We start from the raw sequence: 41,437 nt of genomic DNA on the forward strand, positions 1-41,437 counted from the left end.
ATTGATTAGGGCTTGGTTATATTGTTTCCAGTTAGTTGTTCTGTAGCGAGGCTTTGGCATTGCTCTAAGTATGTGAGTGAACTTAGATGATCTGATCGTAGCTTTAAGCATTAGTTCCCTGATTTAGGAAACAAAGCCGTTTTCAATTTACTTGGCATTCATTAAATGCATCGCATTAATACATCAACTCTCACACGTTTAATTCAATAAAGAGGCAACGAAAAATAATAAGCAACTCGCAAGGCGAACCCTTAATGTTATTAATTGGGGGTTATTTAGTGAAACGGGATAAATAGAAATCGTGCCTAAAGATAAGGTTGGGAAATAAGGTGTAGAAATAAACGGCAGAGGAGAACACAAAGCAAATTGCTCACCACACCACAGAGTCCACTGTGGTGATCTAGTCATACAAATTTCGGTCGTATAAGCTCTGGTCAGAAAAGGTAATTTGAAGGGATATTAGATTGAACCACGATATTCGGTCGGCGTTCTTCCGGTGCGATTCTTAAACACGCGGCAGAAGTAGTTCACATCTTTAAAGCCACAACGTACCGACACTTCATTGAGCTTGAAATTGTATTTCTTGAGCATGAACTTGGCGCGGTCGATTCGCACACGTGTAATATATTCAGCCAGCGTCATGTGGCCTTGTTGACGAAACATTCGCGACAAATGGTTGGATGAAATACTAAAGCGCAAAGCGATGCTGTCTCGCGTGATCTGGCGGTGGAAATTCTCTTGGATATAGATACAGATCCCTTGATACACATCCTGTACGCGGCTGTGAGACTTCTCGACAGGCGCATCCAGCATCGTCTTGCTGTATTGAAGCAACGCTTGCAGCAATAATTCATCCATCGGCTGCTTGTTGCTCTCGCGCGCTAACGAGCTGAGCGCCTCCAAAATATTATCAATCGCAAAGCCAGAGCGAGTCTGAATACTATGCTTTTGGATATCGTAGAAGCTCTCTTCCCCTTTGCGCTTGCTCACCAAGCTTAAACCAAGCTGACGACGCCCAAACAACATACTCAGTACCGAACAATCAGTATCCCAGTTCGGCTTGTTCCAACAGTTAGGCGGGATGAAAATCGCATCCCCTGCTTTCGCAACAACATTGGTGATCTTGCGATCATGACTCTCCATTTCATTAATATACTCACCGTCGAGCACCAGCTCTAAACGCGGAAAGTTCACCTGATAACTGAATGCTGAAGGCGTGTGAAAATCTCCCGCAAACCAGATGTTATGAAACGGTTCTCGCTCGTTTAATACCGACGAGATTAGGTCATGAAATATCATTGTTTCGAACTCTTATAAGCAGCAATAAGGCTACGGGAATAGATATACTCCTTAGTGAAACATAGCGCTATTGAGCAAAATCACAATTTGAGATCTAGGTTACAAAAATCCAGTAGTGGAAATAAATCTCCAGTCTAAGGCCAGATTTAGAACACTGTTATCATGATAGAAAAATCAATCTAAGCCCTTATCAATAAAAGCGTTATAACCTCATAAAAGCTGTCAACACTCCCCCAAACAGGCACTCCTAACCGATCAAAATCACACTCCATTTATAAGGCAACAATCATCCAGTAAATGCATTTTTTCTTCACTACAGAAGGCAAGTAATCAATTCCAGAATACCCCTAACAAAATAAAAACAGAGTAGGGGTTCATTATGATCACGACATTGATCAATCAAGATTTGATTAAGCTTTCGCTTAGCGCTAATTCAAAAGAAGACGTATTTAAAGAGCTGATAGACGTGCTGTACGCACAAGGCCGTATTTCAGACAAAGCACAGTTTCTTGCCGACATTAAGGCTCGTGAAGAACAAGGTAATACTGGGTTTGAAGAGGGCATCGCACTGCCACACGCAAAAAGCGCTGCGGTGATCAAACCCGCGGTTGTTATCGGCGTCCACAAGCAGGGTATCGAATACGGCGCCGATGACGGTCAGCCATCAAAACTGTTCTTCATGATTGCGTCTCCAGATGGCGGCGATGATCACCACATCGAAGTACTGGCAGAGCTTTCTTCAAAACTGATTGAAGAAGGCTTTATCGAAAGCTTCATGAATGCTCAATCTGAACAAGAAGCATTAGAACTACTGCTTAGCAAACCTGAGCCTTCAGCAACCGAAACCAACGTTGAGAAACAAGGCTTCATCATTGGTGTGACAGGCTGCCCAGCTGGCGTTGCGCACACTTATTTGGCAGCTGAAGCGCTAGAGAAAGGCGCAGCGGCTCTTGGCTATGACATCAAGGTCGAAACCAACGGCTCGATAGGCGTTAAAAACAGCCCGACTCAAGAAGAGATCGAACGCGCAGATGCGATTGTGGTCGCTTGTGACAAACAGGTCGACATGGCTCGTTTTGCTGGCAAACGCGTTGTCTGCACTAACGTAAAAGCACCAATCAAAGACGCACAAGGCTTGATTCAGCAAGCGCTCAATGCACCTAGCTACCAAGCTGAACAAGCACCGACCAACCAATCTGTTGCAGAGAAAGCCTCGCAAGCACGTTCAGACCTTTACCGTTACTTGATGAATGGCGTATCTCACATGATCCCATTCGTAGTGACTGGCGGTCTTTTGATTGCCCTAGCACTAGCCATTGGTGGCGAGCCAAGTGAATCTGGCATGGCGATTCCTGCTGGCAGCATGTGGAACCAAATTCTAGAAGTCGGTGTGGTTGCGTTCACGCTGATGATCCCAATCTTGGCTGGCTACATTGCTTACGCGATTGCTGACCGCCCTGCCTTAACTCCTGGCCTTATCGGTGGTTGGATTGCTAACAACGGCTCTTTCTATGGCGCTGACGCGGGTACAGGCTTCATTGGTGCAATCATCGCTGGCCTATTAGTCGGCTACTTCGTTAAATGGATTACCTCGTTTAACTACCACAAATTCGTTCAACCACTTGTGCCTATCATGATCGCTCCGATCACTGGCTCTCTATTCATCGCGGGTCTATTCATCTTTGTTATCGGTGCACCTATCGCCGGGCTGATGGATGCTCTTACAGCACTGCTAACCAGTATGAGTACAGGCAACGTGGTTCTGCTTGGTATTGTACTGGGTGGCATGGCCGGTTTCGATATGGGCGGTCCATTCAACAAGGTGGCGTTCCTATTCTCGGTCGGCATGATTGCCAGCGGCCAAACTCAATTCATGGGTGCAATGGCGTGCGCAATTCCTGTGGCTCCACTGGGCATGGCTATCGCGACCAGACTTGGCCGTAAATTCGACCTGTTTGAATCTTCTGAAATCGAAGCAGGCAAAGCCGCTGGAGCGATGGGCTTGGTGGGTATCTCTGAAGGTGCGATTCCTTTCGCGGCTCAAGATCCAATGTCGGTTATCCCTGCCAACGTGCTTGGTTCAATGACTGCAGCGGTTATGGCGTTCTCATTTGGTATCACCAACAGCGTTGCCCACGGTGGCCCTGTTGTGGCTCTGATCGGCGCAATGAACTACCCAATGCTGGCACTGCTGTGTATGGCATCTGGTGCGGGCGTGACTGCGGTTACTTGTATCGCGCTTAAAAATCTACGCAAAGCCAAGCTAGCAACAGCAGCGGCTTAAGCCATTTCAACTCCAATGGCTTGAGTCCCTCTACTCTCGTATTTTAGTAAATCGAGTAGAGCTCAAGCCATGTTTCCCTTCATGGTGATCTCGATGTCTGATTTTTCTTTAGCGAACGACTCGTTCGTACAACGCTTTTTCTACCCTATGACCAACGTGATTCAAAACTACGCATGGGGTAGCCCGTCTTCGTTTAGCCAACTGTTTGGTATTGATAACCAATCTGGTGAGCCACAAGCGGAGATTTGGATGGGCGCACACCCCAATGGTTGCTCAATGGTGACTGATAACGGGCAACAGACCACATTGTCGAGCTTGATTTCGAAGAACCTAAACCTGTTTTTAAGCGAGAAAGTGGCGAGTCGCTTTGGCGAGTTACCTTATCTTTTCAAGGTATTAGCGGCTGAGAAAGCGCTGTCTGTTCAAGTACATCCAAACAAACAGCAAGCGGAATCTGGCTATGCTCTTGAAGAGCAGCAAGGCATTCCAATGACAGCTGGCAATCGTAACTACAAGGATCCTAATCATAAGCCAGAACTGGTGTATGCCCTAACGGACTACACGGCGATGAATGGCTTTAGGTCGATCAGCGAGATCCTTGAGCACTTCCATTACCTCGATATTCCTGAGCTGCACTCGATGGTTAACGATCTCGCGGGCGACCAAACGCCCAATGGATTAGCCAGCTTCTTCGCGAGCTTATTGTCTTTGCAAGGTGAACAAAAAGGCATGGCGCTGACCATGTTGTTGATGAAGGCGAAACTTTCAGATGCCCCTGTGTTCCAGTTGATTTCAGAGTTGGAACAACAGTATCCGGGGGATGTCGGCCTGTTTGCTCCGCTGCTATTGAACGTTATCACGCTAAAGCCGGGGCAAGCCATGTATCTGGATGCCGAGACGCCCCACGCTTACATCAAAGGCACGGGCTTAGAGATCATGGCGAACTCAGACAACGTACTTCGCGCAGGGTTAACGCCCAAGTATATGGACGTGAATGAACTGGTTTCTTGTACTCGATTTAAGGAAAAGCCTGCGGATAGGTTACTGCTCAGCCCGATAGAGCAAGGTGATGTGATGGAATACCAAATTCCAGTCGAGGATTTTAAGTTCTCTATCGTGCAAAACTCACATCAGCGACGGATCACTACCGAAGGTGCCGAGATCCTACTACCTCTCGACGAATCTATGGTGCTTACTCACCAGTGCGGCGAAACCTGCGTGATAGAGAAAGGCCAATCGGTATTCATTCCTGCTTATGCTGAGAGCTACAAACTGGACTGCGTTGGCCGAGTAGCGCGTGCTTACAGCTAGCTCCCTTAGAACTCAGTACAAAGTCTTACTGCCCTGCTCATGCGGGGCATTTTTGTTTCTGATGAGGCCGCTCGGCGTGTCAAAAACATAATCAAAAACACCATCAAATATGACCCATCTCACACTGGATGAATGATGCAAATCACACTTAATTTTGCTTGGTACAAATGTACAGTGAAGGGCTTTTATTTGCTATTTCGCGAATGCCGTTAATCCATTAATTTTAATTCAAGAACTTCAATAGTGAATGAGTTAATAAATGGTCACACAGCTAACTAACGTCAACTTAATTAATAACAACCTTCAAGCGAATAATAAAAAAGAACTGTTTGAAGAATTGGCAAGCATGTTATTTGAAAACAACCGAATCAGTAATAAAGAAGCCTTCTTGGCAGACATTGAAATTCGTGAATCTCAAAGCATTACCTCAATGGACGGCATCGCTTACCCACACTCAAAAAGCAAGGCGGTAACTGAGCCAGCAATCGCTGTCGGTGTTAAGCGTAAAGGTATTGATTATGGCGATGAAGACGGCATCAATCCAACCGTGTTTTTTATGATTGCCTCACCAGATAACGGTGCAGACCATCATATTTATGTACTACAAGAACTATTTGGAAAATTCAGCGATGAATTTATTCAAGATATCCATAACGCAAAAAACGAACATCAAATCCTTAATATTTTAATTAATTCATAAGGCGTAGAAAATTATGAGCACCCTAACAACTCAAGCTACGAATACCAATAATAAAAACAGTAGTAGCGACTTTAAAAAAATCCTTAGTACCATGAAAGGCCACCTGCTTTTCGGAACCTCACACATGCTACCTTTCATCGTAGCCGGTGGTGTTCTGTTGGCGTTAGCGGTCATGGCATCAGGCAAAGGTGCGGTTCCAGCAGACGGCTTGTTGGCAGACATCTCTAATATCGGTATCAAAGGCCTTGTTCTTTTCCCAATCATTCTTGGCGGCTTTATTGGTTACTCAATTGCAGATAAACCAGCACTAGCACCTGCGATGATCTCTTCTGGCATCATGGCTGACATGGGCGGCGGCTTCCTTGGCTGTATCGTGGCAGGCTTTATCGCCGGTGGCGTGGTGTTCCAACTTAAGAAGATCCCACTTTCTGCGAACATGACGGCTCTAGGTGCGTACTTCATCTACCCTCTTGTCGGTACGCTAATCTCTGCAGGTATTGTAATGTGGGGCATCGGTGAGCCAATCAAACTGTTCATGGCTTCAATGAACGAGTTCCTAGCATCAATGGCGGGGGCATCTAAGATGGTTCTGGGCACAATCCTTGGTGGTATGACAGCGTTCGATATGGGCGGCCCTATCAACAAAGTGGCAACCTTATTTGCTCAAACTCAAGTAGATACACAACCATGGCTAATGGGCGGCGTAGGCATCGCGATTTGTACACCACCTCTAGGTATGGCATTGGCAACTTTCCTATTCAAAAACAAGTTCTCTAAACAAGAACAAGAAGCAGGTAAAGCAGCAGCAATCATGGGCTCTATCGGTATCTCTGAAGGTGCTATCCCATTCGCAGCGAATGACCCAATGCGCGTTCTTCCTTCAATCGTAGCCGGTGGTATCGTTGGTTGTGTGTTTGGCTTCATGACAGACGTTCTACTGCACGCTCCTTGGGGCGGCCTAATCACTGCGCCAGTATCAAGCAACATCCCTATGTACGTGGTCGGTATCGCACTAGGCTCTCTAACCACAGCGGTTATCGTAGGCTTCTGGAAACCGGTAGCGGTAGAAACAGAAGAAGACATGGTTGAAGCACCAGTACAAGCTCAAGCAGCTCCTGTAGCAGGCGAAGGCGAGTACGACATCGTAGCAGTAACATGTTGCCCTTCTGGTGTTGCACACACCTTCATGGCAGCCAAAGCACTAGAAAAAGCAGGTGCGGCAGCGGGTCTGAAAATCAAAGTAGAAACTCAAGGTCAAAACGGTATTCAGAACCGCATCACCGACCTAGATGTGGCGAACGCGAAGCTGGTTATCTTGGCTCACGATATTCAAGTGAAAGACGCTCACCGCTTTGCTAACGCGAACGTGATTGAGTGTTCAACCAAGGAAGCAATGAAGAAAGCCGCGACTATGGTGGCTATCTAAAACCTAAGATTATTTAAAACCAAAGGTTATCTAAATAATCAATAAATTAGTGAATGTTCACTATTGATAAAGTAACTACCCCTAGTAACTAAAATCCCCATTCGTCTAGTCAACGAATGGGGATTTCTTTTTACAAAACAACTCGTAGGATCAACAGAATCAGCTCTTAGGATCGAGCGTCTCTTCGGTTTCTAAATCGAACAGGTGACATTGGCTGGTGTTGAAATGCAGCACCGTTTCTTCACCACTGTTTGCCGTGCGATCCGCATCAAAAGGCACGCGAGCCACCAGCTTATCTGCACCGAGTTTAAAGTAGATATACAGCTCATTACCCATCGACTCAACCACATCAAGCCTGTGCGTTTGAGTATTCACTTCCGCCAGCGGCGCATCGTGATTAGCCAGTTGAATGTGCTCTGGACGAACACCAAACCATACCCACTCACCCATCTTTTCACGAGCGATAATCTGCTTGTCTTGTGGCAGTGTCCAACGAGTCCCACTTTCAGAGACCACGTTCATCACGCCATCAATCTCATCCAATCTCACCTTGAGAAGATTCATCGCTGGCGAACCAATAAAGCCTGCGACAAACTTGTTTGCTGGGTACTGATAAAGGTTCATTGGCGTATCGACTTGCATAATCTCACCTTGATTCAACACACAGATGCGATCGCCAAGGGTCATGGCTTCCACCTGATCGTGTGTCACATAGATCATGGTGGCGTTCTGCCCTTCTTGCTTCAGGTTATTGTGCAGCTGTGCAATGCTGACACGAGTCGAAACACGCAGCTTGGCATCCAAGTTAGACAAGGGCTCGTCAAACAAAAACACATCTGGCTTACGCACCATCGCACGGCCAAGCGCCACACGCTGCCTTTGACCACCCGACATTTCACCCGGCTTATTATTTAGCAGGTGTTCGATATCGAGAGTCTTGGCTGCATCTTCAATTCGCTCATTGATTTCATGCTTTGGCAGCTTCTGTTGCTTCAGGCCAAAAGCCATGTTTTCGTACACCGACATGTGCGGATAAAGCGCGTAGTTCTGAAACACCATCGAGATACCACGATCTTTAGGTGGCAATTCGTTTACACGCTTATCGCCAATGTAGACATCGCCTTCTGAGATATCTTCAAGGCCTGCGATCATGCGAAGTGTCGTAGATTTTGCGCAGCCAGACGGCCCAACAAACACCATGAACTCACCTTCGCGAATATTCAGATCGACACCGTGCACAGCCTTAAAACCATTTGGGTAGGTTTTTTCTACCCCTCTCAGTGTGACTTCAGCCATAACCTGTCCTTAAATCAATTCGTTAAATACTATCTTTGCAATCTGTCGTGGACGTTTTAGCCACGTTCTTGCAGTTGGTTGAGCTCAAAATGGGCGACTGATGCGATAACCAGATCCGCCACTGGCTCTAACTCGCTGTGTTGTGCAGTCCCCGTCAGAACACCGACATTGCTTGCGCCTGCATTGCGGCCAAATTCCATATCCGAAACCGTGTCACCAAACATGATCACCTCATGAGGCTCAATACCGCATTGTTCACAGAAGGCATTGAGCAGTGCTGGCGCTGGTTTAGGTTCGATATCACCATCTGAGTAACCGACATAATCAAACATCTCGCTCAAACCCGATTGCTCTAGTGTGTAGATGGTTGAGTCTTTGGTGTCTGCGGTCGCGATGCCTAAAATCATGCCTTGCTGCTTAAACAGGCCAAGCTTTTCAGCCACACCTGGTAGTGCTTCAATCCAGCTTGGGTTCTCTTCCACTTCATCATTGAACGCCGCTTTCGTTACCTTGGTGAACTCAGCAAGCGAGACATTAGGCTGCAGCATGTTGAACCACGCTGTCGCGGTATCTTCCACTGGGTTTGAGGCTAATAGTCCATAGTTATCAACCACATCACCTTCCACGCCGATGGCCAAGAGTAACTCAGCAGGTGTGACATTTTGATTACCTTGGTGCTGGTCACTGTAAGATTTCACACGCTCACAAGCACCACGAGAAACGTTAAGCCACATCTTGTGGAACTCTAACAATGTGCCGTCTTTATCAAATAACATCGCCTTAAACTTCATCACGGCTCATTCGCTCCATTAGTTCTCCCCAAGTACGCACTAGGGGTTGGTTAAATTCTGGTTGTTTGCCGTCGAATACGGCATTGATGCAGCCTTCAAACTCACGTTCGTCACATGCAGATTGAGTGCTGTTCATTAATATCGAAGAGAGTTCTCCACGACGGATATCCACTCGGCACCAACGGTAGCCTTCATCAATATGGATACTTTGCAGCTCATCATTCAGAGCGATTCGTTCAACAATCTCGCCATCCACCACGCACTCAGCGTAGTAAAGGTTTTCTGAATCAGTGACAGCGATACGATAAGTGAGAGCCTGCCCTTGAGAGTCGTTGCCCGGCAGCAAATCACCTAAGTTGATGTCAAACTTCAGGCCACAGCGGCGCTCTAGGTAAACCTGCCCATTACGCAAACCAGACAAGATGCCTTCGCCGCTCAAACCATGGCTGTAAACGAAAGTTGATGGGTCACCGTAGATAGAAGGTTCATCCGATTTTGGATTGCGTTCATGGGGTTCAAGGTGTGAATCACTGCCGCCAATCGCCGTAATGCGTTGGCCACAATTCCACATTTCATTGAGAACCAATAACGCCTCTTCGGTCGCTTTTGGCGAGGTCGACCACGTTGGGTCACAACACACTTCAAACGTAGACACTTGGCTAAGATCCACTTGATCGTAATGCCAATGCCACGGCTTCATCATCGGGTGATTAATGCCAAGGGAACTGTGTCCACTTTTAGCTAAGTTCAATCCTGCTTCCATCGTCGCTTGGCTGCTGTGCTCAACGTCTCTAAGGTCTAAAGACTTAACCGGGCCATGCACATTAAAATGCCCGAGATCGGTCGTGACTTCTAACGCTGGTAAAAACAAACATTGGTTTGATACAGGCAGCTTAGGCTGGCAGATGTTGTGCTCGGTGAAGAAGAAGAAATCGAGCACTTGTGATTCAACAATATCTTTGGCCGCGGCCAAGGTATTGTGACCATCAGAAAGCTGAGTGTGAGCGTGTAAATCGCCGCGATACCAACGAGAATCAGAACTCAGCATATGGCTGTAATCAAACTCGATATCGTGATCACTTGTCACCGTTGGAGTCAGTTCTAACTCAGCATCGCTATTAACTGACTCATCAGAGCAAAGTACATCGACTTGATACTGCATCGCACGCTCGGTGCGAAACTCACCTTCAAGATTGTAAAGTTCTAAGAACCACTCACCTGATGGAATCGCACCATCAATCGCACCTAAACCAGAGTTTTTCGGTTGGATAGAGAGTGACTTGTGCGCCTTTTCAAATAGCACTTTGCCACGAAATGCTTGGTTGGCATCGTATGCCGCAGCGTATAAGAATCCTTTTTTCACCGTCGTACCAGTAATGGTTACGCAGTGAGAACCTGCTGGTACATCAAAGGGGATACGTACTCTGCCAAACGGCAGTTCACCTTGAAATTGGGTCATTGTCTTCACCAAATTCGTCCTAATTGAAGGACTGGGTAAAAAGAGGCCCACCCGAATAGATGGGCCTTTGTTAGTTCATCGTTCGCTATTAATAGCTATTCGCTGTTAACAACTATTCATTGCTAATAACTCTTTGTTTTTAATAAATAAGAGCTAATAACTTTACTGATTAAGAACGATTCGCTCGGTCTAGTGCGCGTTGTGCTTTCTTCGCCGCTTGTTTTAGCGCTTTGTCAGCCGGCACGTTTTGGATTTGAATTTGGTCCGCAGCTACTTTCAGCGCATCCATGATCTTACCGTTGGTAGGGTCAAGGAAATCTTTGGTCGCCGTGTTTGCTTGCTTCAACGGAATCAGAGCTTGTGGGTTGTCTTTAGTGAACGCTTGGTACTCTGGTACTTCAGAAACGCTGTTGCGCACAGGGATGTAACCTGTGAACATTGACCAAGCTGCGGTGTTTTTCGCGTTGGTGTAGAACTCAACAAACTCAAATGCACCTTTCGCTGCTGCGTCATCTGTGCCTTTTGGCATAACGTAAACCAGCGCACCCGCTTGTGGTGCTGAAGGGTTTGAGCCCCAACCTGGTTGTGTGGTTGCCGAAAGTTTAGTGAAGTCCAAGTCACCTTGGTCACCCGATGAACCGGTATAACCAAGTGCGTTATCTTTCATCACGTCATCAATGGTTTTGTACCAGTATTCCCAACCTTGACCGCCGTAATGAATACGCATGATTTGATCATCGTGGATCCACTTACGGAAGCTGTCCCACACCTCAACCCATTCAGCCGAGTCGATTAACACGGTTTTGCCATCATCACTGATGATCTTCGCGCCGTTAGAGAAAGCCGCGTCAATCATGTTGTCTTGGCCCCACATCGGCTCCCAGCCGTAAAAGGTCACGTTGCCTTTGTCGTCACGTTGGGTAACTTTCTCAGCCACCTTAGCCACGCCTTGCCATGTGTTTAGGTCTTGCTCAGTAAAACCGTTGTCTGCCAACACCTGCTTGTTGTAGTAAAACACTTGAGTTGTGCCGTAAGCAGGTAGGCCGATGATGGTGCCATCGTCTGCCGTCACTTGATCTTTAAACGCGCCAATGAAATCAGAGAAGTTGAACTCTTCATCCATAAACGGCGTTAGGTCACGGCTCAGACCACGCCCGTGCATCGCTTCCGCACGACCTGAATCTAATAGCACAAGTTCAGGTGCCGTTTTCGACGCTAAACCAGCTTGCAGCTTCTGGTAGGTTTCCGTGTAGTTACCTTGCAATGCAGGCTTCACCACATACTCATCTTGGCTCGCGTTGAACTCTTCGATGAGCTTAGTCATCATTTGCTGTGGCTTAGTACCACCGGAATACCAAAAGTTAACTTCGGTTGCCGCAAGAACACTGCTAGAGAACATAGACGCGCTTGCTGCGCCAGCACACACTAGTGCGAGAGTTTTTAGTTTCATTTCCGTTTACTCTTTTACGCCGTTATCGGCGATACCTGAAAGAATCGTCTTTTGACAAATGACGAATAGAATTAACAAAGGCAATACTGCAATGGTGCTCGCCGCCATAATTTGCGACCAGTTCAACCCATAGTTACCTTCGGCAATAAAGTAGTGACGAATACCAGTAGCGATCAGATTTAAATCCTGAGTCGTAATCACCAGGCTTGGCCACATGTAGCTGTTGTAATTGGTAATAAAAGTGATGAGGAACAGTGTTGCGACTGCTGCTCGGCATTGCGGTAAGATGATTGCCCATAAGATCTTGAGCTCACCTGCACCATCAATTCGTGCCGCTTCAATCAGCGACGGATGCACCTTGATAAACACTTGGCGTAGATAGAACACACCGAAAACCGACGCCGCGTTCGACGCCACTAGCCCCATGTGCGAATCCAACAAACCCAGTTTTGCTAAGGTGATATAAGACGGAATGTAAGTCACCGCGCCCGGCAGCATGTAACAACCCATCACGATGAAATAGAGCACGGTCTTTGAGCGAAACTTCAGCTGAGTCAGCGCATATGCAAACATCGCCGAATTCACAATCACCAAAAACGTAGTGAACAAAGCCACGCTAAAACTGTTGAAGATGTACAAGCCAAACGGCGCGCTGTGAAAGGTTTCGACAAAGGTTTCCCAGCGGAATTGCTCTGGAATCAAATCCAGTGGGTTAGCAAAGATCTCATCGTTGCTTTTCAGTGAACCAGACAACATCCACAAGAACGGGAACACCATAATGGTTCCGCACGTTGCCAAGAACAGGTGCTTAGCCAGTGCGAGGAACGAACGGCGATCCACTGAAATCTTCTTTGACGCAACCTCTGATTTGGTCGCTTTGGTTTGTGCTATAACTTTGGCTTTCGCTGCGCTCTGGTTTAATACTTGATTGGCATCCAATACTTGCGTGGTCATAATTCTGTCCTTTCAAAAATCGACTAGTAGTACACCCAGCGCTTGCCGATGTAGGTATTAATAAGTGCCAGCAATCCAGTAATCAGGAATATCACTAACGATGTCGCGGCCGCAGGTCCCATTTCGTAACGTTCAAACGCTTGTTGGTAGAACAAGTACAGCAAGGTACGTGTCTCACCACCCGGCCCGCCCTGCGTTAGGATCTGGAACTGATCGAACGCCTGCATTGCCGTAATAATGTTGACCACCACTAAGAAGAAAGTGGTTGGTGAAATCAGTGGAAGCGTAATCTTCAAAAAGCGCGTTAAGCTGCTGCAGCCATCAATCAAAGAAGCCTCATACAGTGACTCTGGAATCTTGTTGAGTGCACTGATGTAGAACAGCATCGTCCAACCAATCGCCTGCCACACCGTCACGATAATCACCGCAATCAAAGCCGTGTTTCCGTTCTCTAACCATGGAATCGCGCTAAACCCTGCCGACTCCAGTAAGTGGTTTGCCAAGCCCGATTTGGTCTCGAACACCCAAGACCACACGATCGAAACTGCTACCGTTGGCGTAATCCAAGGAGAGAAGATCACCGCACGATAAAACTGGCTGCCCTTGAAATTTTTGTGCAGCAGCATCGCAAACACAAGGCCAAGAATAATGGTGGGAATCACCACACCCACAGAGAACCAAAACGTATTGAGCATCGCTTGGATGAACTCGTAATCCTCAACCATGTACTCGTAATTTTCTAAACCGATGAACGAATAATCTGGCGAGATGTAATCCCAGTCGGTGAAGCTGATGTAAATCGAATAACCAAATGGTACGAGCCAAAAAGTAAACAGTGGCACCAACAACGGTGCAGTAAATAGCAGTACCTTTAAGCGGTTTTTCATTGGTTCTGAGAAAGCACTCATGGTGACCTCGTCCTTATTTGTATGCGGTTAAATTAAGGGGTTTGTGTGACAGGTTAGTAAGAGCGCCCTTCATTTTTTTTATGGCTACCCATTAGAAAATCTTTCTTCCAGTTCACCGTCTTCCATCTGGTGATAAAGCCAATCACAAAAGAAATTCACCTTGGCACTGCGTCGGTGTTTAGTAATCAAATAGTGGGCAGATTCAGCAGGCATTGATGACTCTGTCGCCAGAACCAGATCGTTTTTCTCTAACAGCTCAGACACCGCAAGCGAACGCACCAACAACACGCCAATGCCATGTTTGACCGCTTCTAAGGCGTGCAAAGAATTACTCACCTCCAATAACACCTTCGGTAGGGTCATCTCGAATTGGTTGTGACTCAACCATTGCAGCCAGTTCTCTCGGTAGCCTTTTACTTGCACGGTCGGCAGAGCAGAAAAATCATGCTCAACCAAGGAGTCTTGATATTGGTTTTTAAAGTCTGGGCTACACACCAACTGCCAATGTTCTTGAAACAGTCGCTCGCAATGGGTGTCTTCGCTTTCAACCTTGCCGTTGGTCAGCTCGATATCGACATTCTGACAAGGGTTGGTTGATGGCCAGTCCACCAGCTGAATATCGAGCCTGATAAAAGGGTATTTCTTATAAAAGGATGGCAGGCGAGGTAACAGCCAGTTATGACAAAAGGTGTGATTTACGCGCAAGCTGAGCACGTCGGTTTCTTTTTCCCCGAAGAGGATTTGAGTCTGTAATTTCAGGTGTGCTAATGAACCCGCAACAATCGGTTGATAGTGCTGGGCAGCTGACGTCAGCTTTACGCCTTTGGAGCTTCGCTCAAACAATGTGGTATCGAGAAAGGTTTCTAAACTTTTAAGCTGCTGACTCACCGCAGCTTGGGTAACACAAAGCTCGCGCGCAGCAGCGCCAATAGAACCGAGGCGGGCAACAGCTTCGAACGCAACAAGGGCACGTAGAGGGGGTAACATGGCTTCACCTGATTGAAATAAAAGTGAAAAATACTTCAATCAGGTTTCAGTTTTTTGCGCTTACCGTTACAGATTAATGACGAAGGGACGTTGATCAGATATTTATGATCAACGTCCCTTTTCTTTATTTCATATTCTTAGCGGTGTGTCGCCGCGTGAATCAAACGCAATTACTCTTTGATGTAGAGATCCTTAGAGTAGATACGCCCTTCTACATTGTTCTTCGCAAAACCACCAACACTTGGTCGTACTAGACGAGCCTGCATGTAGTAGTAAATTGGCGCGATCGGCATGTCTTCTGCCAGTAACTGTTCTGCCTGGTCGTAGAAACCTTGGCGATCTTGTTCGCTGGTTGCGGCTAGTGCGCTATCCATTGCTGCGTCGTACTTTTCATTGTTGTAGCGAGCAAAGTTACCTGAAGAGCCAGAACGCAACAGGCTCAAGAAGGTTGATGCTTCATTGTAGTCACCACACCAAGAGGCGCGCATCACATCAAAATCACCTTGGCGACGCGATACCAAGTAAGACTTCCACTCTTGGTTTTCTAGTTCAACTTGTGCGCCTAAGTTGCCTTTCAGCATTGATGCAATCGCCACTGCTATGGACTTGTTCGATTCACTGGTGTTGTAAAGCAGTTTGAAGTCCAACGGATTAGACGCATCGTAGCCCGCTTCTTTCAGTAGCTCTTTTGCTTTTTGATCACGCTCCTTCTGAGTCCAAGTACTGTATTCAGGTTGTGTCGCATCAAAACCAGCCGTGTACTCATGAGCAAAGGTATAAGCCGGTAAGTTGCCGACCTGAGTAACACCATTGGTGATAACGTCACGCATCATGGAATAAGAGACAGCCTTACGGACTCGTGCGTCATCGAATGGTGGTCGTGTTGTATTGAACGCATAGTAGTAAGTACACAGCAAAGGCACTGCGGTAAACGCATCTTGGTATTTGGTTTTTAGCTGCTGCGCCATATGTGTCGGCACGTCCGAAGTAATATCGACCTCGCCCACAGCATAACGGTTAATCGAGGCATTCTGGTTCTCAAACGGAATGTAAGTCACTTCGGTTAAATGCGTATCTGAACTGTCCCAATATTTCGGGTTCTTCTTCAGCTCAATGCGCTCGTTCACCACCCACTCGTCTAGCACAAATGCTCCATTACCAACAAATTGCTTAGGGTCGCTCCACGGCTTGTCGCTACTTTCTAGGGTTGCTTTGTGCACTGGCATCATGGATGTGTGGCCTGTCATCGCCACAAAGTAAGGCACTTTACTATCGAGTTCGAACTTCACCGTGTGTTTATCGACTGCAGAGATACCTAACTCTTCAACGGGCTTTTTGCCTTCGGCTACGTCAGCAATGTTGTTGATTTGAGTAAGCTTGAGATACCAAACATTTGGCGATGCCGTTTTAGGATCGACCGCGCGTCTTATCGCATACACGAAATCATCGGCCGTCACCGGATCGCCATTCGACCATTTCGCGTCTTTACGTAGGTGGAATACAAACGTCTGGTTGTCTTCGGTTTCCCAAGACTGTGCAACACCTGGGGTGATATTGCCATCGCGATCTTGAATCACTAAACCTTCAAATAGGTCACGTAGAATGTGCATTTCTGGCAGGCCTTCTGCTTTCGCAGGGTCAAGCGTCGCCGCTTCTGCATCGTTAGCACGAACTAAATGTTGTTCTTTCGCCAGAGAAGTTCCCGCAGGCAATGTGTCAGCAACGGCAGTTACTGAGATAAAAGGGGTCAATAGAGATGAAATGAGTAAAGCCGTTGAATGTTTTTTAAAATCCATGTTTGTTTGCTCTCCTAGCCTATCTTTGAAGCAAGTAATAAAATTAACAATGCGACGGTTGACGAGTTTTGACGCTATGGTTTATTTAAAGGGGTTCATCTAATGGACTTAGTTAATGATTAATATAGCCAATAGTGAATACTTGATAGTACTTGATCAATCAGGAGATTAAGGTGAGTTTAATTCCAAGAACGGAAAGAGCTGCGTTTTCGATAAAGCCGCTGTCATATGGAAAATCGGTGTTGGGTGCGCCTTTGCTCTATTTCCCCGCACAAGTAGAAAGCGAATCTCGCGGGCTGATTTTAGCAGGCACACACGGCGATGAAACCGCTTCAATCGCAGGTTTGTCTTGCGCCCTAAGAAGCTTGCCAGCGGCCAACTTGAGACACGATGTGATCCTGTCGATGAACCCAGATGGCAATCAATTAGGCACTCGCGCCAACGCCAACCAAGTCGATCTGAACCGCGCCTTCCCAACTCAAAACTGGACAGAAAACGGCACCGTGTATCGCTGGAGCTCTCACACACCAGTCAGAGATGTAAAAGTAAAAACGGGACAAGCCGATCTGCTTGAACCGGAAGTGCAGTCGCTCATTAACCTCATTGAGCAACGCCAACCCAAGTTCGTCATCTCTTTCCACGAACCACTCGCTATGGTCGACGACCCAACCCAATCGGAACTCGCCACTTGGCTAGGCAAGCAGTTCAACCTACCACTCGTGGAAGACGTGGATTACGAAACCCCAGGCTCATTCGGTACATGGTGCCAAGAAAGAAACTTACCGTGTATTACCGTAGAACTGCCGCCCGTTTCTGCGGATTTAACTATCGAGCAATATTTGGATGCGTTTGTGGCTGTGTTGGGGTGTGAGGGAAGTTAGCGCAACTCATTTTTGGACAAAACCTTGCCAGTGTTTTTTCTAAATTAGAAAACCATCAATAACTACAGGTATGGCAAATTTACTTGTGAAGTGCTAGTGCGGTGAGTAGCATCGCGCTAGCAAAAGTATTGGGTTAGGTGCGCACTAATTCCTATTATGTTCAATCGGCGTGACTCCGTAACGAAGAACGGCTCCCAATTGGGAGCCGTTCTTGTGTCTAAATCTGGGTTCGCACACCAGTACAATGTTCAATACTATTCTACTGACATATTCATGTTTTGTTTGTTTTTGGTTTCTGCAAAATTCACAACGACACCATTTTCTAACAAGATATCAATCGTGTGCGTTGTGATATCGGATGTTGTTTTCATTGTAAAAGCTTGGGATGAAGCACTACCTCCAGTATAAGAATACACCCACTTTTCACCAGTTTCGCTGATTACTGTTTTTATAGACGGTTCACCAAAAATTCTGATTAGATCATTCTTAGTTGTCACCTTTTTCTCTATTTGAGAAACCTGTTCTTCAGTAAACTTTGTTCCATAATCTGCATATTTCGGAGCATTCCGCTCAGTCATTTCGGGATTATCCGATCACCCATTTCGGTTTAAACCGATCACTGATTCCGCGATTATCCGATCACTTAGAGTAAAAATAAGAAGAGAGAAAAAAGGTAGGATCTGGTGATCGGAATAAACCGAAACAGGCGATCGCAATCACCGAAATACGCAGCTATCTGGGTGTGGTTTGTGTGGTGTAATGCGCTCTACGTCGATTTTAGAGCCTCTAGCATTGATTTTTAATAGCTAAGTAGCGCATTTAACATAAGGGGCATTTCACGCACTTATTCCCACTGCTTTGTTGATGCCTGATCGAGCATTTTGAGATGACCTATTGCCATTGCTGAGGATGAGAAATATTTTATCGCTCTTTCTCTCATTTTTTTCTTATTTAGCTGATGGGTAAGTGACATCGCTTTGATAAATTCGTCTTCATTCTCACACAGAAACCCTGTTTCACCATGTACTATCAATTCACTCATTGCCCCCCTGTTGTATGCTATTACAGGTGTTCCTGATAGCATTGCTTCAATAATTGTTAGCCCAAAAGGTTCTTCCCAAGATATTGGAACAAGTAATGCTTTTGCGTTTCTTAACAAGTCTTTTTTAAAATCACCATTCACAAATCCAACTGGTGTAATTAATGGATGCCATTTAAACCATGTTTCTGGTGAGCCTAGTCGGTGTCCGCCAGCCACAATCAAATTTGATTTTGTTTTCTTTGCTACTTTTATTGCTGTCTGTATTCCTTTTTTACTTCTTTTTACTTTGGCTAAAAAAAGAAAATATCCTTTTTTTTGTTCGTTATATTCAAATTCTGATTCTGGGATTCCATTATAGATGTAATTAAAATTAATTTTATTTTTATTATATTTAGACTGAGATGCGTGGCTTTTTGATACAAACACAGTATTACACTGAATTCCATCTCCTGCGTGGCAGATAGATATAAAGTTTTTATATCTATCTCGTAACTTAAATATTATTTCCGTGGATAATCCTCCATGATATTCTATGTCTGTAATATCTTTTGGGATTAATGTTGAAAGTTTTTGTAAATTACATTTCGCTTCATCTGTCAATGTAATGTGAGTATATTGTTTTGTTGAGTAACCTTCTGGAGACAATACATATATTTTAAATCCCATATTGGATTGTTCTTTTGCTAACCAATCAACCAATCGGTTTGCACCACCACTATTTTTATTTGGTGGTAATGGCTGGGAGTGTATGTGAAGAATACATCTAGTCATGCTTTTTATCCTCTAACGAAAATAGAAGTCTATCACGTTCATTTTTTAAATAAGAATCCAACATTAATAGGATCTTTTGTTTGTACTCGTCATTTTTTGACATCCTATCTAATACCATCGTCCCTAAAAGAATCTTTCGTCTTGTGTCATTCTTTCTGTTTTGAGCTTTAACTCGTTGTGCCTCTTTTTGTATCTGCTCTTTCAGTTGCTCTTGTTTTCGCTTTAGCTTTTCTAGTTTTGTTGTCATGGTCAAATCCTGTTGTTGATACTTGGGTATTTTACCATCACAATGCTGTGAAAACACATTTCTGATTATGAGGAAATGCGCACTTATACATCGTACCGATGTGTGCGAAATCACTTCGTGATTATCCGATCACTTAGAGTAAAAATAAGAAGAGAGAAAAAAGGTAGGATCTGGTGATCGGAATAAACCGAAACAGGCGATCGCAATCACCGAAATACGCACATAATCAACATTGGATGTATACACACAAGCTGACAACATCGAGGTTGCTAAGAGTAAAAATATCACTCTGAATTTTGCCATTTTTTTCATATCAGACCTAAAAACGCTAAAAAATTAAGGCATAGATAATAACAAAGTTAGTGCATAAACTAGGTGTTCATTATTCCTATTATGGTAAATGTGCGCGTTTGCTATCAGAAACAGCCCTCAGACCACCTCAAACGCTCTTAGCGAAGGTTTTAGACACTTGATCAAGGCGGTATGCTTCCATAACGCCTTGTAGGTTTGTGACGCTTTAAGATCGGTTTGTAGAGCAAAAGTCATCGAGTTGCTTTGAACTAAGAACTGCACTCTGATACCCAGTTTACGTTCTTTTTGAGTTTGGGTGTCAGATTAGTTCTATTAGGCCAAAAACCACTCGACTGTGAATGCAGACTTTTTGGCTAAACCAATTTAGGGGCAAAAGCGAGTTAGCCCCTAATGACTCACCGACGTCGAAAACAAGTTAATAATCACGACGCCCACCAAAATCAAAGCGATACCGATGATCGCAAAGATATCGAGTTTTTGCCCGTAGACCAGCCAAGACAGCGCTGCGACTAGCACTATCCCTGCCCCACACCAAACCGCATATGCCACACCTAAAGACATAGTTTGAACCGTGAGAGACAACAGATAGAAAGCAAAGCCATAACCGACTAGCACTGCGGCAGTCGCGGGCAAAGAAGTAAATTGCTGCGTTTTAGGCAATAGAGAAGTCGCGACAACTTCAAATACAATGGCAAGTGACAGCATCACAGGAGGCGAGAGAGATAAAAGCATGTTTAAGTCCACAACAATAAAATACGGCGCTCAGAATATTGTAGTTTTATTTCCGATTCATGCGATTTTCAGCAAGTAATTATTATGATGCACCTTAAAAATTCTTAGGTGTAATTCTCGATTAAACCTACGCTTAGACAAAAAAAGAGCCCACTAATTCGTGGCTAGCAGACCCTTCATCAATCTAATCATCTAATCATCTAATCGGCAAAAGCGCTTAATTTGCAGACGTTGAGCCTCTTAGGATATCGCGCTTCACTTCACCTTTAAGATCGGTCAGGGTTTGCTGGTCGATATCAATCAAGAAGGGCGTTGTTCATCAAATCAGCTTGAAGATCAACGACACCATATGTAGCTAGCCGTTAGCTTCTAACGGGCATACCTAGTCCTATGACTTTGTTAATCGCTTTGACATTCGCCATGATTTCGCCCACTTGAGCGTTGTAACATCTCAAGCTCAATTTATCGCTTGTTAGTCCTTTATATCGGGACATAGCAGTCTCAGATATTGAACGATAGTGATAACCAGACTCTGTTTTCCATTCCGATATTGTTCCATCTCTCAGAGCTATTACCGCTTTGTTTCTGGGATGACCGTCTTCCCAAAGAGCTGCATTCTTTCGAGGCGGTATTAACGGAGTACAGCCTTTATTTTTCAGAGTCTCGTGGCAATTTTTTGTGTCATATGCTCCATCGGCGGATACGGCAGCGACCTTTCTACGTAGTGGGTTGAGTAACGTCGGTAACACTTCACTATCGCCTACATTTACAAGACTGACTTCCGCACTAATCGCTTCGTGAGTATCCACATCCACAGCTAAGTGCAGTTTGCGCCATGTCCTACGTTTTTCTGTACCATGCTTTTTCACTTTCCACTCCCCCTCACCAAAGACTTTGAGGCCAGTAGAATCAATGGCTATATGGCGAATAGCCCCTCTCGATTTATTGCGATATTTGACCTGAACTGTCTTCGAGCGTTTACTGATACAGGTGTAGTCAGGGGACGTTAGTGGAACATCTAATAGCTCAAAGATAGAGTCGATAAAGCCTTGAAGAGCACGTAAAGGAAGAGAGAAGATGCCCTTAATCATCAAGGCGGTTTCAATCGCTGTATCAGAGTACTGAAAGCCTCTCCCACGCTTACCATGATGAGTTTTGCATCGCCATGCATCTACGGCTGAATCATCTATCCAGAATGTAACCGAACCACGTTTACAAAGAGCCTTATTGTACTCCGTCCAGTTAGTTATCTTCTTGTTTGCTTTACCCATATCACCACCATTCCAATCGTTTCAATCGTTTCAATCGTTTCAAATGATCAGATCACAGGACTTGGAAAAGGTTCAACTAATTTAGGCAACAACGCCATCAAGAAGTGGTCACTTGCTTGGCCTGTTGCGAATTTTTCAAGAATCACGAACAAGCTACCGAAACGAGAGCGGAATACCTCTCCCACTGTATATTGGCCAAGATCACCTAGCTCTGAATCCACTGTGCCATCAAACTCGGCAAGCTCGCGGCTTAGCAGTTCGTATTGGCGTAGTTGTGTTTCACCGATATCACGGAACGCCAGTTCGTCTGCATTACGTAGTCGGTAGAAATCGGTTGCTAGTAGCTCACCACTCCACTCTGCAAAGTCAGCTAAGCTTAACCCCTCAGTAGTTGCCAAAACCTCAGCTTCTACTTTGGCTGCCTGCCAATCTTTCTGGAACTGTTCCTCATCAACGACACCATTTGCAGTGCAGCCTTCAACTGGATAACCCAACTTGTCAGCTAATTGACAAACCGTGAACTGCGTTTCTAGTTGAGACATGATCATCATCTCTTCACCGTTCATGTGCATGATCATTTCACGCATTTCGATTGGCCAATCACTAGGAAGGAAACGCAAGCGCGTTAATTCACGGATATGCCAGTCGGTGAGTTCATAGTAACTCTTTGAATCAAGAATATTGATATCCCATATCTTAGCTTCTTCTTCCTCATTACTTGCGTTTGCTGTTAAGTACTCATGCTCTTCTTCGTAGTGACTAAATAGTTCGTTGTAACGTTCAACTTGATCGATAACCACAGTTTCAACTTCGATTTGGTTATCAGGGCGAATGTTCAGCAGCTTGTAAGCTGGGATGTAACCCGCTAACGATGGCGCTTGGATATTAAAGAGCGTGTGCTGAACACCATCGATATTGAAGCTTTTCTTACCAGTATCGTTAAAGTGCATATGACCGCCAACGTGGATATTCAATCCTGTTGCAGCAAGTGTACGACTAGTATTGTCATCTGGTTCACGAGCCAGTTGATGGCTTCCTTCACCAAACAGATCTTCAATCTCTTCAGAGGCACCGTTGTAGAAATCTGTCATTGGGAAGTGCGAGAAGGAAACAAGCGTCTTATTCTGCTCTTTGGCTGCTTTTACTACATCAGAGATCCAATCGATCACATGTTCTTTGTGAGTCAGCATCATGTTGTAGCCAGCGCTGCTTGATCCATCAAACGTGTTTCCGTCTACAGAGCTATCAGACGAATTTTCTTTAGGGCGATAAACATTCGCGTCAATGGCCAACAGCCACAAGCCTTTGACTGGCTCGACTAAGTAACTGGTATCCGGCACTTCAGAACAACTTGAGTAGCCATTCTCTTTATAACTACCACCTGTTCCTTCATAACAGATCTCGTACATGCGCTTATCAAAAGCTGCTTCTTCTTTCGCTAATTCATAGCTGTAGTTGGTACGAGCTTGCGCACTGCTATAAGGGGTTTCAAAGTAGAGATAATCTTGCTGAGGGTAGAAGCCGTGAGTACCAAGGATACTCATGATCTCTTCATAGCCCCACTCACGCACTTCTTCAGTACAGATGGTTGCTAGGTTATCGCCGTCACCGGGAATGGTTGTCCACTCATCTTCATAGCCAACACACTCTTCCTTACCCCGACTATAAATACGTTGGTTCTTACCCCCTTCTCCCAAAAAGTCCGACTTACCCGCAGGTATAGTAAATGGCCTCACTGGATCGTGGTTGCCAGGCGCTGCAAAAAACTCAAGGCCGTACGTGTCACGATAGTGGTCAAAAATGCTCACTAATCCACGCATATGTACTGGCTGACCGTCGTCACTTAAGTCCCCCGGCAGTGCTACGTACTTCACTCCGCGCTCAACCACATCATCAAGCGCTGCGATCATCGCGAAATAGTTTTCGTTGAATAGACGGGTAGAGTTCATCTGAGACTCCATCGTTCTGATCGTTGCATTCTTACCACTGATTGCATTCGGCAACCCTGCGAACGAGCCATCCTGAAAATCACCGTAAACATCATGGAAATGGATATCAGGCATGAACGCCACTTGCACTGCGCTATCCATATTGCCGCTGTCATCACTTAGCGAACTTGAATTGCAACCGACCAAAGCTGTTGCTATCAAGCCTGACAGTACGGTCAATGTACTCTTTTTCATTTTCTCTTCCCAAAAAGTTAGAACTCAAAATTTGGCGAGGAGATTAGGTGAGAAAAATGACACTATTGTTTCTGATATCTTACAAAACGTCGCATACAGAGTGCTTATGCGACATTGCTTCAATCCTTAAAATTCAATTAGTTAGTAATGATCATGAGTATTGATGACTCTATCGTACGAATCAGTTATTAATATATAAGCCGCCATAAGACAACCCCTCAAACATCAATGACAACTATGCATTCCGACTATTTGAATAAGTAGCCCTCCATCAAAAACCGGCTCGATCCGAATAAAGTAATCACAGGGAAAACAGATCAGCTCTCCATACTTATTATTACAAATACGTAATAATCATTTTCTATTTAAGGGGATTATCAAAACATGCACTCACACCTATACTAGCTCCAACAAAACGAGAGAGCGGAAACAATTAAGCTCAACTACGCTTAACGGGTTGAATTTAATTGCACAGTTATCCGCTGTACTGACATATAGGAAACATCCAATGACAATCGAAATTAAACCTGGTCAAACGCATATCAAATCAAAAGCAATGGTTGCATGGGCAGCTGGCGAGCCACTAAAAATGGAAGAAGTTGATGTACAACTTCCTAAAGCTGGTGAGGTTCTAGTTCGCATCGTTGCTACTGGTGTTTGTCACACTGACGCATTCACATTATCAGGTGACGATCCAGAAGGTATCTTCCCTTCAATTCTTGGTCACGAAGGTGGCGGTATCGTTGAGATGATCGGCGAAGGCGTTACAAGTGTTGAGATTGGCGACCACGTTATCCCACTTTACACAGCTGAATGTGGCGAATGTAAGTTCTGTAAATCTGGTAAAACTAACCTATGCCAAGCCGTTCGTGAAACGCAAGGTAAAGGCCTAATGCCAGACGGTACAAGCCGCTTCTCTATCAATGGCGAAACAATTTTCCATTACATGGGTTGCTCTACTTTCTCTGAGTACACTGTACTTCCAGAAATCTCTCTAGCGAAAGTAAGCAAAGAAGCACCACTTGAAGAAGTTTGTCTTCTAGGTTGTGGTGTAACAACAGGTATGGGCGCGGTACTTAACACAGCTAAAGTTGAAAAAGGCGACAACGTTGCTGTATTCGGCCTAGGTGGTATCGGTCTTTCTGCAATCATTGGTGCTCGCATGGCTGGTGCTGACCGCATCATCGGTGTTGATATCAACGAGAGCAAATTCGAGCTAGCAAAACAGCTTGGCGCGACTGACTGCATCAACCCAACTAAATTCGACAAGCCAATCCAAGACGTTATCGTTGAGATGACAGACGGTGGTGTTGAGTACTCTTTCGAGTGTATCGGTAACGTAAACGTGATGCGTCAAGCGCTTGAGTGCTGTCACAAAGGTTGGGGCGAATCAGTCATCATTGGTGTTGCAGGTGCTGGCCAAGAGATCGCAACTCGTCCATTCCAACTAGTGACTGGTCGTGTATGGCGTGGCTCTGCTTTCGGTGGTGTTAAAGGCCGCTCTGAGCTTCCAGAAATCGTAAACCGTTACATGGCGGGTGAGTTTGGCCTTCAAGAGTTCATCACTCATACAATGGGTCTGCAAGACGTAAACGAAGCATTCGACCTAATGCACAAAGGTGAATCTATCCGTACTGTTCTACACATGGATAAGTAACACATCTTGGCCTCGATTCTTTCGAGCATCGAGGCCACAGCTACAAATGAATAGCAACAAACTGTCTTCACCACCTCCTGCCCGGTGGGTGGTGAAACTTTATGTAATATAGACAAATTTACTCCCAAACCATCAACCTAACGGAGCACAATAGATGACAATCGAAAACATTAACCAAGCAAAGGTTGCTGGTGGTTGGCACAAACAATACACCCACTTTTCTGCAACGCTTGACTGCAACATGCGTTTTGCGATTTTCTTGCCACCTAACGCAAGCAAAGAAAACCCAGTTCCTGTTTTGTATTGGTTGTCAGGCTTAACCTGTACCGATGAAAACTTCATGCAAAAAGCCGGCGCTTTCAAAGCCGCGGCTGAGCAAGGCATCGCGATTGTTGCACCAGACACTAGCCCACGTGGCGAAGGTGTTGCCGACGATGAAAATTACGATCTCGGCCAAGGTGCAGGCTTCTATGTGAATGCCACTCAAGCGCCATGGGACAGCCATTACCACATGTACGATTACGTGGTAACAGAGCTCCCTGCATTAATTGAGTCGTTCTTCCCTGTTACATCCGTAAAATCGATTTCTGGTCACAGCATGGGCGGACATGGTGCCCTAACGATTGGCATTAAAAACGAAGATAGCTACCGTTCTATCTCTGCATTCAGCCCAATCACCAACCCAATGCAATGCCCTTGGGGACAAAAAGCCTTCAACCAATACCTAGGCTTGGATATTGAAGAGTGGAAACACTACGATGCCTCTGAGCTTCTAAAAACCAAAGGCACTAAACTGCCAATGTTGGTCGACCAAGGTGAAGCCGATAACTTCCTGATTGAACAGCTTAAACCTGAGCAATTAGTCGAAGCCGCTAAGGTAACCAATGCCGATTTAGATCTACGTATGCAGCCTGGTTACGACCACAGCTACTACTTCATCTCTAGCTTTATTGATGAACACATTGAGTTCCATGCTGCTTACTTAAACAAGTAGCCAGATGAATTTAGCCCGCACTTTGTAAACGCAAGGTGCGGGCTTTTTTATGCCTACTGATTTTATAACGGTTGCTTTTATAACTGCTTAATACGCTGCTTTAACGCTTCTAAATCTATATCATTGCCAACAATTCGTAATCGAACATACTCTTCAGTCATCGCGTCGCACGTAATAGCAAAATCGACACCCGAACATGTCTTAATACCGATACTCTCAAATAGCTTTGAAAGGTGAGTTCCTCTCTTTTTCAACAACATAATGGGCGTCGATATTGACGTGCCAACCACCTCAATATTGTTCTCAGACAACAAGCCGATCATTTGCTGCTTAAAGTATTCAGTTTTGCTGCGGTTCATTTCTAAGAAGTGTTTTGCATTGGGTAAGGTCGCCGATGCGATTTTTATTGAGGGGTAAGTCGGCGTAAACACACTCACCGCAGCTTCGATTGCAGAAGTCAGGTTTTCACTGCTGGCTAAGTAACCGAGTCGAATCCCAGCGAGCCCTAAACCTTTAGAAAAGGTTCGTAAAACTATTAAGTTGTCCAAGACTAAGGTCTGATCGAGCATAGACTGCTCAGGGGTCAGGTATTCACCATATGCCTCGTCGACAATCAAAATAGCGCCAGAACGCTCACATACTCTCGCTATCTCGACCAGATAAGCTCTGTCGTAGATTCGACCCGTTGGGTTGTTGGGATTATCGATATACACCAAGGCAGGATTTTGACTGCTTATTTTTGATGCCAACACACCGAACAGATCCGACTCGTTTTGATAATCAAACATGTTGATGGACTGGTACTTCCCGCCCACCAAAGTGAACTCTGATACTGCTTCAACAAACTGAGGGCCAATGCCTATCATGGTGCGATTGTTGTGATCGATAAGTTTATTGAAGATAAGTTCTAGCGCCCCAAGAGAGCCCGTGGTGTACGTAATACGACAATCTTCAATCCCAATAAACTGGCGAGTCAGATAAGTCAGCTCCGAAACCTCCCTGTGGCAATAGTACTTATCAATACCGTAGATAATATCTTTGATCACATGTTCAGGAATTTCTGGTGCGCCAAATGGATTGGAGCCAAGTGAACAATCGATACGAAATGAGTGATCGACATAAGAATGGTATTCGCCACTTAACCGTGGATTTAAATGCATAAGAAAACGCTCAAAAAATATTCATGCGCTATTCTTATCGTACTAAATTTTATCTATATAGGTCATTTCGCGACAGTTCTTCGCCTTGTTTCGAGAGACTGGTTAAAAACCAAGATTGGTTCAAATAACGAATTCTCTTAAGCCATCATCAAGAGTTAAGCACTCGTGTTTACATTTCGAGTTAACCGAACCGCTTTCTTTGCGCTAGATTAAGCTGAGATAAGATAGGGTAATAACAGAGCTTGCATCTTTACTCTCCCTAGTTACCATAGCCCCATTAACATCCCCCATATTTTGAAGGTTGCTATGAAAGCAATTAAGACTCTTTTCTTCCTGATGGTTTTATTGAGCGGTCTGTTTACCGCTTGGCTGTTTATTCCAATTCCAGCGACCATGGACAAGCAAACGCTCGACGTTCCATTAACGGAACCATTCAAGCTTGTTGCGTATCGCAGCAACCCGAATGATGCGAGCAAGCCGCTGACTTACCACTACTATGTGATTTCAGATGTGGTTGGTGTAGACGACATGGACCCATTCCTGATTACCACGGACCAGTTCGTGAAGCTTGGCGAATTCGACGAGAACACATTCAACCTTACGGTTAACGGCAAGATTGATAGCTACACCAACGATTTGTGGATCAAGAAATCTGATGGCAAGCTTCAACACTGGTACGTGAGTATTAACGCGAACTATATTCGTTAAAATCGAACTGCAATAAACCTCATTTTAAAACTGCGCTTTGGCTTCCAAGCGCAGTTTTTGTTTCTAGCAACACCCTCCACTTATCCCGACCCGTTCGACATAAACTGCATTGCCTACTTTTGATTCACTGCTGCCCTTGCTCTCAAGGTGTTATAAGCTCTTTAGATACGATAAGCTCAGACCATGCTCGACGCCCAATAAATCAAAATAATAAAGGATCACCCGTGGAATTTACGCTCGACAAATTTAACGGCATCATCATTGACCCAGCAACAGCCCCTCACGATGTTGACTCATTCAATGCCGAACTCAGCGAGATCACCGAATTTTCAAAGCAGAATAGCAAAGGCATTATTTGGATTAGCTTACCTATTTCACTCTCGCACCTTATTCCGGTGGCGACTGAGCTTGGCTTTGTGTTTCACAACTGCTTAGAAGACGAGATTACGCTGATCCACAAATCCGAGATTGTAGAGTTTGTGCCTTTCATTCCGACCCACACCTTGGGTGCTGGCGCGTTAATCACTAACGAACACAACCAAGTGCTGATGATTAAAGAACACGGCATGACGGGCTACAAATTACCGGGCGGTCATATTGAGTTGGGTGAAGGCATTGAAGAATCCGTGGTTCGAGAAACCTTAGAAGAGACTGGCATCGAAGCCACGTTCGTTTCTGTGGTTGGCATGGCGACAAGACACCCGTATCAATTCGGAAAGTCTAACCTCTACTTTGTTTGTCACCTTATCGCTCAAACTCAAGAGATTGCGATTCAAGACACAGATGAAATTGCAGAAGCTAAATGGATTGATGTTGAAGAGTACATTAACAACCCCGACAGCTACCCGTTTAACCGCCAATTGGTCGGCTCTTTGATAGGCAAACAAGGATTAGAACTTACCCAACTAGAAGGCAACTATGGCCCGAACCATAAGCCAGAGATCTTCTTTTCGAAAAACTAAAGCGATTCAAACATAAAAACGCCAAGCTCATAAGAACTTGGCGTTTTGCTTTTCATTTTACTTGTATTGTTTAAGCCATCTCGTTGCTAGTGACTTCCTAATAGACTGTTCTAGAACCTATCTATTTTAGAAAAATCCTAGTGGGTTAGTATCGTAGCTGATCAACAGGTTCTTAGTATTTTGGTAGTGATCGAGCATCATCTTATGTGTCTCACGGCCGATACCCGACTTCTTGTAACCACCAAACGCGGCATGAGCTGGGTAAGCGTGGTAGCAGTTCACCCAGATACGGCCGGCTTCAATGTTGCGACCCATTCGATACGCGAGGTTTGCATCACGCGTCCACACGCCTGCACCCAAGCCATATTCGGTATCATTGGCTATCTCGAGTGCTTCTGCTTCATCTTTAAACGTCGTCACCGCGATAACAGGCCCGAAGATCTCCTCTTGGAATACTCGCATCTTGTTGTGCCCTTCCAACATTGTTGGCTGGATGTAATAACCATTACCGAGATCATCAGATTGCTGCGCAACTTCGCCACCTGTCAGCACTTTCGCACCCTCTTGACGACCGATTTCAAGGTAACTCAGAATCTTATCGAACTGCTCTTTTGAAGCTTGTGCGCCAACCTGAGTATCGGTATCTAACGGGTTACCTTGTTTAATAGTTTGAGCACGCTCGACCACCTTGGCGATGAACTTGTCGTACACCGATTCATGGATCAGCACACGTGACGGACAGGTACACACTTCCCCCTGATTAAAGAACGCCAGCAACATACCTTCGACACACTTATCTAGGTATTCATCTTCATGATTAAAGATATCTGGGAAGTAGATATTTGGAGACTTACCGCCAAGCTCAACCGTTGATGGAATCAAGCTTTCTGCGGCACATTTCAAGATGTGGTGGCCGACCTCTGTTGAACCAGTAAACGCCAACTTCGCTAAGCGATCGCTGGTTGCTAACGCTTGACCCGCTTCGCTACCAAAACCATTGACGATGTTGACCACGCCAGCAGGCAGAAGATCGGCGATCTTCTCCATCATCACTAAGATCGATGTCGGTGTTTGCTCCGCTGGCTTCATCACAACACAGCAACCCGCAGCCAGTGCTGGCGCCAATTTCCAAGCCGCCATTAAAATCGGGAAGTTCCAAGGAATGATCTGCCCCACCACACCGATGGGTTCTGGGAAGTGGTAGCTCGCGGTGTTTGAATCTAGCTCGGCTGCGCTGCCTTCTTGCGCCCGAATACAGCCTGCAAAGTAACGGAAGTGGTCAACAACTAACGGGATGTCTGCCGCTAGAGTTTCACGCACAGGCTTGCCGTTTTCCCACGTCTCCGCCACCGCGATTTCTTCTAGGTGCGCTTCAATGCGATCGGAAATTTTAAGTAGGATATTGGAACGTTCTGTCACACTGGTCGCAGCCCAACTAGCACGAGCCGCATGCGCCGCATCGAGTGCCAAGCTAATGTCTGCCTCTGTTGAACGTGCCACTTGGCAATACACCTGACCATTCACTGGGGAAGTGTTATCAAAATACTCGCCGCTGACAGGCTTCACCCACTCGCCACCGATAAAGTTATCGTATTGAGCTTTAAAGTTCACCACTGCGTTGTCACTACCCGGCTGTGCGTAAATCATAGTTAGATCCTTCTTCGATTTGATATTCGTTATTGAGCTAGAGCTGTCTTATTTTTGTGGCCGCTCCCCTTGAGAAAAGAACTCATGGCGAGACGCCCATGTTTATGCTTTCTGTTTAAAACACTGATACTTCGTGTTTTCTTCACAACAGTAACAACGCAAATCACACGCCAGAACTTCAAAACTTGTTGTTAATAAATTGTAAAACTATGATTACCAAACGTTTACAACCCAAAGTGAGTTGGCATTGAACGGACGTATGGAAACCACTCCAGTGTTCAACTGTTCCAAATTGGTACACCCTCACTGTTACGACATGGAACAGTCATGCACCTTCAACAAGCAAACACCTCAGATTGGCTTTCGTCCTCTTGGCACCGCAGCACAGAAGCGGGTCTAAAACAGAGACGACTTCCTGAAGACATTCGCCTACCACAATCGATTCTTAAGCAGCGACGTCATCAATCGGCTGACTTGATCCACATCGTCGAACGCAATGCGCTACCTTTGTTTAATCAGATGTTTGCTCGTACCGACAGTCGTTTGATTCTGACCGATATTGAAGGGGTGATTCTGGCGAGTTGGGGACAGGAGCGGTTTAAGGAGAAGCTGACATCAATTGCACTCAGCTCAGGAGCGTGTTGGCAGGAACAACTTAAGGGCACCAACGCGATTGGCACCGCGATTGTTGAAGCTAAACCCGTGACCATCATTGGTGAGCAGCACTTCATCCACCAGCATCGATTTATCAGCTGTTCAGCAAGCCCTGTGTTTGATCACCAAGGGAACATGGTTGGCGTATTGGACATTACCAGTGAGCAGCAACAGCACGACAGTTCGGTGCAGCTACTGGTTCAAAATATGGTTCAGCTTGTTGAAAACCAGCTACTGAGCCACATCCCACAAGGCACCACTCGCATCGACCTCGCATGTGAGAAATCGTTATTACACAGTGGTTGGCAAGGGATTGTAATAGCCAATGAAGCTGGGGAGGTGGTGGCACACAATCAGGTCGCCTCTCAACTATTGGATCAAACCTCGATCGTCGGTGAGAGTATCGATACCCTGTTCAACCGAACCTCATTAGACACGCCTTTTGTATTTGAGAAACAGCACCTCAAACATCCAACTGCAAAACGCACTCGCTCTATTTCAGCATCGTGCGATTTGCACCATGGCGAACAACAAATTGAACATGCTTGGCAGCAAGCCAACAAGGTAATCGACAAAGGGATCAGTTTGTTGATCTTAGGAGAAACAGGGGTTGGTAAGGGCGAATTTGTTAAAGCATTACACAAGCAAAGCCAACGTAAATCGTCGCCGTTGGTGGCGGTAAATTGCGGCGCACTGCCGAAAGATCTTATCGAATCTGAACTGTTTGGTTACGCGCCGGGCGCCTTTACGGGAGCAAGCCACAAGGGCTTCCAAGGTAAGATCCGTCAAGCAGATAAAGGGATTCTATTTCTAGATGAGATCGCCGACATGCCTTTAGAAGCTCAGTGCCGACTACTGCATGTTCTGCAAGACAAATCCGTGGTGCCAGTTGGTTCTAATCAAAGCTATCAAGTCGATTGTCAGATCATCGCTGCAACTCACAAAAACCTCGAGCAGTTAGTCGCAACAGGTGAGTTTAGGCAAGACCTGTATTACAGACTCAATGGCTTAGCCTTCACCTTGCCAAGCCTACAACACCGACAAGACAAGCACGCTTTAATCGAGCACATTCATCGTAAATACGCCGAAGACGAACAGACAATCTGCCCGCACTTGATGAGCTTACTGTACGCCTATTCTTGGCCGGGTAATATCCGCGAATTAGACAACTTACTTAAGGTTGCTGCTCTATTAGCAAGTGATGAACCCCAACTCACACTCGAGCATGTGCCCAGCCACCTTGCTCTACATCTCACGTCATTAGCACACGATAATCAGCATCAGCTAATGACTTCTAATGCCATAAAAGGTACAGCGAGTAACGATTTAAGAAGCACCGTTGAAGAAACCTTGTTGCAAACTTATCAAGCCAACCAAGGCAACATAAGTAAGACTTCGAGAATACTCGGTATCAGCCGCAATACCATTTATCGAAAATTGAAAAGCTTGGGAATCCTCCAATAGGAAGATGAACCTAAGCTACTCAGAACCCAGCTCCACAAGTTGATTGAGCACTTCTTTATCCAATACCGGGTGATGCTTACTCGCTAGGATCAGCACAATATCGACCGAAGGCAACGGCGGCATATCATCAAGAATTTTCAAATCTGAAGTCACGCTTAGCTTACCCATCGCACCAATCGCTAATCCTGCTTTCACGATTGCACGCTGCGCTGAAGCGGTATTGCTACACGCCAATAACTGATAAAGCGTGCCCTGCTTGGTTAAGCCATTCACTGCCGCGGCGTGGTACTTACAATCGGTCTGAAACAAAGCTAATGGCACTGGTTTAGACTCATCGAACACATAATCAGGGCTGCTTATCCATACTCCGATATCATGAGTGAGCCAGTAACCCTCTTCACTATCGGGCGCTCGGGTGACAATCGCCGCATCAAGCCTGCCGTCATCCAACCACTCTCTCAGCGTAATGCTGGGCAGGCTGAATATTTGGATTGAACAGGTGGGTTCTGCTTTCTGCAACAGGCGAATCACTTTCGGCAGAATGGTGTCATTGTAGTCTTCAGGGCAGCCGAGTCGCAGAGGTTGTTTGTCTTCGTAACGCTTTACTTGCTTAAGTGCGGTATTGTGAAGGGCGACCAACTGTTCGGCATGAGATCGCAGCGCTAAGCCAGCTTCAGTCAGTATTAAATTACGTCCTTCTTTCTGGAAAAGAGTGACGTTGAGTTCTTCTTCCAACTTACGCATCTGAGCACTGAATGCCGATTGGGTGCGATTTATCTGTTTCGCTGCACGAGTGAAACTACTGGTTTCTACAAACGCGAGAAAGCCTCGCAAAGCATCAATATCCATATTGAAATCACCACCCATCGTTTTTGTTAATGTATTGCATCAAAATTATCCGTTAGTGCGCCGCAATACAATCCCCTAATCTCAAATGCATGCCCACCAAACGCAAGGAAGCAACGATGCAGCTTTATATTGGAAACCAGAACTACTCAACTTGGTCACTGCGCGCATGGCTGATATTCGACAACTACAACCTCAATGCAGAAGTCATTAAGCTCAAGCTATTCACCTCTGATTTTTACGACACTCTGGCGAAAGTGACGCCAACGGCCAAGGTTCCAACCCTAGTTGATGGTAATGTTGCGGTGTGGGATTCATTGGCGATTCTCGAATACGTTAACGATGCCTATTTGGACGGTGCAGCGTGGCCTAGCTCAGTGAAAGAACGCGCCCATGCCCGAGCAATTTCCGCCGAGATGCACTCTGGGTTCTTTGCCGTCAGAAATGAAATGCCGATGAACTGCCGCGCACAACGAAAGCTCACACTGAGTGAAGACGCACTGAAAGACATCGCTCGTATTGATGCAATATGGTCTGCACAAATGGAACAATACCCAGAGGGATGGTTATTTGGTGAATGGTCGATTGCCGATGCGATGTTTGCACCCGTCGCATTGCGCGTAGAAACCTATGGAATACAACTTTCCGAAAAGGCATCGCAGTATCAACAACGTGTGCTTAACAGTCCATCAATACAAAAATGGCTGGCAGAGGCAAGCTTAGAAACCGATGTGGTTGAAGAAGATGAGGCGGGCAAGCCAGTATAAAATACAAGACACCCTTCCAAAGCTCACTAGTCTGTGAGCTTTTATCTAAACCTTATTAATTTGGTCGATTGTGATCGCCTAATCACAATGTGCAGATGTGATTGTTTATATTCAAAGAAATTCAAATAGTTAAGATAAACATCATGTTACGAGCAACGATCGCATTACTCAGTATTACTAGCTTCGCCGTATCTGCCAACGCCCATCTTCCTTCTGGAGAAGAGTGGCTCAACCATGCGACTGAAGGGCTTGCACCTTATTGGTTAATGCCTAGCGCTCAAGGAGAACCGGTAGGAAACTTCCCTACTTTCCGCTGTGATGACGGTACCTTGCTCGATGTTTCTGATGTGTGCCATGAACTAAACAAAGGCTGGATCACGCCACACTTTGGCAAAGAGTTTACGCGGATGAAGTCACGTCAAACTTATGCCTATGGCGTGCTCTACCACCTTAGTGGCGATAAGCAGGCTTTAGCGCTTGCCAAGCAAGGAGCCTACTACATCATTGATCAGCTAGAAGATAAGCAAAACGGCGGCTTTATCGGCTACACAAAAGAGGGAAAAGTAGGCCAGAATTGGCAGCAGCGTACTTCTCAAGATCAAGCGTATGCATTAGTTGGCCTTGCCATGTACTACTACCTGACTCAAGACAAAAAGGTAGAAGAAGCACTCATCGCACAACAAGCTTTTATCTTTGATAAATATCGACTTAGCGACAACAGCGGTCTTGCTTGGGTACTTGCGGATGGTGAAGATGGCAAAGCCACACAGCGTGAACTGGTCGCGCAACTTGATCAGATTAACGGTTATATGCTGTTAGTCGCTCCCCTGCTAAAAGAGCCCACCAAGACAAGATGGCTTGATGATCTAAGTTGGCTGACACAAACCATGGTCGAGCACTACCACTCTGAAGATGAACAACGCTTCTACGGGGCCATTCACAGCAAAGCCGCCAAGATGCCGAATGCTAATCACAACGATTTTGGGCACACCATCAAAGCGTATTGGATGACTTACCTTACAGGCCAAACATTGAATAACTCTGAATGGAAAGAGTTTGGCATCAAAGGGATGAAACACACTCTCGTTCATGCGCAATATCAGAAAAATTTCGTGAGTGTATCCCAATATTATGGCGAAGAACTTCAGAAAGCGTGGAAAGGCCAAGAGATAACTGGCTGGCAAAGCAGACCAAACACAAATTGGGCTTCATCATGGGAATGGGCGGAGCTTGATCAAGCAGCAATGACGGTTTCACTTGTCGATGATTCAATGAAAGACGTCCTGCAATACACCCTACCCACTTTTCATGATGTATGGGTCGACCATAAATACGGCGGTGTCGGGCTTGAGCCAAAACGCACCAAAGCTTTCCATTGGGGTAATGGCTATCACCAATTTGAACATGCGCTGATTGGCTATGTATATGCTCAGCAAGTTGACGCTAAACTGGCTGTATTGCACTACGCAAGACCGACCAACAGCAATATGCCAATGGAACCGTATTACTATCAAGGAGACGTAGTTAAGTTGGAGAAACTTGGAGATGGAACGCAGAAGGTCAGCTTCAATAACATTCGACCTTAGCGTGGGTATTGGATCTGAATAAGCGGATTGACCACCAAGCCTGAAATCAATTTTCAGGCTTTTTAATGACTACTTTCTCTTCCCCTGCTCCACCAACTTTTCATTCCATGCCGTATTGCCGTCACGCTTAGTCACGTCATACTCTGAACAGAACTGAGATATGGTCATATTGTTATCGCCAGTGGCAAGCTTGAGAGCCAACTGAACTTGTTGAAGCTTGCTTTGCAGTCGCAAGATTTGACCAGCATTTGGGCTTTTCTCTTTGGCGTATTTTAAAGCCGCATGCTTACGTTCTGCCGCGCCCGCTCGGCGATCTGCTTCTGATAACAGATACTTGAGTTGAGCAACACTCTTGCCTTTCTTGAAGGCAGGATCAAGCAACTCAACGCATTCATCAAACGATGGATCGATAACGTATGGGTCAACTTTATGAGCTTGTTGGCGCATCCATTCGAGTGCGAGTTTTTCATCTGACATAATTACATCTTTACCAAAGAAACAGCCCTATATGGTATCGCTCAATAGCAAACCGCTGCAATAACAAATTGAGTGACTTTACGCCTTTTTACACTGTGCCGATTGACTAATTTAACAATCACAGCTCCAATAGTTGGCTTTAACGCATCACAAACAGCTCTTCGTGGTAGTGCTTTTCAATATCAAATTGATAGGTGTCTAATTCTTTTTTCAGTGATGTAGAGAACAACTCCGGCCCGCAGAAATACATCTCGTACTCGTTGAGGTCGCCACATTGATTGACAATTCTTCCGGCGTTTAGCCGCGGTGAGTGCAAGGTATCTATCACGGTCAACTTCACACCAACCGCGTGTGCTAGGTGCCACAACTCATCGATTAATTGCTTATCAACACCGCGAGTACAATAAAACAGTTGAATACGAGGATGATCTCGTTCTGTTTTGAGCGCTTCAAGTGTTGCAAAAAACGACGCTATCCCGACACCACCAGCAATCCAAATTTGTGGCTTGCTTAGGTCAAAATAAAGTCGACCATAGGGTCCTTCAACCGTAACCGCATCGCCCGCTTTCACTCGTTCATATAGGCCATTAGTAAAATCACCCAGCTCTTTGATCAAAAAGCGCAGCTCTGGATCATCACTGCCAGAAACAATGGTAAACGGATGCGGGTCTTCATTACCGAAACGCAAGTACGCAAACTGCCCAGCTTTGTGACCTTGCCAAGATGCCTCCGGTTTTAACACCAGCTCCATCACTTCAGCTTGTGGAAAATAGCGAGTCGAGATAATCGTCGCTGAGTGACGATTACGACGCCCAACCAAGCCCAACAAACTGTAAATCGCTGCGATAGACCCAGCCAAAGCAAATGCCACAGTTAGATAATAAATAGGTTCTCCCCAATACGCTCGTTTAAGCAGGATTACTGAGTGGAAAGCGATAAACAGGTACGCAACCGACATCAGACGGTGCGACAATTTAAACGGTTTGTACTTCACTGCCGCCCATAGTGACGCCACCAGTAAAATGAGCAACAAGTAGAAGCCCCACTCGCCAATACTCTGAGCAATACCACGTAATTCATTGACCCATAACTCCCATCCAGTCAAAACAGCTTGCGGCCCTGAACCATCGTGTCGAACAGGCTTATCTAACACACCAGACACCACCAATGACTTAGGTATTTGGTACCACAACCAGTGTGTCACACCCAGTGCAACACCACCGATACCGAGCCATTTATGGACTCGATATGCTTTATCCATACCTTTCAGCCAATTCTCAACCATAGGCAAACGCATCGCCAAGATCATTGTGATGGACATTAACACCAGAGACAAAATACCTGAGTACTGAATCATGGCTGAGCGCCATTCAAAGACATCGCTTGAAGCGAATAATTGCGGTTCCATCGCAAACCAAAAGGCTGACATTGTGGCAATCATTGCCCAAATGATATTGCGGACTGTTTTCATTTGTTAACACTCATAAAGACGACATCATTACTTTAGCTCCTGTGATGTAAAGGGACGTCAACGTACGTAAATCTATGCAAAGGATCTCGTTCATTGTGCTGTAGCAGAGATAAAAGAGACAAACTGCCCACGGCCAATAAGCGCTCTTTGATCGATAAAAGCGGATTCTTCGTACATATAAGTCCGTTAGTGAGCATGCTCGAAGATAACAATAAATGAGAAGAAGAGAAGATATGAAGGACATGACCCTTTCTAAACAAGATATCCAAACAATGGACCCGCGCCACCGCATTCGTTTGGTTAACTCCCTATCTGGATTTAAAAGCGCCAACCTAATTGGTACTTGTGATAAACAGGGGCTTGAAAACCTTGCGATAGTGAGCTCTGTCATTCACCTAGGGTCTGATCCCGCGCTGCTTGGTTTTATTGTTCGCCCAGATAAAAGCCGACGTCATACGCTAGAAAACATCCTAGAAACTAAGTACTTCACCGTTAACAGCATTGGTGCTGACTTTGTTAAAAAGGCCCATCAAACCTCGGCTCGCTACCCTAAACCAGTCTCAGAATTCAACGCGGTCGGCTTAACGGCCTATTATGACGACACATTCCCCGCTCCCTTCGTCTTGGAGAGCAGTTTAAAGATAGGGTTAGCGTTCAAAGAACAGATAACAATCGAAAGCAATCAAACGCAAATGTTGATCGGTGAAGTTATAACGATTCACGCACCCAAACGCGCCGTGATGCCGGATGGCTACCTTGATTTAGAAGCGTTGGATTTGGTCACGGTATCAGGGCTTGATAGCTACCACGTAACTCAAAGACTGCACCGATTAAGCTATGCAAAACCACAACAGCCACTCTTTCCACTCACTCGTGAAGGTAACCCAACTTCATGGGAAGCTTTCGAACTCAATCTAAACTAATTTTGTTCGGCAATTTGCTATCAAAAGTGCTAACGTCCTTTAATTCCAAGAGATGCATCTCACACAGGCGCATCTCACTGAGCACACTATTCATTCTTACGTCTGTTTCCAAGGACCCTTTTGAAGTTAACTCACTTTAAATACAAAACGCGCGAAGGCCCAGACTACCGACATGGCGATCAGGTGTCATTCATGGACATCAAACAAACCTTCGGTATGGGCAGCATTCGTGTGGGTGCTTGGGTGACGAAAGAAGAAAAAGAGTTGGCCGCAAATCTGATATTCGATTCGCTAGCCGACTTGGCTTACATCTTGGCTTTGCCACCAGAAGCGATTGGCCTTCGCGGCACATTAGGCTTAGCGTTCGGCAGTGGCGGCAGAAAAGGCGTACAAGCACACTATGCCCCGAACCAACGAGAATTAGCCCTCGCGAAGAATGCCGGAGCTGGCGCGCTCGCTCACGAGTTTTGGCATGCATTTGACCACTATATCGCTGAGAAAGCGTTTGAAATCGGCGATACCTCCGGTCCTCGCAAGCAAATCTTGTTCGCCAGTGACTGTTGGTTACACGATAGAAAGGTGCGACCTCATCCATTAAATGAAAGTTTGATGTCTGTGTTTGACGCCACATTGCTTAGCGACAATAACTTGGACAAACACGATTACGTGGCACGCAGTGTCATTGCCGACAAGGCAACGTCGGCTCGTTACTTCTCATTGCCAACAGAAATGATGGCTCGTGCCTTTGAAGCTACGATTGAATCCTGCTCAGATATCGAGAATTCTTACTTAGTCGATGGCACGACCAAACCGGATATGTTCCCGCTTTATCCAGACCTCACGCATCGCAAAGAGATTTATCAAGCGCTGCAAGGTTACTTCGCGCCGTTGGGCCGATCTTTAAGTAAATAGCATTTTGAGTCAGTAACACTCTGCAGATTTACAGTGAGTGACATGTACCATAAGTTGATCATGTGTAATCTCTGAGATAACATGTACAACAAGCGGAACATGTATAATAGTTAATTCATGAATGATTAACTATTCTGTGTATATTGAAAGATTAAACATATCCAAAAACAACAGGGTAAATAAGTGATGAATATTGTTTCTTTTACTGAGGCAAGAAATAGCCTTAAGTCTGTGCTCGATAGAGTGGTAGACGATTCTGATGTTACGGTAATAACCAGACGAGATTCAGAAGATGCAGTGGTCATGTCTCTTGATCATTTTAATTCAATGCAAGAAACCTTGTACCTAATGAGCTCGCCTAAAAACGCTGAAAGATTGGCTGAATCTATTGCTCAACTCGAAGCCGGAAATACAACCGTTCGAGAATTGAATAATGACGAATGATCGAAAGATTGTATTTACAGATAATGCTTGGGAAGATTACCTATACTGGCAAACCCAAGACAAGAAAACGCTCAAGAAACTAAATAAGTTGATTGAAGCCGCTAAAAGAACGCCCTTTGAAGGGATTGGAAAGCCGGAGCCACTAGTCGGCAACCTGTCTGGCTTTTGGTCAAGACGAATCGATGACAAGAATCGATTAGTGTATAAAGCAGATGACGATAACTTTTATATAATTGCTTGTCGTCACCACTATTAAAAGCAGTAAGCAGCACATAGAAAGGGCAGTAATGATCAGTTGGCCATCTTTGGTAAAACTCGACGGTGATGATGAGCTTATTTACGTCGCACCCGAACACGAATTTCAAGCAGAATGCTCAGACATGATCCTGGGTGAAGATGATTACCTCATTGATTCAGAGGGTAACAGCTACGCACTTCAATCGATATCAAATCAACTGGGTTTAGCTAAACGAGCTGAGCAGTATTCGGTTGAAAGCGTGACTAAACTGATTCGAAACCACGAGTTTCAAAAAGCTGAAGTGTGCCTGATGAAGATCCACTTCCTAACGATTGAAGAAGCGATTCAGTCTTTGGCTTTTGAGGCTCGCTAATACTGCTTAAGAGCTCGTATCAAAGCGAATCCCCAAGACAGATTAAACAAAAAC

The 41,437-nt window shown here is 45.4% G+C and carries 37 protein-coding genes; 17 read left to right on the forward strand and 20 right to left on the reverse strand.

Features of this window, described 5'->3' with window-relative positions; genetic code table 11:
- Positions 1 to 459: 459 nt before the first annotated feature.
- The gene (locus AB4185_RS19020) at positions 460 to 1,299 is read right to left on the reverse strand and encodes a helix-turn-helix transcriptional regulator (protein ID WP_017061655.1); all 840 of its coding nucleotides are present in this window, start codon (positions 1,297 to 1,299) and stop codon (positions 460 to 462) included.
- A gap of 379 nt (positions 1,300 to 1,678) precedes the next feature.
- On the opposite strand from AB4185_RS19020, the gene AB4185_RS19025 reads away from it, so the two are divergent.
- The 4 genes from AB4185_RS19025 (at position 1,679) to AB4185_RS19040 (ending at position 7,020) form a co-directional block, all read left to right on the forward strand.
- A complete protein-coding gene (locus AB4185_RS19025) occupies positions 1,679 to 3,583 on the forward strand; it encodes a fructose-specific PTS transporter subunit EIIC (protein ID WP_372135765.1) in 1,905 nt (634 codons plus the stop codon).
- A 93-nt stretch (positions 3,584 to 3,676) separates the two neighbouring features.
- The gene (gene manA, locus AB4185_RS19030) at positions 3,677 to 4,894 is read left to right on the forward strand and encodes a mannose-6-phosphate isomerase, class I (RefSeq protein WP_016785547.1); all 1,218 of its coding nucleotides are present in this window, start codon (positions 3,677 to 3,679) and stop codon (positions 4,892 to 4,894) included.
- 259 nt (positions 4,895 to 5,153) lie between these two features.
- Positions 5,154 to 5,594, forward strand: coding sequence for a PTS sugar transporter subunit IIA (locus AB4185_RS19035; protein WP_372135766.1), 441 nt, complete (start codon positions 5,154 to 5,156; stop codon positions 5,592 to 5,594).
- Positions 5,595 to 5,607: 13 nt separating this feature from the next.
- Positions 5,608 to 7,020 carry a fructose-specific PTS transporter subunit EIIC gene (locus AB4185_RS19040; RefSeq protein ID WP_372135767.1) on the forward strand — a complete coding sequence of 471 codons (1,413 nt, stop codon included), beginning with the start codon at positions 5,608 to 5,610 and terminating at the stop codon, positions 7,018 to 7,020.
- A gap of 159 nt (positions 7,021 to 7,179) precedes the next feature.
- Here AB4185_RS19040 and AB4185_RS19045 read toward each other — a convergent pair whose 3' ends face one another.
- The 8 genes from AB4185_RS19045 to AB4185_RS19080 all read right to left on the reverse strand — a co-directional run bounded on the left by AB4185_RS19045 (position 7,180) and on the right by AB4185_RS19080 (position 16,661).
- A complete protein-coding gene (locus AB4185_RS19045; protein ID WP_372135768.1) occupies positions 7,180 to 8,316 on the reverse strand; it encodes an ABC transporter ATP-binding protein in 1,137 nt (378 codons plus the stop codon).
- A gap of 56 nt (positions 8,317 to 8,372) precedes the next feature.
- Positions 8,373 to 9,107 (reverse strand): HAD family hydrolase, encoded by a 735-nt coding sequence (locus AB4185_RS19050; protein ID WP_372135781.1) that lies wholly within the window; start codon positions 9,105 to 9,107, stop codon positions 8,373 to 8,375.
- On the reverse strand, positions 9,097 to 10,566 hold the full coding sequence (locus AB4185_RS19055; RefSeq protein WP_372135769.1) for a CehA/McbA family metallohydrolase: 1,470 nt from the start codon (positions 10,564 to 10,566) through the stop codon (positions 9,097 to 9,099). Before AB4185_RS19055 ends, AB4185_RS19050 begins: the two co-directional genes overlap by 11 nt.
- Positions 10,567 to 10,735: 169 nt before the next feature.
- Complete coding sequence (locus AB4185_RS19060; protein WP_065584077.1) at positions 10,736 to 12,016, reverse strand: extracellular solute-binding protein; 1,281 nt, start codon at positions 12,014 to 12,016, stop codon at positions 10,736 to 10,738.
- Positions 12,017 to 12,022: 6 nt separating this feature from the next.
- Entirely contained in the window at positions 12,023 to 12,970 is a 948-nt protein-coding gene (locus tag AB4185_RS19065) for a carbohydrate ABC transporter permease (RefSeq protein WP_171732871.1), read from the reverse strand.
- A 23-nt stretch (positions 12,971 to 12,993) separates the two neighbouring features.
- The gene (locus AB4185_RS19070; RefSeq protein ID WP_017064953.1) at positions 12,994 to 13,878 is read right to left on the reverse strand and encodes a carbohydrate ABC transporter permease; all 885 of its coding nucleotides are present in this window, start codon (positions 13,876 to 13,878) and stop codon (positions 12,994 to 12,996) included.
- An 84-nt stretch (positions 13,879 to 13,962) separates the two neighbouring features.
- Positions 13,963 to 14,865: a LysR substrate-binding domain-containing protein gene (locus AB4185_RS19075; protein ID WP_372135770.1), complete on the reverse strand. Its 903-nt coding sequence runs from the start codon at positions 14,863 to 14,865 to the stop codon at positions 13,963 to 13,965.
- A 170-nt stretch (positions 14,866 to 15,035) separates the two neighbouring features.
- Positions 15,036 to 16,661 (reverse strand): ABC transporter substrate-binding protein, encoded by a 1,626-nt coding sequence (locus AB4185_RS19080; RefSeq protein WP_372135771.1) that lies wholly within the window; start codon positions 16,659 to 16,661, stop codon positions 15,036 to 15,038.
- Between the two features lie 173 nt (positions 16,662 to 16,834).
- Between AB4185_RS19080 and mpaA the strand changes: the two genes are divergently transcribed.
- Positions 16,835 to 17,542, forward strand: coding sequence for a murein tripeptide amidase MpaA (gene mpaA / locus AB4185_RS19085; RefSeq protein ID WP_372135772.1), 708 nt, complete (start codon positions 16,835 to 16,837; stop codon positions 17,540 to 17,542).
- 254 nt (positions 17,543 to 17,796) lie between these two features.
- Here mpaA and AB4185_RS19090 read toward each other — a convergent pair whose 3' ends face one another.
- From AB4185_RS19090 to AB4185_RS19115, 6 genes are all read right to left on the reverse strand, one after another.
- Complete coding sequence (locus tag AB4185_RS19090; protein WP_240799474.1) at positions 17,797 to 18,120, reverse strand: hypothetical protein; 324 nt, start codon at positions 18,118 to 18,120, stop codon at positions 17,797 to 17,799.
- 266 nt (positions 18,121 to 18,386) lie between these two features.
- Positions 18,387 to 19,355, reverse strand: coding sequence for a glycosyltransferase (locus AB4185_RS19095; RefSeq protein WP_017065029.1), 969 nt, complete (start codon positions 19,353 to 19,355; stop codon positions 18,387 to 18,389).
- On the reverse strand, positions 19,348 to 19,602 hold the full coding sequence (locus tag AB4185_RS19100; protein ID WP_017065030.1) for a hypothetical protein: 255 nt from the start codon (positions 19,600 to 19,602) through the stop codon (positions 19,348 to 19,350). Before AB4185_RS19100 ends, AB4185_RS19095 begins: the two co-directional genes overlap by 8 nt.
- Positions 19,603 to 20,301: 699 nt before the next feature.
- Positions 20,302 to 20,646 carry a multidrug efflux SMR transporter gene (locus AB4185_RS19105; protein ID WP_065584843.1) on the reverse strand — a complete coding sequence of 115 codons (345 nt, stop codon included), beginning with the start codon at positions 20,644 to 20,646 and terminating at the stop codon, positions 20,302 to 20,304.
- Between the two features lie 362 nt (positions 20,647 to 21,008).
- Positions 21,009 to 21,917 carry an IS5 family transposase gene (locus AB4185_RS19110; protein WP_372135773.1) on the reverse strand — a complete coding sequence of 303 codons (909 nt, stop codon included), beginning with the start codon at positions 21,915 to 21,917 and terminating at the stop codon, positions 21,009 to 21,011.
- A gap of 47 nt (positions 21,918 to 21,964) precedes the next feature.
- Positions 21,965 to 24,100: a metallophosphoesterase gene (locus AB4185_RS19115; RefSeq protein ID WP_372135774.1), complete on the reverse strand. Its 2,136-nt coding sequence runs from the start codon at positions 24,098 to 24,100 to the stop codon at positions 21,965 to 21,967.
- 508 nt (positions 24,101 to 24,608) lie between these two features.
- On the opposite strand from AB4185_RS19115, the gene AB4185_RS19120 reads away from it, so the two are divergent.
- Together AB4185_RS19120 and fghA are read left to right on the forward strand one after the other, a co-directional pair.
- Entirely contained in the window at positions 24,609 to 25,757 is a 1,149-nt protein-coding gene (locus AB4185_RS19120) for an S-(hydroxymethyl)glutathione dehydrogenase/class III alcohol dehydrogenase (protein ID WP_017064961.1), read from the forward strand.
- Between the two features lie 154 nt (positions 25,758 to 25,911).
- The gene (gene fghA / locus AB4185_RS19125) at positions 25,912 to 26,751 is read left to right on the forward strand and encodes an S-formylglutathione hydrolase (protein WP_372135775.1); all 840 of its coding nucleotides are present in this window, start codon (positions 25,912 to 25,914) and stop codon (positions 26,749 to 26,751) included.
- Between the two features lie 77 nt (positions 26,752 to 26,828).
- Here fghA and AB4185_RS19130 read toward each other — a convergent pair whose 3' ends face one another.
- A complete protein-coding gene (locus tag AB4185_RS19130) occupies positions 26,829 to 27,911 on the reverse strand; it encodes an aminotransferase class I/II-fold pyridoxal phosphate-dependent enzyme (protein WP_372135776.1) in 1,083 nt (360 codons plus the stop codon).
- Between the two features lie 306 nt (positions 27,912 to 28,217).
- Here AB4185_RS19130 and AB4185_RS19135 point away from each other — a divergent pair, with 306 nt between their 5' ends.
- Together AB4185_RS19135 and AB4185_RS19140 are read left to right on the forward strand one after the other, a co-directional pair.
- A complete protein-coding gene (locus AB4185_RS19135) occupies positions 28,218 to 28,619 on the forward strand; it encodes a hypothetical protein (protein WP_017061631.1) in 402 nt (133 codons plus the stop codon).
- Positions 28,620 to 28,843: 224 nt separating this feature from the next.
- Positions 28,844 to 29,581, forward strand: coding sequence for an NUDIX domain-containing protein (locus AB4185_RS19140; RefSeq protein ID WP_372116700.1), 738 nt, complete (start codon positions 28,844 to 28,846; stop codon positions 29,579 to 29,581).
- A gap of 126 nt (positions 29,582 to 29,707) precedes the next feature.
- Here the strand turns inward: AB4185_RS19140 and AB4185_RS19145 are convergent, their stop codons facing one another.
- Positions 29,708 to 31,228: an aldehyde dehydrogenase family protein gene (locus tag AB4185_RS19145; protein ID WP_017061629.1), complete on the reverse strand. Its 1,521-nt coding sequence runs from the start codon at positions 31,226 to 31,228 to the stop codon at positions 29,708 to 29,710.
- Between the two features lie 327 nt (positions 31,229 to 31,555).
- Between AB4185_RS19145 and AB4185_RS19150 the strand changes: the two genes are divergently transcribed.
- The gene (locus AB4185_RS19150) at positions 31,556 to 33,346 is read left to right on the forward strand and encodes a sigma-54-dependent Fis family transcriptional regulator (RefSeq protein WP_372135777.1); all 1,791 of its coding nucleotides are present in this window, start codon (positions 31,556 to 31,558) and stop codon (positions 33,344 to 33,346) included.
- Between the two features lie 15 nt (positions 33,347 to 33,361).
- On the opposite strand, the gene AB4185_RS19155 is transcribed toward AB4185_RS19150, so the two are convergent.
- A complete protein-coding gene (locus AB4185_RS19155) occupies positions 33,362 to 34,213 on the reverse strand; it encodes a LysR family transcriptional regulator (protein ID WP_372135778.1) in 852 nt (283 codons plus the stop codon).
- A 98-nt stretch (positions 34,214 to 34,311) separates the two neighbouring features.
- Between AB4185_RS19155 and AB4185_RS19160 the strand changes: the two genes are divergently transcribed.
- A complete protein-coding gene (locus AB4185_RS19160; RefSeq protein WP_017069761.1) occupies positions 34,312 to 34,959 on the forward strand; it encodes a glutathione S-transferase family protein in 648 nt (215 codons plus the stop codon).
- A gap of 143 nt (positions 34,960 to 35,102) precedes the next feature.
- Positions 35,103 to 36,545 carry an N-acylglucosamine 2-epimerase gene (locus AB4185_RS19165; protein ID WP_102428693.1) on the forward strand — a complete coding sequence of 481 codons (1,443 nt, stop codon included), beginning with the start codon at positions 35,103 to 35,105 and terminating at the stop codon, positions 36,543 to 36,545.
- A gap of 69 nt (positions 36,546 to 36,614) precedes the next feature.
- Here the strand turns inward: AB4185_RS19165 and AB4185_RS19170 are convergent, their stop codons facing one another.
- Both AB4185_RS19170 and AB4185_RS19175 read right to left on the reverse strand, forming a co-directional pair.
- Entirely contained in the window at positions 36,615 to 37,022 is a 408-nt protein-coding gene (locus AB4185_RS19170; RefSeq protein ID WP_017061620.1) for a hypothetical protein, read from the reverse strand.
- Between the two features lie 139 nt (positions 37,023 to 37,161).
- The gene (locus AB4185_RS19175) at positions 37,162 to 38,493 is read right to left on the reverse strand and encodes a ferric reductase-like transmembrane domain-containing protein (protein ID WP_017064979.1); all 1,332 of its coding nucleotides are present in this window, start codon (positions 38,491 to 38,493) and stop codon (positions 37,162 to 37,164) included.
- A gap of 233 nt (positions 38,494 to 38,726) precedes the next feature.
- Between AB4185_RS19175 and AB4185_RS19180 the strand changes: the two genes are divergently transcribed.
- The 5 genes from AB4185_RS19180 (at position 38,727) to AB4185_RS19200 (ending at position 41,383) form a co-directional block, all read left to right on the forward strand.
- Entirely contained in the window at positions 38,727 to 39,416 is a 690-nt protein-coding gene (locus tag AB4185_RS19180) for a flavin reductase family protein (protein WP_017061618.1), read from the forward strand.
- A gap of 120 nt (positions 39,417 to 39,536) precedes the next feature.
- Positions 39,537 to 40,328: a CLCA_X family protein gene (locus AB4185_RS19185; protein ID WP_372135779.1), complete on the forward strand. Its 792-nt coding sequence runs from the start codon at positions 39,537 to 39,539 to the stop codon at positions 40,326 to 40,328.
- 186 nt (positions 40,329 to 40,514) lie between these two features.
- Positions 40,515 to 40,772: a type II toxin-antitoxin system Phd/YefM family antitoxin gene (locus AB4185_RS19190; RefSeq protein ID WP_017061616.1), complete on the forward strand. Its 258-nt coding sequence runs from the start codon at positions 40,515 to 40,517 to the stop codon at positions 40,770 to 40,772.
- Entirely contained in the window at positions 40,762 to 41,028 is a 267-nt protein-coding gene (locus AB4185_RS19195) for a Txe/YoeB family addiction module toxin (protein ID WP_017069754.1), read from the forward strand. Before AB4185_RS19190 ends, AB4185_RS19195 begins: the two co-directional genes overlap by 11 nt.
- A gap of 31 nt (positions 41,029 to 41,059) precedes the next feature.
- Positions 41,060 to 41,383 carry a DUF4144 domain-containing protein gene (locus AB4185_RS19200; protein WP_372135780.1) on the forward strand — a complete coding sequence of 108 codons (324 nt, stop codon included), beginning with the start codon at positions 41,060 to 41,062 and terminating at the stop codon, positions 41,381 to 41,383.
- Positions 41,384 to 41,437 lie beyond the last annotated feature (54 nt).

This window comes from Vibrio sp. 10N.286.48.F5 (genome assembly GCF_041469785.1).
Classification (GTDB): Bacteria; Pseudomonadota; Gammaproteobacteria; order Enterobacterales; family Vibrionaceae; genus Vibrio; species Vibrio crassostreae_C.

Coding starts and splice junctions, on each gene's coding strand:
- AB4185_RS19020 (WP_017061655.1), bottom strand. CDS start 1,299: ATGATATTTCATGACCTAATCTCGTCGGTATTAAACGAGCGAGAACCG.
- AB4185_RS19025 (WP_372135765.1), top strand. CDS start 1,679: ATGATCACGACATTGATCAATCAAGATTTGATTAAGCTTTCGCTTAGC.
- manA (WP_016785547.1), top strand. CDS start 3,677: ATGTCTGATTTTTCTTTAGCGAACGACTCGTTCGTACAACGCTTTTTC.
- AB4185_RS19035 (WP_372135766.1), top strand. CDS start 5,154: ATGGTCACACAGCTAACTAACGTCAACTTAATTAATAACAACCTTCAA.
- AB4185_RS19040 (WP_372135767.1), top strand. CDS start 5,608: ATGAGCACCCTAACAACTCAAGCTACGAATACCAATAATAAAAACAGT.
- AB4185_RS19045 (WP_372135768.1), bottom strand. CDS start 8,316: ATGGCTGAAGTCACACTGAGAGGGGTAGAAAAAACCTACCCAAATGGT.
- AB4185_RS19050 (WP_372135781.1), bottom strand. CDS start 9,107: ATGAAGTTTAAGGCGATGTTATTTGATAAAGACGGCACATTGTTAGAG.
- AB4185_RS19055 (WP_372135769.1), bottom strand. CDS start 10,566: ATGACCCAATTTCAAGGTGAACTGCCGTTTGGCAGAGTACGTATCCCC.
- AB4185_RS19060 (WP_065584077.1), bottom strand. CDS start 12,016: ATGAAACTAAAAACTCTCGCACTAGTGTGTGCTGGCGCAGCAAGCGCG.
- AB4185_RS19065 (WP_171732871.1), bottom strand. CDS start 12,970: ATGACCACGCAAGTATTGGATGCCAATCAAGTATTAAACCAGAGCGCA.
- AB4185_RS19070 (WP_017064953.1), bottom strand. CDS start 13,878: ATGAGTGCTTTCTCAGAACCAATGAAAAACCGCTTAAAGGTACTGCTA.
- AB4185_RS19075 (WP_372135770.1), bottom strand. CDS start 14,865: ATGTTACCCCCTCTACGTGCCCTTGTTGCGTTCGAAGCTGTTGCCCGC.
- AB4185_RS19080 (WP_372135771.1), bottom strand. CDS start 16,661: ATGGATTTTAAAAAACATTCAACGGCTTTACTCATTTCATCTCTATTG.
- AB4185_RS19090 (WP_240799474.1), bottom strand. CDS start 18,120: ATGACTGAGCGGAATGCTCCGAAATATGCAGATTATGGAACAAAGTTT.
- AB4185_RS19095 (WP_017065029.1), bottom strand. CDS start 19,355: ATGACTAGATGTATTCTTCACATACACTCCCAGCCATTACCACCAAAT.
- AB4185_RS19100 (WP_017065030.1), bottom strand. CDS start 19,602: ATGACAACAAAACTAGAAAAGCTAAAGCGAAAACAAGAGCAACTGAAA.
- AB4185_RS19105 (WP_065584843.1), bottom strand. CDS start 20,646: ATGCTTTTATCTCTCTCGCCTCCTGTGATGCTGTCACTTGCCATTGTA.
- AB4185_RS19110 (WP_372135773.1), bottom strand. CDS start 21,917: ATGGGTAAAGCAAACAAGAAGATAACTAACTGGACGGAGTACAATAAG.
- AB4185_RS19115 (WP_372135774.1), bottom strand. CDS start 24,100: ATGAAAAAGAGTACATTGACCGTACTGTCAGGCTTGATAGCAACAGCT.
- AB4185_RS19120 (WP_017064961.1), top strand. CDS start 24,609: ATGACAATCGAAATTAAACCTGGTCAAACGCATATCAAATCAAAAGCA.
- fghA (WP_372135775.1), top strand. CDS start 25,912: ATGACAATCGAAAACATTAACCAAGCAAAGGTTGCTGGTGGTTGGCAC.
- AB4185_RS19130 (WP_372135776.1), bottom strand. CDS start 27,911: ATGCATTTAAATCCACGGTTAAGTGGCGAATACCATTCTTATGTCGAT.
- AB4185_RS19135 (WP_017061631.1), top strand. CDS start 28,218: ATGAAAGCAATTAAGACTCTTTTCTTCCTGATGGTTTTATTGAGCGGT.
- AB4185_RS19145 (WP_017061629.1), bottom strand. CDS start 31,228: ATGATTTACGCACAGCCGGGTAGTGACAACGCAGTGGTGAACTTTAAA.
- AB4185_RS19150 (WP_372135777.1), top strand. CDS start 31,556: ATGCACCTTCAACAAGCAAACACCTCAGATTGGCTTTCGTCCTCTTGG.
- AB4185_RS19155 (WP_372135778.1), bottom strand. CDS start 34,213: ATGGGTGGTGATTTCAATATGGATATTGATGCTTTGCGAGGCTTTCTC.
- AB4185_RS19160 (WP_017069761.1), top strand. CDS start 34,312: ATGCAGCTTTATATTGGAAACCAGAACTACTCAACTTGGTCACTGCGC.
- AB4185_RS19165 (WP_102428693.1), top strand. CDS start 35,103: ATGTTACGAGCAACGATCGCATTACTCAGTATTACTAGCTTCGCCGTA.
- AB4185_RS19170 (WP_017061620.1), bottom strand. CDS start 37,022: ATGTCAGATGAAAAACTCGCACTCGAATGGATGCGCCAACAAGCTCAT.
- AB4185_RS19175 (WP_017064979.1), bottom strand. CDS start 38,493: ATGAAAACAGTCCGCAATATCATTTGGGCAATGATTGCCACAATGTCA.
- AB4185_RS19180 (WP_017061618.1), top strand. CDS start 38,727: ATGAAGGACATGACCCTTTCTAAACAAGATATCCAAACAATGGACCCG.
- AB4185_RS19190 (WP_017061616.1), top strand. CDS start 40,515: ATGAATATTGTTTCTTTTACTGAGGCAAGAAATAGCCTTAAGTCTGTG.
- AB4185_RS19195 (WP_017069754.1), top strand. CDS start 40,762: ATGACGAATGATCGAAAGATTGTATTTACAGATAATGCTTGGGAAGAT.
- AB4185_RS19200 (WP_372135780.1), top strand. CDS start 41,060: ATGATCAGTTGGCCATCTTTGGTAAAACTCGACGGTGATGATGAGCTT.